Raw genomic sequence first — 46,687 nt, 5'->3', positions numbered from 1 at the left:
CGCCCGGACCGCCTTCCACCTGCTCGGCCACGGCGGCCGGATGGTCAGCTTCGGGCTGGCGAGCGGAGAGTGGGCCGGCATCGAGGAGGAGGCCGCTGTCGCGCGCGGCGTCACGCTGGTCCAGGCGAGACCCACCCCGGAGACGATGCGCGAGTACACCGAGAGCGCCCTCGCCGAGGCCGCCGCCGGACGGCTGCGGCCGCTGATCGGGCAGCGCTTCCCCCTCGAGCGGGCCGCCGCCGCGCACGCCGCCATCGAGTCGCGCGCCAGCGTCGGCAAAACCCTGCTTGAGGTGCGTTGACGCGCAAAGCCCGACGGGTGTGGTGAGTGCGCACCTTCGCGGGTTCTTTGCGGCCGTAGCGTGGGCGGGTCAACGCGCCGGACGACGTGGGTGTCCATCGGTCGGGGGACTCAGGTGACAGGTCGGCGAGATCTGCCTGGTGGAGGCGTCGCGGGAGTGGGTGCGCCGCGTCGCTGATCAGGCCACGCGACATCGTCGACCGCGAGAAACGGCGAGACCGCGACCGCGGTCGGCGTCATCCCGGCGAAGGCCACGACGTCTCTATGAAGGTGGGACTGGTCGGCGTAGCCGCTCTCCGCTGCTACCAAGGCGGCGCTGTGGCCGGCGGCGAGACGGTGGGCCGCGTGGTGGAAGCGGATGAGCTGGGCGGCACGCTTGGGGGTGAGGCCGACCTGGGCGCGGAACCGAGACCACAGGCGCTTGCGGCTCCATCCGATCTCGGTGACGAGCCGGTCGATACGTACCCGCCCTCGGCCGGCCACCATCTGTCCCCAGGAGAAGATGACTTCTGGATCGACGGCTCGGCCCGCGTCGGCCCGCCGAGCCAGCGCGGCCTCCGCGATCGCGAATCGGTCCTCCCACGACCTGGCGGCACGCAAACGCTCCTGAGTTCGTACGGCCTCTCGTCCCCAAAGGTCATCGAGGGCGACCACCGTCCCGCCCAGCTCCGAGGAGGCGCCCAAGACCGCGTGCGCGACCATCGGCGACAGCCGTAACTGGAGGCACTCGGAACTTCTGGCCAGCCCTCGCCCTCGAGCCCTCTTGGGCGCGAGTCCGGCGACGACGCGTTCCCGCTGCTGCGAACCACAGCCGTCTTCGACGACGAATGGTTGGTCGCCGAGGTCGAAAAGCACCGTAACCGCGGGGTGCGGGACCAACGCAAGGTCGGGGAACTCATTGGCTCGATCGCCGAACCCGGCCATCGCGACCCCCGGCAGCCGGCCGGGACGCGACGGGAGCGTGATCTCCCATCGAGGCGCACCCGTACGAACCGGCTCGGCTGATCGCACGCCGACATGTTAGGAGCCACTTCGCGGTGGCCGCAACGCGACCATGCTCAAGCAGTCCGCCGGTCGATCGGGGGACCGCACCGTCGGCCGGCCCACACCTCGCGCTCGGCACCGCCGGGGTCGTCGACGACGGTGATCCCCTCGTCGATCAGCGCGGTGGACCGGTCGGTCAGGTTGTACCGGGGCCAGCCCGGGTCGCCGTCGGCGACGAAACGGACCCAGGCGCCGTGGGCCGTGTCGGCGACGGCCTGGGGTGGTTCATCGCCGATGAGGGCGTGGTTGGACTCCTCGTCGAGGAGGTCGAACACGTACGGGAGTTCCACCGCGTGGGCGGCGCCGAGGCGGCCGGCGAAGCTCGGCGACTCGTGGTCGAAGCGGTACATCCAGGTGTCGGCCTCGCCGCCCTCGAGGCGTGCCTCGGCGACCCGGATCGCCGGAACCCGGATGAAGCAGTCGGTGGTCACGGCAGCGAGCAGGTCCCCGCTACTCGCTCCCGGCCGGGCGGCCCGATAGCGCTCGACCGTCCCGTCGGGCGCGCCGAGGGCGCCCACGACCACGGAGAGGGCGGGCTCGGTGACGAGGTCGATCATGCCGGTGGGGACGAGGCCGATCCGGGTGTCGTCCCGGTTCCACCCGGCCAGGAGCCGAACGCCGCTGCCGGCGCCCCTGCTCAACGCGTCGAGCGGGTGGTCGGGGAGAGTGTCGCCGTCGACGACCGGGGCGAAGGGGAGGCTGTCCCACTTGGCCGGATCCGAGGCGGTCTGGAACTCCTCGACGAGGGCGGACGCCGCCCGCGCGAGCCGTGCGACCGGCACCTCGCCGAAGGCTTCGCGGGTCGGGGCGACTCCGAGCGACTCAGCCAGCCTTGAGGCGACGTCCTCGGCGGTCTCAGCCGTGAGTGTCTGACCGACCGCCCCGCTCTGGGCGACCGCGTGGCGGAACATGCCCCGGGCGCCGGGCATGGCCATAAGGGTGACGACGCTCATGGCCCCGGCGGACTGGCCGGCGACGGTCACCTTCCCCGGGTCGCCACCGAAGGCGGCGATGTTGCCCTGGACCCACTCGAGCGCGGCGATCTGATCCAGCAACCCCAGGTTGGCGGTGCCGTCATCGAGGTGGAGAAAGCCCTCGGCACCGAGCCGGTAGTTGATCGTGACGCACACGACCCCGTCGCGGGCGAAGGAGTCGCCGCGGTAGCCGACGACGGATCCGGCCCCCTTCGTGAACATACCGCCGTGAATCCACACCAGCACCGGCAAGCCGGATCCCCGGGGATCGGGAGTCCACACGTTGAGGTTCAGGCATTCCTCGCCAGGGATCACGACTTCCGGGAACAGCGCCGCGCTCTCCGGACCGACGTCGCCTTTCGGGCAGGTCGGCCCGTAATCGGTAGCGCTGCGCTCGCCCTCCCACCGCACGGGCGGCTCGGGAGGCCGCATGCGGCGCGCCCCGAAGGGCGGGGCGGCGTACGGGATCCCGAGGAACGCTGCCACGCCCCGCTCCATCCGCCCCCGCAGCCGACCACTCGCCACCTGAACCTCTGGCGCGCTGTCCACGGTCCTTGTCATGATCTCTCCTGTCGCTCGGAGCTCCGCGGCCTCCGTATGGGGAGCCGGGCCAGACACGAGATCGAGCATCACAAGCTCGGCGCCGGCGCGTCTTGAACGAATGTTTCGTCCTGTGGTCAGCGCCATGAACACCGATCGGCCTGCCGTCCTCGGCCAGGCGCCGGCGAGCTGCCTCAGGCACCTGGCGCTCGGTTCTGGAGGCTGTGGGCCAGGTCGGTGAGAGCGGTGATCAGCTGATCGGCCGAGGTGCTGGTCAGGCCCGCGACGGTCTCGTCCGCGAGATCTTGCCACAGCCGCTTCAGCCGCGGGATGACCTGCTGCCCTTCGTCGGTCAGCCGTACGACGTTCGCCCGCGCGTCCTGGACCGCGGCGACGCGGCTGACCAGCCCCGCCGCCTCGAGCTTGCGCACCATGAGGGTGATGCTGGGCGGTTCGCAACCCGCTCCGGCGGCCAGTTGCCGCTGAGTCTGCGGGCCGTTGGCGTGGAGCAGGAGCAGCACGGCCTCATGCCCGGGGTGCAGCCCCAGCTCCGCGAGCTTGGCGCCGGCCTGGGCCCGGTGTTTCAGAGCGATCATCCGGATCGCTCCGTTCAGTGCCTCGGCCTGTTCGAAGTCCACCAGATCTCCTTGCGCCAGAGATAGTTACGTGCATAATAGTTACTCGCATAACGTTATGCCCGTAACTATCTGTAGAGTCTACAAGGGAGATCACCATGCGTGTCGTGGGCTTCACCTCCTTCGGCGACCCCAGCGTCCTGGCCATCGCCGACGAGCCCCTGCCCGAGCCCGGCGAAGGTCAGGTGCGGATCCGCGTCGAAGCGGCGACCGTCAACCCCGCCGACCTCGCCGCACGCTCCGGCGCTTTCGGGCCGATGCTGCCCGCGGGACCGCGCTACATCCTGGGCTGGGATGTGGCCGGCTGGGTCGACGCGATCGGACCGGCCACGCCCGGCTTCATGCTGGGAGACCACGTCGTCGGCATGTCCGACTGGCTGGCGACCAAGCGCGGCACGCACGCCGAGTACGTCGTGCTGGACGCCGCCGCGCTCGCGGACGCTCCGGCCGGAGTCGACCCGGCCGAAGCGGCGACGCTCCCGGTCAATGCCTTGACCGCCGACCAAGCCTTGGACCTGCTCGGCCTGACCCAAGGCCAGACGTTGGCCGTCACCGGAGCAGCCGGCGCGGTCGGCGGCTACGCCGTCGAACTGGCCCGGCACCGGGGCCTCGACGTCATCGGCATCGGCTCCGCCCAGGACGAGCCGTTCATCAGCGGGCTCGGAGCCGCTTTCCTTCCCCGCTCCGACGACCCGGCCCGCGCCCTGCGCGCGATCACGCCCGAAGGCGTCGACGGGCTGCTGGACGCCGCGGTCATCGGCCCTCCGGCGCTGGCCGCGGTCAGGGACGGTGGCGCGTTCGTGAGCATGATGCCACCCGCCACGCCACCGGCCGAACGCGACATCAGCGTCGAGACCGTCTTCGTGCACAGCGACGGCGCACGCCTTCGCGAACTGGTCACCCTCGTCGAACAGGGCCTGCTCACCCTCCGGCTGGCCCAGACCTTCACCTTCGACCAGGCCGCCCAGGCCCACGAACTCTTCGCCAAGGGCGGCCTCCGCGGCCGCCTCGTCCTGGTGCCGTGAGGCCGGCCATGAACCACGAGAGCGAATTCGCCAAGGCGTGGGCCGATCCACGCAACACCCGCTTCGAACCACCACCCACCGATATCAATCGCGTGCTCGCCGAGCGGTACAAGACAAGTGAACCGCTCACGTTCACCCGCGCCATGCTCTGGGACCTGGAGGTCCGCAAGGCGTGGCACCCCGACATCTACATCCCCTATGTCGTACGAGAGGGGAGCGCCGCCACCTGGAACGCCACGGACGATCCCACGACGTTCGACCGCTCCTCGGAGCAGCGGCGCTGGATGGAGCAGGACGACTTCGGGCTGGTCCTGGAAAGGGTTCACCTGAACCCGGCGGAGCAACGGGTCACCTTCATCGGCGCGGCGGAACTGCCCGGTCCGACCGGTGCCACGCTGCGGGCGGGAACGAAGCAGCCGCTCTTCCACATCGAGCACGCGGTCGCCGGCGATGAGAACGAGCCGCTGAACCTGTGGCGGATCGTCCACCTCACTCAGGAGCCGGACGAACTCCTCGGCCAGACCCTCAGCAGGCGCACCTATGAGGGATGGCTGCCGGGCTTCGTCGAGATCTACATTCGTTCAGAACTGAACATCGAACTGACCAGGCTCGACACCGCCTGACCGAACGCACCCGTGTTGGTCCCCGGCATCGCCGAGAAGCTGACGATCAAGACCGGGCGAAGAAGGCCCGGATGTCTTCGGCGAGCAGGTCGGGGGCCTCCATGGCCGCGAAGTGGCCACCACGTTCGAACTCCGACCAGTGCACGATGTTGTGGGCCTTGTCGGCGAAGACCCGGATGGCGTAGTCGGTGACGAAGACGGCCACTCCGGTGGGGACGGTGCCGCGCGGCTTGGGCGCCCACATGGCGTGGTCGTGGAAACGCTCGTAGTACGAGTTGGCCGTCGAGCGCGCCGTTCCGGTCAGCCAGTACAGCATCACGTTGGTCAGCAGCCGGTCCCGGCCGACGGCGTCCTCGGGGAGCTCGGCCGCCGGATCGCTCCATTCCTGGAACTTCTCCACGATCCACGCCAGTTGCCCGACGGGCGAGTCGGTCAGCGCGTAGGCGAGGGTGTCCGGACGGCTGCCCTGCACCTGCATGTACGCGGCCCCCTCGTCCTGGAACCGCCGCATCGCCGCCAGACGTGCCTGTTCGGCCTCGGTGAGGCTCGCCAGGTCGTCCGGGTCGCCCGTGGGGAAGGCGAACATCGCGTTGAGGTGCACCCCGATCACCCGCTCGGGCTCGGCCCGCCCCACCAGCGGCGCGATCAGGGCGCCGACGTCGCCGCCCTGCACGCCGTAGCGCTCGTACCCCAGCCGTTCCATCAGCCGCGCGAACGCCGCCGCGGCGCGCCCGTCGGTCCAGCCGGCCTCGCTGAGCGGGCTGGAGAACGCGAACCCGGGCAGCGAGGGGACGACCAGGTGGAACCGGTCGGTGAGCAGCTCGATGACGTCGGCGAACTCCACCACCGACCCCGGCCAGCCGTGCAGCAGCAGGAGCGGCGTGGCGTCCGGAGCCGTGGAGCGGATGTGCAGGAAGTGGATCACGGCGCCGTCGATCACCGTGGTGTACTGCGGGTGCGCGTTCAGCGCGGCCTCGTTCGCGCGCCAGTCGTAACCCTCGGCCCAGTAGCCCACGAGGTCCTTCAGGTAGGCCGCGGGCACGCCCCGGCTCCAGCCGTCGGCGGGAGAGGTGTCCGGCCAGCGCGTCTGCGCCAGCCGTCGCCGCAGGTCGTCCAGCGTCTCCTGCGGAACGTCGATCTTGAACGGGCGGATGTCGGACATGGTTGTCAGCTCTCTGCTCGATGGTGTGTCGGTGCTGCAGGCGGCAGTGCGCCGCCGCGGTGCCCTAGGGCGCAAGGTGGGTGCGTAGGCGGTCAGAACGCGGTGGCGTGGTCGATCACCCATTCGCGGTAGCTCCGCGCGGGGCGGCCGGTGACGTCCTCGACACCGGTGGTGGTCGGTGCGGTGCGGCCGACGGAGGCGGACCAGGCTTTGAAGATGCCGTCGAGGATGGGAGCCGGGACGTGCGCGCTCATGGCCTGCCGCACCGACTCGGGGGGAAGATCGGCGAAGCGGATCGGCCGGCCGAGCACCTCGCCGATGATCCGAGCCTGCTCCGCATGGGTCAGCGACTCGGGGCCGGTCAGCTCGTGGACGCGGCCGGCGTGCCCGTCCTGGGTCAGCGCCGCGACCGCGACGGCGGCGATGTCGGCCTCGTGCACCGGTGCGGCCGCCGCATCGGCGTAGGCGCCGTGCACCACGTCGCCGGACTTGGTCTGCCCGGTCCACATCAGGGTGTTGGCGGCGAAGACGTCCGGGCGCAGGAAGGTCCACTCCAGGCCGGAGGCGCGCAGGGCCTGCTCGATCTCGGCGTGGTACGAAGCGATCGGTCCGTCCTGGACCTCCGCGTCGTCATCGACCCCTCCGGAGGACAGCAGCACCACCTTGCGCACTCCGGCCTGCCGTGCCGCGGCGACGAAATCCGGTCCGCTGCCAGGGACAGCGAACAGGAACACCGCATCGACACCGGCCAGGGCCGGGCCCAGCGACGCGGCGTCGGCCAGGTCGCCCGCCACGACGTCGACTTCCGCCGCCCACATCGCGCGCTGCGGGTCGCGGGTGAGGGCTCGGACGGCTTGGCCGTTCTCGACCAGCAGGTTCAGCACGTGGCGGCCGACGTTCCCGGTGGCACCGGTGATGAGGATCATGACGTTCTCCCGTGGATCGCGTGCCCCGTTCGGGCTTGCGGGACAGACACTAGGCACCGTTGAGGACAGGTATGGTCCTCAAGGAACGTCGTCTCTAAAGGAGTTTTCGGACATGCTGGAGACCTCGGCGCGGCTGCTGCGGCTGTTGTCCCTGATGCAGTCGCGGCGCGACTGGCCAGGGCCGGAACTGGCCGAACGGCTGGGCGTGACCACACGTACGGTCCGGCGTGACGTCGATCGGCTCCGCGACCTGGGCTACCCGGTGGAGTCCGCGACCGGCACGGCCGGCGGTTACCGTCTGGGCGTGGGCGCCGCCCTGCCGCCGCTGCTGCTGGACGACGAGGAGGCCGTCGCCGTAGCCGTGGGGCTGCGCGTGGCCGCCGTGGGATCGGTCTCCGGAATGGAGGAGACGTCGTTACGCGCGCTGACCAAACTCGAACAGGTCCTGCCCGCACGGCTGCGCCACAGGGTGACGGCGATGCAGTCCGCGATCGTGCCGCTGACCGGCTCCGGACCGGCAGTGGACGCGAACCTGCTGGCGGCCCTGGCCGCGGCCTGCCGCGCCCACGAGGGAATCCGCTTCGGCTACCAGAAACGCACCCGCCGCGCCGAGCCGTACAGCCTGGTCCACACCGGCCGCCGCTGGTACCTGCTGGCCTTCGACCTGGACCGCGACGATTGGCGCACCTTCCGCGTCGACCGTATCGACGCCCCGCCGCAGCCCGGCCCGCGTTTCACGCCACGGCCGGCACCGGCGGAGGACCTCCGTGCCTTCATGTCCGACGCGTTGTCCTCGGCGCCGTACCGCTTCCAGGCGAAGGTCCTGTTCCGCGCGCCGATCGAAGTGGTCGCCGAACACACCTCACCCACTGCCGGAAGGCTGGAGAAGCTCGACGAGCAGTCGTGCCTGTTCTACGCCGGCGCCGGCTCACTGGATCAGATCGCCGTGTACATCGCGCTCAAAGGCATCGACTTCCAGGTCGTGGAGCCGCCCGAACTCCGGGCTCATGTCCGAGCGCTGGCAGCGCGTCTGACGCGCGCCGGCGAAGAGCCGGGTGACTGACCGACCAGGAGCACGTCCGCTTGCCCTTGACGTGCGGGTCAAGGGTTAAGGTCTCGACGCCCTTTGGCCGACTATCTGAGGAGCGTAACGTGCCTTCCCTGCCGCGAACGTCAAGAGAAGTCCAGCTCGCCACCGTGCCCGACGGGCTGCCCAAGGCTGAGCATTTCGTGGTCGCCGAGGTCCCGCTGCCGGCGCCGGACGATGGCCACGTGCTGGTCCGCAATCGTTTCTTCCACGTCTTCGCCGCCCTTCGCACGCTGATCGGCGGGAGCGTGAAGGGCACGCCCATGCCGCCGCTGCACCCCGGCGACACGCTGTTCGGGCACGCGGTCGGAGAGGTCGTGTCGGCCGCCGGGGACAGCGGGCCGCAGGCCGGCGACCTGGTCTCACACTGGCTGGGCTGGCGCGAGTACGCGGTCGTGCCGGTCGGCCAGGTCACGCCCTTGGGTGACGCGCTGCCCGATCCCGTCGCGTACCTGGGCCAGGGCGGGCTTGCCTACGCGGCGCTCACCAGGGACGCCGAGATCAGGCCGGGGGAGACGGTGTTCGTCTCGGGCGCCGCGGGCGCGGTCGGATCGCTGGCCGGGCAGATCGCCCACCGGCTCGGCGCCGGTCAGGTGATCGGCAGCACCAGCTCCCAGGAGAAGGCCGATCGGCTGATCTCCGAGCTGGGGTACGACGCGGCCGTGATCCGTGGCGCGGCGCCGATCGAGGAACAGCTCGCGAAGCTCGCCCCGGACGGCATCGACGTCTACCTGGACAACGTCGGCGGCGACCAGCTCCAGGCGGCGGTCGCCGCAGCCCGTCCCGGAGCCCGGTTCGTCCTGGTCGGCGCGCTGTCCGGGCAGATGTCACCCCACGGAACGGGTGGGACGGCGCCGGTCGAACTCGACGCCTACCAGCTCATCCTCAAGCGCATCTCGATGCGGGCCTTCCAGGGCTTCGACCAGCAGGCGCGAGCCCAGTGGCTGGAACGCTTCGGCGGCTGGCTACGCGCGGGCGACATCACTTTCCCGTACGTCCGGGTCGCGGGCATTGATAACGCGCCGCGGGCGTTGCAGGAAGTGATCGAGGGACGGCACTTCGGGACCGTCATCGTCCAGCTGTAGGGCTTCTGGAGGATCGATGCGCATCGGCGACGCGGCGGCAGCGGCGGGCACCACGCCCCGGGCACTGCGGTTCTACGAGCAGCGCGGGCTGCTGACCGCGCCCCCGCGCACGGCGACCGGGCAGCGCGAGTACGGGCCGGGCGAGGTGGCCCGCGTGCGCATCATCCGCGAGCTGCTGTCGCTCGGCCTGACCATCGAGGACGTACGGAGCTGCGCCGATCGCCTGCATCTGCTGGGCGACACGCTGCCGCCATTCGGCAGCCCCGGCTGCTCCACGGCGAACGGCGTGGTGGAGCGCAGGCTCGCCACCCTCGACGCGGAGATCACCCGCCTGTCCCGGCTGCGCGAACAACTCGCCACGCGGTCCGGGGTGACGGTGGACGCCACGACCCCGTAAGCGGCGCTGTGGGGGGCGGCGTGTGGCTCAGATCACTGTCACATCGCAGGGCCGTGTCCCGTCCGGTCGGTGAATGATCCACCGACTGAAGGACACCGATATGAGGACTCTCCGTCAGGCCGCCGCCGCACTGCTCGCCGCGGGTGCGATGATCACGGCCACCGCGTCCCCCGGCCAGGCCGACGCGGTGCCGTGTGACCAGTGGTGCCAGACCGCCTGGGAACAGCAGCGCGCCAACGCCCTGCCCAGAACCGGCTTCTACGACCCGCCCACCCCACTGCGGTGGGCCCCGGCGGGCACGCTGATCCGCAAGGAGGCGGCCACCGGCTACGCCGTCCCGGCCACGCGTACGCTCTACCACTCCCGCGACTCCGGCGGCCGCGACGTCGCCGCCTCGGCCGTGGTCCTGGTGCCGCAGGGCACCCCGCCGTCCGGCGGCTGGCCGGTGGTCGTCGACGCCCACGGCGCCAGCGGCATCGGCCGTGACTGCGCCCCCTCGCTGATGCGCGACCTCTACCACGGCGACCAGATGCGGCGCTTCCTGGACAAGGGTTACGCCGTGGTCGCCCCCGACTACGCGGGCCTGGGCGCCGCCGGGCAGCACGCGCTCGGGGACAAGACCGCCGTGGCCAACGACGTGATCGGCGCCCTGCGTTCGGCCCGCCGGTCCGTGCCCGCGCTGTCGTACCGCTGGGTGCTGTGGGGCCACTCCCAGGGCGGCGCTGCGGCGCTGAGCGTCGCCGAACGCCAGCTCGACCGGCCGGAGCCCGGCTACCTCGGCGCGGTGGTCACCTCACCCGCCGCCGACCTCACCCAGATCGTCACGCACGCCGCCACGCAGCCGGGACTCGGCGGCTTCGTCCCGCTGATCGCCGCCGGCGCCAAGGCCGCCGACGACCGCGTGCGCCTGGACCGGGTGCTGACGCCCCAGGCGCTGGCCGCTCTGGAGGTCACGCGGACCGGCTGCCTGGGCGTGGTGGCGGCGGTCTACCGCGAGCTGACCGGGCCCGACCTGGTCCAGCCCGGCTACCTGGCCGAACCGGGCTTCGCCCGTTTCCTGACCCGCAACACCACCGGTGTACGGCCGGTCGCCGGGCCGGTGCTGCTGTTGCAGGGCGACGCCGACAGCGTCGTGACCCGGGCGATGACCGACCAGGTGGCCGCGACGCTCTGCCGTACCGGATCCCGGGTGGACTACCGCACCTATCCGGGACTGGAGCACGACACCTATCCGGGCGTGGTGACGGGCATCGACGACGGCGCCATGCCCGACATCCTCGCCTGGACCGCCGAGCGGTTCGGCGGCGAGCAGGCCGCCACGACCTGCTCCTGACCCGGGGCGGGCTATGCCCGCAGCCGCATGGCGGGGTCGGGCGAACGGACGAAGCCCAGCGACCGGTAGAGCGGCTCGCCCTCGGGGGAGGCGAGCAGGTCGATCGTCCTGATGCCACGGTCGCGGTACCAAGCGAGCAGCGCCGTCATGCAGCTCCGGGAATAGCCGCGCCGACGGTGAGCCGGATCGGTCGCGACATTGAACACGTAGCCGATCTCACCGCTGGGATTGACCGGCCCGGGCAGCCGACGCTCGACGGTGCCCACCGCGCAGGCGGCCAGCAAACTCGGCCGGTTCCCCTGGCCCGGCCGGTCAGGCTGGCCCGGCCGGTCAGGCTGGTCCACGACGAAGGCGATCAGCGTGGGGTGTGGCCCCGCCAGTCGCTCGCGGAACGTCGCGTCCGCGGCCTCCTGCCAGCCGTCCCCGGCCCCCTCGTGCCGCGCCAGGTCGGTCATCAACACTCCGCGCAAGCGGACCAGCTCCGCGGCGTCCGCCGCGGTCGCCCTACGTGCCTCGTTCATCGGCCAGAAGCCTAACCGCCGCCCACCGGGAACGTTCTTGACTGATCTGTACAGAACCCGCTAGCTTCAGCCCATGGGCAGACCCCGTGAGTTCAGCGATCAGGCCGTCGTGGACGCCGCGATGGCGGTGTTCTGGGAGAAGGGGTACGAAGCGACCACCACCCAGGACCTGTGCGAGCGCACCGGGCTCGGTCGCGGCAGCCTGTACAACGCGTTCGGCAGCAAGCACCGCCTGTACGAGGAGGCGATCCGCCGGTACGCCGCGACCCGGGCCGATGCCCAGCTGGCGATGCTGGCGGACCCGGAAGCCGGTTCGGTGCGGGAGCGACTGCGGGAGATGATGCTGGGCGTCATCGACGCCGACCTGGCCGACCCAGGGCGGCGCGGCTGCCTGGCACTGAACGCCGCCACCGAGCCGAGTGGGCGCACCGAGGACGTCGCGGCGCTGGTGCGGCGGCAGTTCGTGGACTTGGAGCAGGCGATCTGCCACCTGGTGACGGTCGGCCAGCGCACGGGCGAGCTGTCCGCCGACCGGCCGCCGCTCCAGGTGGCGCGTACGTTCCAGAGCGCCTATTACGGCCTGCGCGTGCTCGCGAAGGTGACCGACGACAGGAAGGCCCTGCTGGACGTCGTGGACGGGGCGCTCGCGGCCCTGTAAGTCCCAAAGGTCGGCGGCGCGGGCATGGTGCTGCCCATTTTTTGTACTGATCAGTCAACTATTATGAGGTGGAACGAGTGGCGGTACTCTCCCTGATGCTGTGCGTGTTCGGCATCACGACCGGCGAGTTCGTGATCGCCGGCATCCTGCCGGACATCGCCGATGACCTGGCCGTGTCGATTCCGGCGGCCGGACTGCTGGTGACGGCGTACGCGATCGGGATGATCATCGGCGGCCCGGTGCTGACGGCGCTCACCGCGCGCTTCGCCCGCAGGCCGCTCATCCTCGTATTACTCGCCATCGTGATCGTCGGGAATCTGGCATCGGCGCTGGCACCGACGTACACCGTGCTGTTCGCGGCCCGGATCGTCACCTCGCTGGTGACCTCCACGTTCTTCGCCAACGCGATCGTCATCGCGGCCTCGACCGCCCCGGCGGGCAAGCAGGCGTCCACCGTGTCCAAGCTGGTGTTCGGGATGAACCTGTCGATGATCCTCGGTGCGCCTATCGGCACCTTCATCGGTCAAGGGCTGGGGTGGCGGTCCACGTTCGTGGCCATCGCCGGGTGCTGCGCGCTCGGGTTGCTGCTGCTGCTGCGCTTCGTACCGGACGTTCAGCAGGCCACGCCTGGCACGTCCGCGCTGGCCGAGCTCCGGGTGTTCCGCGGTCGTGATGTGCGGCTCGCCATCGCGGTCACGGCGGTGGGCAATGCGGGGCTGCTCATCGTGTTCACCTATTTCGCGCCGCTGCTCACCGGCGTCACCGGATTCGCCGAAGGCTCGGTGGCCGTGCTGCTGCTGGTGTACGGCGTCGGCGCGGCGATCGGCAATTTCGCCGGCGGCCGGCTGGCCGACCGGGCGCTGATGCCGTCACAGGTCAGCCTGCTCGGCGCCCTGGCGGCGACGCTGGTGCTGATGTGGACGGTCAGCGCCGGGACGACGGTCACGGCGGTCCTGGTCTTCGTGATCGGCGCGCTGGGATTCTCCGTCATTCCCGGCATGCAGACCAGGGTCCTGACCACCGCGACCGCGGCGCCGACGCTCGCCATGGCGGTGAACGCGTCCGCGTACCAGCTCGCCGCGGCCTTCGCCGCATGGCTGGGCGGCCGGGTCATCGACGGCGGGTTCGGGCTGCGGTCCCTCTATCTCGTCAGCGCCGCTGTCACCGTGGCCGGGATCGTCGTGAGCTGCTACGCGTGGTTCCGGGATCGGGCAGTGGTGGCGGCGCGCTGACGAGAGCGCGGGTCACGCGGGCTCCAGGTGGAACTGCTCGGCGCGCTGTGGCACGGCCACCGCGATCAGCGCGCCCAGCACGGTGGTGCCGATCAGCAGCCCGAACGCGGCGGTGTAGGAGTAGTGGTCGACCAGCCAGCCCATCAGCACCGGCGCGATGACGCCCGCCACCTGCCCGCCGACGTTGACCACGCCCATGCCCGAGCCGATCACCTCGGGTGGCAGCGCCCGCACCGGCATGCCCAGGATGCCCATCATCGACAGCCCGCCCACCGCCATGGCCAGCGTCTGGAACAGCGTGAACCCGGCCGCGGTCTCCGCGCGCAGCATCAGCACCAGCAGCACGGCGGTGCAGAGCAGCAGTGGGATGACGTACAGGCGGGCCCGGTCGTGGAAGTAACGGTCGAACAGCCAGCCGCCGAGGATGACCGTCACGGTCATCACCAGGCCGGGGATGGCCGCGTACAGGCCCGTCTGCAGCAGGGAGATGCCCCGCGCCTCCAGCAGGTAGCTGGGCACCCAGGTGATCATCCCGTACCCGAGCATGTTGGTCGCGCAGAACAACGCCGCGAACTTCCACACCGACGGCGCCCGCAGCACGGACCTGAGCGGGGGAGCGGGCCGGGCCAGATCGCCGGACCCGTTCAGCCCGGCGGGCAGGGGCGCGGGCAGCAGCGCCCACAGCAGCAGCCCGATCGCCACCCCCGCGGCGGCCGTCACCCAGAACGTCTGCCGCCACCCGAACGCCAGCAGCAGCGGCGCCACGACCAGCGGCGCCAGGCCCGCGCCCAGCTGGCTGGCGGCCAGCATCGCGCCCGCCGCGGTGGCCCGCCGGGCGGGCGTGGTCCGCTCGGACAGGGCCTTGAAGGACGCGCCGGGAAACAGCCCCTGCCCCACGCCGAACAGCGCCCGGATCACCAGCAACGCGACCAGCCCCCAGGCCACGCCGGTCAGCGCGGTGAACACCGACCACAGCGCGAGCGACACCACGAGCAGCCTGCGCGAGCCGAACCGGTCGGCGAGCAGCCCGCCGGGGATCTGGCACAGCAGGTACACCAGGGCGAACACGGTGACCAGCGAGCCCTGCTCGGTCTTGGTGAGCTCGAAGTCCGCGCCGATGAAGGGCAGGGCGACCGCGATCATCACCCGGTCGACGTAGTCGACGACCCACACGCCCATGAGCAGGCCGGCGGTGAGGACGGCGGTCTTCCTGACATCGACGGTGTACGTGCTTCCCAAGGCGACCTCCGGATGATGCGGGCGTTCCGCATTCTTCTTACAGATCAGCCGGTGGTCCTTCGGGCTGTTCGGCGAATCGCGGGTAGATGATCGCTATGTCGCTTCCGTGAGGCTTTGGGTCATCCGGCCGAGCGTACGGTGCAGGTCGGCCAGCTCGCTCATCCGCAGGCCGGTGGCCTCGAGCACGTGCTCGGGCACCCGCAGGGCGGACTCCCGCAGCGCCGCGCCCCCCTCGGTGAGGCGTACCACCACGGACCGTTCGTCGCTGGCGCTGCGTTCGCGCCGGACGTGCCCGGCCGCCTCCAGCCGCTTGAGCAGCGGTGACAGGGTGCCGGAGTCGAGCCGCAACGCCACGCCCAGCTCCTTGACCGTCACCGGCTCGCGCTCCCACAGGACCAGCATCACCAGATACTGCGGATAGGTCAGTCCCAGCTCGGCCAGTTCGCGCCGGTAGAAGCCGTCGAGCGCGCGAGACGCGGCGTGTACGGCGAAGCACACCTGATTCTCCAGCAGCAACGCGTTCATGACACCAGCATACCCGGGGTTGACGGCGAGCAATTTAATTGTGCACAATTGAGTTACAGGCAACCGATTAGGAGCGATCATGAGCACCCTCTACACCGCCATAGCCACCGCGACGGGCCGCGAAGGCCGCGCCGTCGCCTCCGACGGCCGCCTGGACGTGGCCCTCTCCCGGCCGAAGGAGCTAGGCGGCACCGGCAGCGGCACCAACCCCGAGCAGCTCTTCGCCGCGGGCTACGCCGCCTGCTTCGCCAGTGCCCTCGACCTGGTGGCCAAGCGCATGAAGGTGGACGCCGAGCAGGCGTCGGTCACCGCCGAAGTGGGCCTCGGCCCCAACGGCGACGGCGGCTTCACCCTGGAAGTCGCGCTCCGCGTCGAGCTCCCCGACCACCTGCAGGGCGAGACCGGCCGCGCCCTGGTGGAGGCCACGCACCAGGTGTGCCCGTACTCGAACGCCACCCGCGGCAACATCCCGGTCACGCTCGTCATCGAATAGGGTATCTTGATGGTCGAGACATCGTTGGCTTGATCGTCAAGAGGGTCGAATGTCAAGAGAGAGCCTGGAAGCACTGCGTCAGACCGTGGGCGAGGAGACGCAGGCGCTGCAGTCGGCGGTCGACGCCTTCGACGAGGCGGCCGCCGGCGCTCTGGGCGTCAACCGCACCGACCTGCGCTGCCTGGAGGCGCTCTCCCAGGGAGAACGGCTGACCCCTGGCGTGCTCGGGCCCGCACTGGGGCTGACCACGGGCAGCGTGACGGCGATGCTCGACCGGCTGGAACGGCTCGGCTACGTGACCCGTTCTCCCGACCCCTCGGACCGGCGCAAGGTGGTGGTGGGGATCACCGAGGAGGCGGCGGGCAAGGTCTGGGACCTCTACGGGCCGATCGCCGCGGCCGGTGACGCGTTCATGAAGGAGTACACGGCGGCGGAGCTGACCGTGCTGGCGGGCTATCTGCGCCGTTCACGCGAGCTGTACGAACACCACCTGACGCGGGCGCGCGCGATGCCCACCGCGGCGAAGCGCCGGTGACTCCGGCTCCGCCCCCATGCGTTACGCGGTTGTGACCGGCTTCCCGACTCCGCGCTGCCGTCGATGACCCCGGCCGGCCCGCCCACGGCCGCCCTGTCCCAGGACGGCCGGAGCGAGGTCGCCTACCGCCCACGCTCAGAGCCCGGCGGCCTCCTCCAGGGCGCTGACGTCGATCTTCCGCATGCCCAGCATGGCCTTCATGACCTGCTGCGCCTTGGCCGGGTCGGGGTTGCCCAGCAGTTCGGGCAGCGCCTGGGGGATGATCTGCCAGGACAGGCCCCACCGGTCCTTCAGCCAGCCGCACTGCGACTCCTCACCGCCATCTGTGAGCTTCGCCCACAGCTCGTCGACCTCCTCCTGCGACGCGCAGTCGACGTACAGGGAGATCGCCTCGGTGAAACGGAACTGCGGGCCGCCGTTCAGCGCGAGGAATCGCTGGCCCGCCAGCTCGAACGCCACCATCATGGCCGTCCCCGCCGGTCCCGGACCCGCCTCGCCGTAGCGGTTGACCTCGAGGATCCGCGAGTCCTCGAAGATCGAGGTGTAGAACTCGGCCGCCTCTTCGGCCTGGTTGTCGAACCACAGGTACGTGGTGATCTTCTGCATCATGCACTCCTCGGAGTTCGGGACGGTGCTGTCCTGTCGCTGACGCGTCGAACAGGCCGACGGCGATTCGACACAGCGGGGCGAGATTTTTCCGTGGATTTCATGACAAAGATCCTTTGACCCCGGCGATGATCAATTCGAGGCCCTCGCGGAAGGCGCGGTCGCGGAACTCCCTGGGCTGAGTCCCACGGGCCTGTTCCTCGGTCGTGTAGCCGTTGACGTACGCCATGACGGTGTCCACGGCGACGGCGGCCGTTCTCGCGGTGACGCCCGCGTCGGTCAGGGTGGCGATGAGGGCGTGGTAGAAGGCGACGGCCTCCTCGCCCGGGTTCTGGAAGGTGGACAACAGGCGCGCGCCATCGCGGTGGGCCAGCATGAGCTCACGCGTGCCGATGGCGAGACCGCGCAGCTGCACGTCCCAGGGGCCGTCGAGCGGCGGTACGGCGTCGGCAGGCGGGGTGACCAGGTGCGCGACCATGGCGTCCAGCAGAGCCTGCTTGCTGGGGTAATGCCGGTACAGGGCGCCTGCCTGCACACCGAGCCGGCCCGCCAGCAGGCGCATGGTGAGTCCGTCCAAGCCGACCTCGTCGAGCAGGTCGATCGCCGCCTGAAGCACCTCGGCACGCCGCTGCCCCATCGAATCCTCCCAAAGTCCCGGTTGACAATCCGGCTCCGCGTACGTGAACAATGTACACGTGAACGTTGTTCACGTCGGAGAGAAGGAGGGTTTCATGACCGAGCAAGGCGTGGGACGGGTGCTGGTGATCGGGGCGGGCCTCGGCGGGCTGACGCTCGCGCACGCGCTCGTCCGTGCGGGCATCGACGTACGCGTGTACGAGGCCGATGACGGCAGCGGCGAGCGGTTCCAGGGATACCGGATCGGGCTGGCGGAGCCCGGGCTGGCCGCCCTGCGCGCGAGCCTGCCGCGGCGGCTCTACGACCTGGTCGAGATCACCAGCGGGAGCCTCACGGGGCCGGGACTGCTGTTCGACGAGCAGCTCACGGTGCTCAGCCGCGACCTCGCGGGGCCGTCGGCGGAGACCAGGGCGGTCGACCGGCAGGTGCTGCGGCGGATCCTGCTCGGCGATCTCGGGGACCGGGTCGCGCACGGCAAGCGGCTGAGGGGGTTCGCGGAGGAGCCGGACGGGAGCGTGACCGCGCGCTTCGCCGACGGCACGCAGGCCACCGGCGCGGTGCTGGTCGGCGCCGACGGCGGCAACTCCGTGGTGCGGCAGCACCTGGTGCCCGAGGTCGGGCTCGTCGACTCGGACCTGTGCGGGGCGATGGGGCGCACGCCGATCACCGACCGCTTCCTGCGGCTGGTGCCGGGGCGCGGCACGATGGTCAAGGGGCCCGGCGTCACGCTGATGCTGGGCCGGATGCAGTTCGACAGGGAACCGTCCGAGGCCGCCGCCGAGTTCGCTCCCGGGCTGGACCTGCCCTACCGGGACAGCTACGTACGGTGGGTGCTGCTGGTCCCGCCGGAGCACCCGGCGGCCACCGAGTCGGGGGACGCGCGCGAGCTGGTGCTGGAGCTCATCGACGGCTGGCATCCCGACCTGCGGGACCTGGTGCGCTCGGCCGACATGAGCGCCGTCGGCCGGTCCAAGATCTACGACCGGCCGATGCCGTCCTGGCCGGTGGGCCGGGTCACGCTGCTCGGCGACGCCGCCCACCTGACACTGGCCAGCGGCGGGAACGGCGCGAACACCGCCATGCAGGACGCCGTACGCCTGTCGGCGCGGCTGGCCGAGGTCGACCGGGGCGAGCGGGACCTGACGTCGGCGCTGGGGGAGTACCAGGCCGACCTGCTCGACCGCGGGAACGCGGCGGTGGAGCACGGCAAGGAGGCGCTGAAGAGGTTCGTCCGTCCGCGGTCCCAGGCGACGCCGTGAGTTCTGCGGCGCATCCTGACGGGCCGGTTCACCGGGCGTGGATGCGGCGGCCGGTGATCTGGTGCGGGACGATGCGGATGTAGAGTCGGCGGTCGCCGCCCGCCCAAGGGGTGACGGTGGCCTCGGCCGCCTCGTCCGGTGGCACGTGGTGGGCGGGGCCTTGGATGAGGACGCTCCAGCCCTCGTTCTGCGCCTCGTCCACCTGGTCGACCTCGAAGCCGACCTTGATCTCCACGTCCCGCAGGCCGGTGCGCAGGTCCTGGTCCATGGGGCCGCCATATGAGGTGCGGAACACGATGGCGCCGTCGTGGAGCCGGTAGTTGACCGGCAGCACCGTCGGCCCGTGCGAGCCGTTGAACGCCACCCGGCCGACACCACCCGGCGCGACCAGACGCAGGCACTCCTCGGGCTCCAGCACCTCCAGGACCGGGTCGGCCGCGGCGGGGCCGCCACCGGACGGGCGGTCCCGGCCGCCGCCCAGCAGGTCTTGGACGGTGGTCTCCAGCGCGGTCGCCAGGCGGGTCAGCGTGCCGGCGTTCGGGGGGGCCAGGTGCCCTTCGAGGTACTGGACGTACCCGGGGGACATCTCCGCGCGGTCGGCGACCTGTTCGCGGGTGAGACCCAGCTGTTCGCGGTGGTGAATCAGGCGACGTGCGAAGTCACCGGTGCCTGTCATGACCGTCTCCTTGTCCTCATGGCCATGACGGTAGGTACAGGTCACCGGGGCCGAACAGGGTCCTTCGACTCTTGCCTGACGGACTTCCGGCCCTGCACCGGCGGTCGGTGAGCGAGTGCGATGGGAGGGAGGGAGCGAAGGAGGACAGATCATGATCGTCGTAGGAGTGGACGGCTCGGTGACCGCGCGGGCCGCGGTGGAGTGGGCGGTCAACGACGCCTTCCGGATGAAGGAGCCGCTACGGATCGTGCATGCGGTGGACCGTTCGCCGTATCACATCGCCAGGTTCCCCAGCGCCTCGCTGCCCGACACGCTGCTGCGTGAGGGGCAGCGGATTCTGCGGGAAGCGCTGGCCCTGGCCCGTGAGCGCCGGCCCGAGGTCGAGGTCACGACGGCGGACATCGAGGGCGCGCCCGCGGAGGTGCTGCGTGAGCAGGCCAGGGACGCGACCGAGATCGTGCTGGGCAGCCGTGGGCGCGGCGGGTTCGCCGGTGCGTTGCTGGGCTCGGTCAGCACGCACGTGGCGGGGCGGGTGCACTGTCCCGTCGTGGTGGTACGGGACGATCACCGGCCGGTGCTCTGGGAGATCGTGGTCGGGGTGGACGACTCGCCGCAGTCCGCGCCGGCGCTGGCCTACGCCTTCCGGCAGGCCGAGGCGCGGGGCAGCGTGCTGAGGGTGCTGCACGCCTGGCAGTTGCCGGTGCACGCGTTCGCGCCCGAGGTGGTCTACGGCATGGACGAGGCACGTACCGCGCAGTATCAGGTCGTCCGCGACCGGCTGGAAACCTTCAGGAAGGACTACCCGGAGGTGACGGTGGTCGAGGACGTTCAGCAGGGGCAGCCGGTGCAGCGGCTCACCGACGCGTCCGCCCGCGCCGACCTGCTGGTGGTGGGCTCGCACGGTCACGGCGCGCTGGGCGCGATGCTGCTCGGCTCGGTCAGCCGCGGCGTCCTGCACCACGTCCGCTGCCCGGTGGCGATAGTGCGCCAGTGAGGATCCGGCGGCGGTCAGAGCGCCAGCGCGCGGTCGAGCAGTGACTGGAGGGCGACGGCGCCGACCAGCCTCTTGTGGTCGTCGATCACGGCGAGCAGCGGGCTGCGGGTACGGGCCATCAGCGCCGCCATTTCCAGGACGGTCGCCTTCAGGTCGGCGACCGGCAACTCCCGGGGCTGCTCGGGCAGGCATTGCCGGACCGTCTTGCCGCCCAGCCCGCGCAGGAACAGGTCGGCGTGGGCCTCGTCCACCACCCGGGCCAGGGCCGGATCGTCCTGGCAGTAGCGCGGCACAGCGAGGCGGAGCACCTGCGTGCCGGGCAGGATGGTGATGGGCCGGTCGCGGTCATCGACCACGATGAGGCCGGGCAGGGACTGCTCGGCGAGCAGCCAGGCCGCGTCCAGCGCGGGAGTGTCCAGGGTGACCGTGGGGAACTCACCGACGAGATCGCGTGCGCGCATCCTCTGGCCTCCCGGAACGAAGCAGAGATCCAGCCTAACCAGTCAGATATCGCAGCCACAGGTACGGCGTCGCCACCGCCACCGTGACCAGGGTGACGACCAGACCGTACTTGGTGAATCCCCAGAAACTGATCTTCACACCGTTGCGCTCGGCGATGCCGATGATGACGACGTTGGCCGAGGCGCCGACCGCGGTGGCGTTGCCGCCCAGGTCGGCGCCGATGGCCAGCGCCCACCACAGAACCTGCGAACCGGGCCCGAAGGAGTGGGCGAGGTCGGCGACGATCGGGCTCATCGTGGCCACGTACGGGATGTTGTCGATGATGGCGGACAGGCCGGTCGACGCCCACAGCAGCACCATCGTGGCCAGGCCCAGCCGGCCCTCGGTGGCGGAGGCGGCGGCCTGGGAGAGCCGGCCGACCACGCCGGTCTCGACGAGGGCGCCGACCATGACGAACAGGCCCATGAAGAAGACCAGGGTGGACCACTCGACCTCGCGCAGTGACTCCTCGGTCGTCACCTTGGTGGCGGCGACCAGCAGGCCCGCGCCCAGCAGCGCGACGACGGCCGGTTCGTAGTGCAGCACCGGATGCAGGACGAACGCCGCGATCACCACCACCAGGACGCCCAGGCTCTGCCACAGCAGCAGCCGGTCCCTGATCGCCTCCCGCTCGTTCAGCTCCATGACCTCCGCGACCCGTTCGGGGTGGTAGACGAACGCGTCGCGGAACAGCCACCGGCACAGCCCCGCGAACACCGCGACCAGGACGATGATCAGCGGCGCGAGGTGGATGAGGAAGTCGTTGAAGGTCAGCCCGGCGCGGCTGGCGATGATGATGTTGGGCGGATCGCCGACCAGCGTGGCGGTGCCGCCGATGTTGGAGGCCATCGCCTCGGCGATCAGATACGGCGCTGCGGGCAGGGCGAGCCGGTCGCACACCAGGAAGGTGACGGGGGCGATCAGCAGCACGGTGGTGACGTTGTCCAGCAGCGCGGAGGCGCCCGCGGTGATGACGATCAGCATGACCATGAGCCGGAACGGCCGCCCCTTGGCCCGTTTGGCGGCCCAGATCGCCAGGTACTCGAAGACGCCGGTCTGTCGCAGCACCCCGACGATGATCATCATGCCGAGCAGCAGGAAGATGACGTTCCAGTCGATGCCGGTGCGCTCGGCGAAGAACGCCGCCCGGCCGTCCACGGCGTGGATCAGCAGCATCATCGCGGCGCCGCCCAGAGCGGCGGCCGTACGGTGGATCCGTTCGGTCGCGATGAGAACGTAGGCCACGATGAAGATCGCCAGGGTTGCGATCGCGATCACAGGCGGTCCTCCTGGGGTGGCGCGGGTCTCGCGAGCACCCTAGACCAGCCGTTCAGGTGGAAACGGTCTTGTTTACCTGCTTCTGCGGTCTTTTGCCCGAGGCTCGATTGACCTCACTGGATCACTCCTGGTCGTGTGGTGATTACCGAATGATATTGCTCCTAGGGGGGATGAAATGGCGGACAACGTAATCGCTCGGAAGCCCGGGGGCGGGGACGCGTACTGGGTGATGGGCGGTCTCTACGAGATCAAGGCCGCGGGCGGCGAGACGGGCGGCGGCGTGAGCGTCGTCGAGATGACCGTCCCGGCCGGCATGGGTCCGCCGCCGCACACGCACCCTGGTTCGGAGATGATCTACGTTCTGGAAGGAACGGTCCGCATGCACATCGACGATCAGGTGGTGGAAGGTGGTGCCGGGTCCTTCTTCTACATCCCCGAGAGAACGTGGGAGCGCTTCGAGCCCCTCACCGATGCGCGCCTTCTCGTGATCTATTCTCCCGGCGGCATCGACCGGTTCTTCGCCGAGGTGGGCGAGCTGGCGCCGACCAGGGAGGCCCCGCCGTCGGAGCATCCGCTGCCCAGCCTGAAGGCGGTGACGGAGGTCGGGCTCCGCTACGGGCTGGAGATGAGACTTCCCGACTGAAGGTCTCCCTCATGGGGTCAGGCCGGTCAGGCGGCACAGCGCGGCGAAGCCGTCGTCGGTGCCCGGCCAGTGGCGGCGCACGGCCGGCAGACCGGCCCGTCGTACCACTGAGCGCAGGACGACGGTGACGATGATGGCGTCGTCGGCGTAGCCGAGCACGGGGATGAAGTCAGGGATCAGGTCAAGGGGGAAGGCCAGGTAGGCCAGCAGCAGCGCGAGCCGCACCCGTACCCCTCGGGGCAGGACGGGATCGGCGGCCAGGCGGCGTACCAGGCGCAGCACGTCGGGCAGCAGCCGCAGCGCCTCGCGCAGCAGTCCACCACGGGGCCGCACGATGGCCAGCGTGGCGATGAGCGCCAGCCAGGTGACCAGCAACGCGGCGGCGATCCCGATCAACAGATCCCATCCCCATGTCCCGGTCATCACCGCTCGCTCTCGATGGGTGTCTCGGCGGCCAGGGCGGCCTGTTCGAAGGCGGCCAGGTCGGCGGCCGCGTCCTCGACGGCCGCGCGGGCGGCCGCGCCGGTGGGGGCGGCGAAGTAGTCCCGCGCGGCGATCTTGGCCAGCCAGGAGCGGAAGCGCTCCAGATCGGCCTCGGACTCCTCGACCTCGGCGTAGGTGGTGCGGCCACGGGAACGCTCGTGCTCGAGCTCCGCACGGAAGGCGGGCAGGCGCTCCAGGACCTCGGCGTACTCGGCGTCGCGCGCGGTGTTGAACTCGCCGATGATCTGCCGGCGTTCGGCCGGGTCGGTGATGGCCATGCGCAGGATCCGGCCGGTGCCGCCCTGCTGGTGCACCCGGTCGAGCAGACGGCGCGCCTGCCGGGTGGTCTCGGCGCGTTCGGGCAGCAGGCACACCGACTGCTGCAGGTACAGCGCGCCCAGCGAGCGCAGCTTGCGCCACACCTGCACGCGCAACGTCCCGGCGGCGCCGGCGGTGGACACGCTGATCAACAGCCAGCCCTGGTCTTCCGTAGTGTCCGTCACAGACGCATGTTACATCCGTTACATCGGCGCCCTGGTCTTGGGCAGCAGACGCACCAGGACGGCCGCGACGATCGCGACGGTGCAGGTGAAGACCGAGGACATCGCCAGTGCGTGGGCCGCCGCGGCGGTTCGGTCGCCGTCGGCGGGGTCGAAGGTGTTGAAGAACACCACGCCGATGATGGCGACGCCGAGCGCGCCGCCCACCTGCTGCGCGGTCGACAGCACCCCGGAGGCGATGCCCGCGTCGTCGGGGTCTATGCGGGTCAGGACCGCGTTGAGTGACGGCGTGATGAGCAGCCCACCGCCCACGCTCTGCAGCATGAGGGTCGGGATGACGACCACCGGCGTGAACGGCAGGCCGGACGTCAGGACGGTCACGGTCGCCGCGTACCCGAGCGCGAGCACGATCGCGCCGATCTCCAGGACGCGGCGGCCGTACTTCGGCACCAGCCGACCGGCGATCATGCTGAAGACGAAGAACGTCACCGCCGCGGGGGTGTAGACCAGCCCTGCTCCGAGGGCCGACAGGCCGAGTCCGTCCTGCAGCGCGATCGACAGGACGAGGTAGTAGGAGGTGATGACGGCGTAGACGGCGAGGACGAGGACGATGCCGACGGAGAACGACCGGGTGGCGAAGAGGGAGACCCTCAGGAGGGGGTCGCCGCCGAGCCTTCCGGTCCGGCGTTCGATGGAGACGAAGAGGGCGAGACCGAGCGCACTCGCGGCCATACTGGCCCACGTCCACCAGGGCCAGCCCGCTTCGTGGCCTTGGATGAGCGGGAAGGCGAGCAGGAACAGCGCGACGCTGAGCACGACGACGCCCGGGATGTCGAGCTTGCGGGCGAGCGCCGCCCTGGATTCCGGGATGCGCCCGGCGGTGAGCAGGATCGCGATGAGCCCGATCGGGACGTTGATCCAGAACACCGGCCGCCAGCCGGAGCCGAACAGGTCGGCGCTGATCAGCAGGCCGCCGACGACCTGACCGCCGATGGTGGCGAGTCCGAGGACGACCCCGAGGACGCCGAAGACGCGATGCCGTTCCTTCTCGGGGACCAGCACGGCGATGACGGCGTACACCTGGGGGAGCATCAACGCGGCGCCCAGGCCCTGGACGAGACGGGCCGCGATGAGGGCGGGCGCCGTCTGCGAGAGGGCGCACGCGGCCGACGCCAGGGTGAACAGCGCCAGGCCGGCGATGAAGGTCCGTTTGCGGCCGTGCAGGTCGCCGAGGCGGCCACCGGTGATGAGGAACACCGCGAACGTCAGCTGGTAGCCGGCCAGGATCCACTGCAGTTCGCCGCCGGAGGTGTCGAGGTCGGCCTGGATCGCCGGTCCCGCGACGATGACGATGAACGCGTCGAGGGTCGCCATGAACGCGCCGACCAGCACGATCGACACCGCACCCCATGGCGTGGTCGGTGGCGCGGGTGTCACGGATTCTTGGGTGGTGTCAGTCACGAAAGTGAGCGTACGATCGTTCGTACACTTATGGCAAGCGTGTGGCAGGATGGGGCCATGAGCGAGCTGGCACAACGGTCGGACCTGGGCTCGTCCGAGCCGGTGGAGGCGGAGACCTCCGACCTGCGGCTCCTGCGCGGCGCGCGGACCAGGCAGGCGATCGCCCGGCACGCCGTCGACGTCGCGTCGCTGGAGGGGCTCAACGGGCTCAGCATCGGCCGGCTGGCCGGCGACCTCAAGCTCAGCAAGAGCGGCGTCGCCACCCTCTTCGGGACGAAGGAGAAATTGCAGGTCGCCGCCGTCGCGTCGGCCCGCGAGGCGTTCCTCGACGCGGTCGTCCACCCCGCCTCGGCCGCGCCCCACGGCGCCGCCCGGCTGCGCGCGCTGACCGAACACTGGCTCTCCTACGCCGAGACACCGCTGTTCGCGGGCGGCTGCTTCTGGGCGGCGAACCTCCCCGACTTCGACAGCCGGCCGGGGCGGGTCCGCGACGCGCTGGTCCGGCATCACCAGGGCTGGCTCGCGCTCCTGGCCGGCGAGCTGCGGCAAGCCGTCGGCTCCGGCGAGATCGCCGACCTGGACGCCGACCTGGCGGCCTTTCAGATCGACGCGGTGTTCACGGCCGCGAACACCGCGTTGCGCCTGGGCGACAAGGATGCCGGGGACAAGGCCCGTCGCGTGGTCGACGGGTTCCTCGCGCCTCGCCGCTGACCCTGTTCGGGCTCGATGGGTGGCGCTGGTCAAGCGACGATCTACGGGTTACGATCCGGGCACACATCCGATGTATGTGGCTCGCAGGAGCTCCCATGGTCGCGTTGATCCGTCTGTGCGTCGCTCTCCTCCTCGCCTTCGGCCTCCTCCCGGCGCTGCCCGCCCAGGCGGCCGCCCGGGGAAGCTGGAAGATCACCGGCTTCCCCGGCGGCCCCTCCGCGGAGCTCGCGCTCGACCCGCAGGCGGGCACCCTCACCCTCGCCGTGACCCGCGGTGGCGTCCGGGTGCTGGAGCCCAGCCCCGCGGGCATCGTCACCGAGCGGGCCGACCTGTCGCAGGGCCTGCGGTTCCTGCACCGCCGCGACCGGGTGGTGGCCGAGCACTACACCACCACGGTCGGCAAGCGCCTCAAGCGGTGGGCCCTCATGCGTGAGGCCGCCTTCACCTTCGAGAACGCCGCCGGCGCCCGCCTCGACCTGGTCGTCAGGGTCGCCCACGACGGTGTCGCCTACCGCTACCGGCTGCCGGATGACCAGGGCGCGGTCCTGCGCGAGACCTCGGCGTTCACGCCCGCGCAGGACGCCACCGCCTGGCTGGCCCTGCATCGCCGCGACTACGAGAACCCGTTCCTGCAGTATCCGGTCCAGAGCGCGCCCGCGGCCGACTTCATGGTGCCCGCCCTGTTCGAGAGCGGCGGCACCTATCTCCTTGTCACCGAGTCCGACCTCGACGGCCGCTACTCCGGTCCCAGGCTCTCCCACGAGCAGGGCACCGGCACGTACCGCCTGCAGTTATGGGATCCGCAGGTCCAGGTCAGCGGGCCGTTGGCCACCCCGTGGCGAGTCATGATCGTCGGGGACCTGGCCACGGTCACCGAGTCCACGCTGGTGGACGACCTCGCGCCGGACTCCAAGGTCCGCGACACCTCCTGGATCGAGCCCGGCCAGGTGCTGTGGACCTGGCTCGCCGGCGGCAGGGAGGCCGGGCAGAGCCTGGAACTGCAGAAGGGGTTCGTCGACTACGCCTCCGTCCGCGGCTGGCCGTACGTGGCGGTGGACGCGGGCTGGTACTTCCTGAAGGACCAGTGGGACGTCACCGACCCGGAATGGCCGACCACGAGCTGGATTCCGCGACTGGTCGAGTACGGGCGCGGCAAGGGCGTGGAGATCGTGGTCTGGATCCACTTCCGGGACCTGGACACGCCGGAGGAGCGCGCCCTGTGGCTGCCCACCCTGCGGAAGTGGGGCGTACGCGGCGTCAAGATCGACTTCATGGACGCGGAGTCGCAGGAGCGGCTGCGCTGGTACGACGAGATCCTGCCCGCCACCGCCGCGAACCACCTGATGGTCAACTTCCACGGCTCGACCATCCCCAAGGGCATCCACCGCACCTGGCCGCAGGTGATGACCATGGAAGGCGTGCACGGCGGCGAGAAGCGCACCCTCACCACCTCCCACCTGACGACCCTGCCGTTCACCAGGAACGTCGTCGGCTCGATGGACTACACCCCGATGGCCTTCCAGCGTCCGTCCCGGCCCACTTCCGATGCCCATGAGCTGGGCCTGGCCATGACGTACGAGTCCGGTCTGCAGGACCTGGCCGGCACCGTGGAGTCCTACCAGGCGCGGCCGGAGGCCGAACGCTTCCTGGAACGGGTGCCCACGGTCTGGGACGAGACGCGCCTGCTGTCCGGCCGCCCGGCCGACCACGTGGTGCTGGCCCGGCGCAGCGGTGACCGGTGGTTCGTGGGCGCCGGGATCTCCGGCGCTGCCCGGACGCTCGACGTCGCGCTCGGCATGCTTCGCGGGCGGTGGCTGGTCGAGGTGGTACGTGACGGTCCGACCGGCCTGGTGCGGGAGAGCCAGATGGTCGACGGGCCGCGCGGCCGGCTCGTGGTGGCGGTGCCGGCCGAGGGCGGGTACGCGGCGATCGCCTGCCGCTGGCATCCGGGGATCACGACCTGCGACCGATAAACCTCCGCGGCGACCAACTCCGTAATTCACTACTTTTACTTCGCCACCACCCGCGATACGCATGGGCCCATCGAGACGTACTGCATATTCATGCCTAACTGCAGTGCTCTTGAAAGGGAATGGCATGCTGGCGAATAAGAAAATGCGCGTTTTTGTCTGGGCGAGTGCGACGGCCGGCCTCGTCGCGGCGGTCGCGGGCGCCGGGGCCGCGGCGGCGACCATCGCCACCCCGACCAAGGTGACGGCTCCGTACGCGCAGGCGGCGGCCGTGGTCAACGCCGACGGAAGCATCAACCGGGCCAAGGGGATCGCCGGGGTCACGAAGCCGGCCACCGGGCGCTACTGCGTCGAGTTGGCGGACAAGGAACTGGACGTCACGAGGCTTGTTCCGTCGGCCACGCTGCAGTATACGTCCTTCGACTATGGAATCCGGGTGTCCATGTGGCCGGACCCCGTCTGCGGCACCCGGTCGGACACATTCCTTGTCATTACTGGAAAGCCGCACATGTGGGAAGACCGGGCATTTTCTATCGTCATTCCGTAACAGCCTTCGGCTTGCGGCGGCCGGGGAGGCGCATGGTGAGCAGCCTCGCGCGGGGTGCCACCCGTTCGGCCAGGTTGAACAGGGCCTCGGTCCGGGTGCGGTCGGCGTCGAGGTGGGTGAAGAGGTTGACGCCGAGATAGAACGTGATCGCCGCGTACGCGAGATCGCGCGGGGGCAGCAGTTTGGCCAGCGGCGACCCCCCGATGACCCGGTCCAGGGCCTGCTCGATGAAGTCGATCCAGGGCTCGGACCGCGCGGTGATCTCCGCGCGGAGCTCGGGCCGGGCGATGCTCGCACCGACCATCTCGGAGAAGAGGGTGATGTGCCCGCCTTCGAGGTCGGCCCGGTAGATCTCGCTCGCGGTCTGGACGAGTTCCTCGAGGGTGCCGGCCTTCTCCACGGCCTGCCGGTAGGCCGCCATGCGCTGCTCCGACGACCGGTCCAGCGCGGCGAGCAGCAGCGCGTCGACGCCGCCGAAGTGGTAGAAGACCAGCGCCGAGTTGACCTCCGCGGCCTTGGCGATGGCCCGCGCGCTGGTGCCGGCGTAGCCCTGGCTCCGGATCGTCTCGGCCGCGGCGTCGATGAGCCGATCGCGAGTCTCCACACCCGACTGCTGCTTTCCGGCCACCCGCACCCCCGCTTGACAGAATCCCGCGCCCTCATCGTACAGTTTAATCACCTGATTAAATCTCGCGATTAAGAGGTGCTCGTGGAGCCTGACCCCCGACCGCAGTTGAGAGCGCGGCGCACGCTGGCCGGGGTGCTGGCCGCGCTGTTCGCGGCGATGTTGCTCTACAGGGTTCTGCACGAGGGGCATCTGGAGCAGACGGCGTTGTTCTACGTCGGCATCCCGGCCGTGATCGCCATCACCGTCGCCCTCACCGCCCGGGCCCGCAGCACCACCGGCATGGTCATGGCGTCCATCACCGTGGCCCTGGCTTTAGCCGGTCCGCTGCTCGGCGAGGGGATCGTCTGCCTGGTCATGGCCGCGCCGCTGTTCTACCTCGTCGGCGCGATCGTCGGGTTGTTCATCGATTCCGGCAGGCGCGGTGACGGCAACGGGCGGATGAACCTCTTCCTCGCGCCGCTCCTCATCGCCGCCATGCTGGAGGGCACGGCGGCCTCGCTGCCCCGTGACAACGAGGTCACCGTCACCCGGGCCACTGGAACCACGGACGTCGAACGGGCGCTGGCCGCCGAACCACGATTCGGGCCGGTGGAGTCGTGGTTCCTGGCACTCGGCTTCCCCCGGCCGTTACGGGCCGAAGGCACCGGGCTGGCCGTCGGCGACACCCGGAAGATCTTCTTCACACCGCGCCGCTCCCTGGGCATCGGCGCTCCCCTCGAACCCCGGTCCATGACCCTGCGCGTGAGCGAGCGCTCGCCTGGGCGGGTGGTGTTCGCCGTGGTGGCGGACACCACCGTCGCCCGCTGGATGGACCTGCGCCGGGCGACGTTCGACTGGCGAGGCGGCGAGCTGAAGCTGACCCTCGGCTATCGCCGTACCTTCGACCCGGGCTGGTACTTCGGCCCGCTCCAGCGCTACGCGGTCTCCGAAGCGGCCGGCTATCTGGCCAGGACCTTCGCTCCGTGAACGACCCCGCGCTGATCCGCGGTGTCGCGCTCTTCGTCCCGCTGGCCGCCGTCTGGATCGCGGCGATCGTACGGCGGCCGGGGGAACGGGACGTCGCCGCGATGATCCTTGCCACGGCGTGGAACCTGCTCACCCTCACCATCGTGAACGTCCTCGCCCCGTACGCGGGCTGGTGGCGCTTCGCCGCCGACGGCGCCGTCGTCGCGGGCATCCCCGTCGATCTGCTGCTGGGCTGGGCGTTGCTGTGGGGTGCGCTGCCCGCGCACACGGCGCGGGCCTACCCGCTCCCGCTGGTCCTGGCCGGGTTCGCCTGGCTGGACCTGGGTGTGATGCCGCTGGCCGAGCCGATTGTGCTGCTGGGTCACGGCTGGCTGTACGGCGAGGCCGTCGCGATCGCGCTCTGCCTGCTGCCCGGCCTGCTGCTGGCCCGCTGGACCGCCGCGGACCGCCGGCTCGGCTGGCGCGCGTCGCTTCAGGTGGTCCTCGCGGGCGGGCTCATGCTCGGCGCGCCCGTCGCGCTCACCGGCGTGTGGCGGCAGCCCGAGTGGGTGATCGGGCTGCTGGCCCAGATCCTCGCCGTGCCGCTGCTGTTCGGCCTGGCCGCCGTCCGCGAGTTCGCCGTCGCCGGGGGAGGGACGCCGGTGCCGTACGACCCGCCGAAACGCCTGGTCACGAGCGGGCCGTACGCCTACGTGCGCAATCCCATGCAGGCTTCCATGGCGGGCGCCTACCTGGTGCTCGCGGTCCTCGACCTCCGCTTCGCCGCCGCCACGGCGATCTGCCTCGCCTACGGCGCCGGGCTCGCCTCCTGGCACGAAGGGACCCAGCTCGCCACCCGGCACGGCCGGGACTGGGCGGCCTACCGCGACCAGGTACGCCCCTGGCTGCCCCGGACCCGCCCCTACGCCGGCCTGCCGCCCGCCGACGTCTACGTGGCCGCGACCTGCGATCGATGCGGCGCACTCGGCCGGTGGATCGCCCACCGGCGGCCGGTCTCGCTGCGGATCCGGCCCGCCGAGGGCCATCCGGGCGGCCTGCGCCGGATGACCTACGAACGCGCCGACGGGCTGCGCGCCCAGGGAGTGGCGGCCTTCGCCCACGTGGCCCAGCACCTCCACCTGGGCTGGGCGCTCCTCGGCTGGCTGCTCCTGTTGCCGGGGTTGGGATGGTTCGCCCAGCTGTGCGCGGACGCCTTCGGCGCCGGCCCCGCACGGGCGCAGCTGTTGTGACCTAGATCACAGTCTCTGCCTGTCCCCTGGAGGCGTTCCGGCTCGTCCTGTGACCGAGAAATCGGCTTCCAGGAGGTCCAAGGTCATGGGTCAGGTCATCGCCATCCAGTTCATCACCCTCGACGGGGTCATCGAGGACCCGGACGGGTCGGCCGGCTCGCCGTGGGGAGGATGGGCCTTCCGCTACGGGCCCGAAGCCGTGGCCGGCGACAAGTTCGAGCTGGGCGAGGTGCTGGACACCGGAGTCATGCTGCTGGGCCGCGTCACCTGGCAGCTGTTCTCCGGCATCTGGCCCGCCAGGGAGGACGAGTTCTCCCAGAAGATGAACGCCATCCCCAAGCTCGTCGCCTCACGATCACTGGACGACGTCGAGGGCTGGCGCAACTCCACCCTCCTGCGGGGCGACCTGGTCGACGAGGTGTCCAAGCGCGGGCGGAGCCAGGATGTCGTGGTCGCCGGCAGCGCTAGCATCGTCGATGCGCTGCGCGCGGCCGACCTGATCGACCAATACCGGCTGCTGGTCTTCCCGACGGTGCTCGGTCAGGGCCGGCGCCTGTTCGAGCAGCCCGGACAGCCCATCGGCCTGAACCTCGCGGCCGCCGAAAGGACGGGCCATGCCGTCCGCCTCGTCTACGACCGCGTTTAGGAGACCACCGTTGAAGTACGCACTGCTGATCAACGAACGCCCCGGCGCTTACGACGGCCTCAGCGAGGACCAGCGAGCCGCCATCAGCGCCGAGTACATCGCGCTGACGAAGGATGAACGCATCCTCGGAGGCGAACGGCTCCAGCCCGCCGACACCGCGACCACCGTCCGCGTCGAGCACGGCGAACTGCTGCTGACCGACGGGCCGTTCGCCGACACCAAGGAGATCTTCGGCGGCTACTACCTCGTCGAGGCGATCGACCTCGACTCCGTGCTGGAACTCGCCGCCCGGATCCCGGCCGCCCGCCTCGGCGGTTCGGTCGAAGTACGGCCGCTGGTGGAGCGGTAGGCCGTGCTCGAGGAGGTCTTCCGCGACCAGTGGGCGCGTGTGGTGGCCGCTCTGGTGAGCTTCCTCGGCGACATCGACCTCGCCGAGGAGGCCGCGCAGGAGGCGTTCGTCATCGCCGCCGAGCGCTGGGCGCGTGACGGGCCGCCGGACAATCCGGGAGCCTGGCTCGTGGTGACCGGACGCAACCGGGCGATCGACCGCCTGCGTCGCGACCGCACCCGCGCGGAGAAGACCCGGCTGCTGGATCGCCCGGAACCCGCGGAGATCACGATGGATGAGACGACGATCCCCGACGAACGCCTCGAACTCTTCTTCATGTGCTGTCACCCGGCGCTGGCGACCGAGGCCCAGGTCGCGCTCACCCTGCGCGCGCTGGGCGGCCTGTCCACCCCGGAGATCGCCCGGGCGTTCCTGGTGAACGACGAGACGATGAAGCGCCGCCTCTCCCGCGCGCGCAACAAGATCAGGGTGGCGGCGATCCCGTTCGCGATCCCGCACGACCACCTCCTGCCCGGCCGCCTGGGAGCGGTCCTCGCGGTGCTCTATCTGATCTTCAATCAGGGGTACGGCGACGGCCGGGCCGACCTCGCGGCGGAGGCGATCCGGCTGGGCCGGATACTGCTCGGCCTCATGCCCGACGAGCCTGAGGCCGTCGCGCTGCTGGCGCTGATGCTGCTGCACGACTCCCGTCGCGCGGCCCGCGTGCGCGACGGCGAGATCGTCCTGCTTCACGAGCAGGATCGCCGCCTGTGGGACATCGCCCAGATCGAGGAAGGGCGGGCGCTGCTCGACCGTGCTGTCAGGGTCGGCGCTCGCGGCGTTTACGCGGTGCAGGCGGCCATCGCCGCCTTGCAGACCGAGGAACGGATCGACTGGCCGGCCGTCGCCGCGCTCTATGGCCGCCTACATGAACTGACGGGCTCCGAGATCGTCGAGCTCAACCGGGCCGTGGCGATCGCCGAGATCGAGGGGCCGCGGGCGGCGCTGGCGATCGTCGACGCGCTCCACCTCGACGACTACCGCTACTTCCACTCCACCCGGGCCGAACTCCTGCGGCGCCTCGACGACCCGGCGGCGGCGCGGGCGGCGTACCGAAGAGCGCTCGACCTCGCCACCACCGAGGCCGAGCGCCGCTTCCTCAACCACCGCCTCACCGACCTGTGACCCGCCTCGCCTCGCTTCGGGTCCCTGAGCGCCGGCTCCCCGAGTGTCGGCGCGGTCGGGTGACGGTCGGGGAGAGTGTGTGGTGCGAGCTCACCGGGGGCGGCGGAGGGCGGTGGTGAGGTCGTCGAGGTGTCCGGAGACCGGGCCCAAGGTGAGCAGGCCGCTGCCCGCCCCCGCCAGCTCCGCCGCCGCGGGGAGCAGCTCGGCATGGGCGCGTTCCATCGTCTCCCGGTCGCCGACGGCGATGGCGGCCCGGGCGGCGAGGCACCACAGCGCCTCGTACAGCAGGTCGCGGGGCGGTTCCGGGACCAGGCGCAGTGCCGCCGCGGCCTCGCCCGGGCGGTCCTGGGCCAGCAGCACCAGGGGACGGGCCCACGGCTCGTAGGGTCCCCAGTCGATGCCCTCGTCGGTCTGGGCGGGCCGTGCGTGCCGCAGGCGCAGGCAGAGCAGCGCGAGCGGCAACAGCCCGGCCTGCAGTCCGGGCATGCCGGCACCTTCCAGGCGCGCGGCGGCCGCGCGGTAGGCCGCCTCCGCCACCGGTGCCTGCTCGGTGGCGGCGAGCCGTAGCGCCCGGTACCACTGGGCGAACACGCCGGCCAGCGGCAGCTCGTGCCGTTCGGCCAGGCGGTCGGCGGCGGCCGCGTGCTCGTCGGCGCCGGGGAAGTCCGCGAGCGCGCTGCGGGCTTGCAGGCGGACGAGGTGCCCGAGCACCTCGAAGGTGACCAGGCCATGCCGGGCGGACAGGGCGACCAGCTCGGCGCCGAGCTCGTCCCGGCGCGGCGCCAGACCGGCCCGGTGAAAGGTCTGCATGAACACGCCGTTGAGGGCGAACGCCAGCAGCGCCGGATCGTCCAGACGGCGGGCGATCTCCTCCGCCTGCGCCGCCGCCCGGGGCCCGCGCTCCGCACGGGTGCCGCGTGACTCCAGGGCGATCGTGGCCAGCAGCCGGGCCCGCGCCGCCTGGTGCGCGGCGGGTGGGAGGGCGGCCAGGGCGCGTTCGGCCGCCGCCACGATCTGGGCCGCCTGTTCCGGGTCGTCCGAGCGGGTCCAGATCGCCGGTACGTCGTACGCGCCGATCACCCGGGCGGTCAACTCCGCGTCGCCCAGCTCCTCCGCCGCGGCGACGGCCGCCCCGCGGTACCGGCGGGCGGCCTCCAGACCGCCGCCCCCGGTCACCGCCAGATTACGCAGCAGTCCCACCGTCGACTCCAGCCGCGCCCGCGCGCCGGACGCCACGGTCCGGTCATAGGCGGCGGCCGTCTGCGCCCACACCCGGCCCGCCGCGCCGGCCGGGTCGAGGTGGCCCGACTGGTGCAGGATGTCGGTCTCCAGGCCGCGCAGTGCCGGGCCCGGATCCACCCCCAGCTGCTCGACCAGGAGCGTTCGTGCCCGGCGCAGCACCGCCAGCGCGTCCCCTTGGCGGCCGGTACGGTACAGCGCGAGAGCCAGCAGCCGCCAGGCGTCCTCGCGCCAGGGATGCTCGGCCACGTGCGCGTCCAGATCCGGCACCGCCTCGGCGGCGAGGCCCAGGGCGAGGCGTGCCTCGGCCCGGCGTTCCACCGCCCGCAGCCGCAGCTCCGCGAGGCGGGAACGCTCCGCCCGGGCCCAGTCCTCCTCGGCGAACTCGGCGTAAGCGGGCCCGCGCCACCATCCCAGCGCCTCCTCCAGCCGGGCGAGCAGGTCTTCGGGCGGCAGCGTCGCGGCCACCGCCTGCTCGAACCGCCAGGCGTCCACCGCGTCCGGCTCCGCGCGCAGGGCGTACCCCGGCCCTTCGGTGACCAGCAGCCGCGCCGCGGTGCGCGGCGGGCGCTCGGGCTCCAGCGCGCGGCGCAGCGCGGCCACGAAGGTGCGTACCGCACCCACCGCGCCCGGCGGCGGATCGAGCCACAGGTCCTCGACCAGGTGGGAGACCGGGACGACGCGGCGGCGGGCGACGATCAGCCGGGCCAGCACCGCGCGGTGCCGCGGCCCCTTCAAGGCGATCGCCTCCCCGGCATCGTCCCAGGCCGTCACCGGCCCCAGCACCCCGAACACCTTCCGCGTCATCGCCACCCCGGCCACGTTATAGCGCTCATCCGATGCTCATCGCCGCCCGGCAGGCTGGAGGCACCCGCTCACCCACGGAAAGGGCTCGACCATGACGCCTGCCATCGCCGGCTTCGACTACCGGCGCGTCCCTGTCGCCGACGGTGTGTCCCTGAACACGGCCGTCGCCGGCTCGGGCACGCCGATCGTGCTGCTGCACGGCTTCCCGCAGACCCACCTGATGTGGCGGCACGTCGCCGCCGACCTCGCGGCCGACCACACCGTGATCTGTCCCGACCTGCGCGGTTACGGCGCCAGCGACAAACCCGCCGAGACCGGCGGCACCACCTACGCCAAGCGCACCATGGCCGCCGACATCGTCGCCCTGGCCCGCGCGCTGGGACATGACCGTTTCGCGCTGGCCGGGCACGACCGCGGCGCCCTGGTCGCCTTCCGTGCCGCCCTCGATCACCCCGAGACGATCACGCACGTGGCCTGCCTCGACGTACTGCCGACCCTGGACATGTGGGACGTGATGCACGGCGTCAGTGCCGCCGTCGGCTTCCACCTCTACCTGATGGCCCAGCCGCCGGGCCTGCCCGAGCAGCTGATCGCCGCCGGTTCGGACGCCTTCTTCGGCCACTTCCTCGACATCTGGGCCACCGACCCGCAGGCGATCCCCGCCGAGGTCCGGGCCGCGTACCTGGCCGCCTGCCGCGACGCGGTCCCGTCGATCGTGGCCGACTACCGCGCCTCCGCGGGCATCGACGTCGTCCACGACCAGGCCGACCGGGACGCCGGCAACCGGCTGCGGATGCCGGTCACCGTACTCCAGCAGGACTGGGGCGCCGCCCTTGGCTTCGACGCGGCCGCCCGGTGGCGCGCCTGGGCGCCCGACCTGCGGCATGACACGGTCACCTGCGGTCACTTCATGGCCGAAGAAGCCCCCGCCGACATCGCCAAGGCCCTCCGCGACCTCCTTATTCGCTAAATCGCCCGATATATTTCGGCATTCGATATATTCTGCCCGCGTGACCAAGATGACAGAGGCGACGTATTTCATCCTCGCCGCACTGCTGGAGAAGCCGCTCCACGGCTACGGGATCATCAAACGCGCGGGCGAGCAGTCCTCGGGACGCGTGAAGCTCGCCGTCGGCACCCTGTACGGCGCGCTCGACCGGCTCGCCGAGGCCGGACTGGTGGTGATCGACCGTGAGGAGATCGTCGACGGGCGGGCCAGACGCTACTACCGGATCACCGAAGAGGGCACGGCCGCGGTGCGCGCGGAGGCCGTCCGGCTCCAGAGCGCCGCGGCCGTCGTGACCAGCCAGATCACGGTGATGGGCACGTGAACGTCCTCGAACGACGCTACCGCCGCCTGCTCTGGGCCTATCCCCGTGCCTACCGGGAGCAGCACGGCGATGAGCTCCTCAACACGCTGATGGAGGCGGCCGCCCCGGGCGCCCGCCGTCCGGCGATCCGCGAAGCGCTCCCGCTCCTGGCGGGGGGCTTCGCCGCCCACGCCAGAGACGCCAGGTCCCGCGCGCCCTGGTGGGCCGACGGCCTGCATCTCGGTGTGCTGGCCGTGGCGACGACCACGTACGCGATGAAGGTCGACGTCCTGCCCCACCTGATCCGGCCGATCTGGACCGCGCTCGCGATCCTGCTGATGGTGGCGATCACCCGCGGCCGGCTGCTGCTGGCGCTGCCGCTCGCGACCGTGGCCGCCTTCCAGGCCGGCGGTCTCTTGGGCCGGATGGGCGTCCCCCGCTTCGGACCGGCCTACGTCGAGATGTCGAACGTGGTCCCCCACGTGGTGATCGTGGCCGGGCTGGCCGTCCTGGTCATAGGACGGCGCGGGAAGGCGCTGCCCGCGCGGTCGTGGTTGTGGCTGCTCATCCCGGTGCTCTGCTGGACGCTGCAGTACGTCGACTTCTCCTTCCCGGAGGAACTGCCCTGGTTGCTGTTCCGGTCGGGCGTGGAGGTGCTGGCGCTGAGTGCCGTGCTCTGGGCCACCGTGGCGGCCAGGGACGCCCGGTGGTCACTCGCCGCCGCCATCTATATGATCCCGGGCCTGGCCTATTTGGCGGAGAACCTGCCCGCGCACGGCAGGAAGGGCTTCGCCTACTGGGGGCTGCTCACCCTGCTGGTGATCGCTTCGGCGGTGGCGGCTCGTCGTGCCAGACGCAGGATCTGACCGCCCCATCCGATTGCCCGGCGACTATAGTTAGTTAGGTGACTGACTCGAAAAGCCCCCGGGTGCGGGCCGCGTCCGCCAAGCGGGAGCGGCTGATGGCCGCCGCCGCCCGGGTCGTGCACCAGCAGGGCGCGGAGCGCACCACCATCGCCGACATCGCCCACGCCGCCGACGTCCCGGTGGGCAATGTGTACTACTACTTCAAGACCAAGGACGATCTGGTCGCGGCCGCGCTCACCGAGCACGTCCGGCAACTGGGTCTGCTCACCGGCCAACTGGATGACCTTGACGACCCGAGGGAGCGGCTCAAGGGGCTGGTGGAAGCGTGGGCGAGTCAGCGCGAAGTCGCGGCCCGCTACGGGTGCCCGACCGGGACGCTGGCCGCCGAGCTGGACAAGCGTACCGAGGGCGGCCTGGACGTGGCGGCGGGCAAGGCCATCCGGGTGCTGCTGGACTGGGCCGAACGCCAGTTCCGCGAGCTCGGGCTGCCTGATCCCGGCGGGCTCGCCGAGACGCTGGTGGGCGCCTACCAGGGCATGTCGCTGCTGGCCAACGCCCTGCGCGAGCCCGACGTCATGACGCGGCAGTGCGCCCGCCTGGTCGGCTGGCTGGACTCCCTGTCCGCCGACGGCTCCTAGCCGATGCGGTAGCCCACGCCGGGCATGGTGGTGATGATCGGCGGGTCGCCGAGTTTGCGGCGCAGGCGGCCGATGGTGACGGTCACGGTGTTGGTGAACGGGTCGGCGTGCTCGTCCCAGACCTGTTCCAGCAGGTCCTCGGTGCTGAGGAAGGCCGGGGTGGCGCGCAGGAGGGCTTCGAGCAGGGCGAACTCCTTGACCGACAGGTCGAGCCGGTTGCCGTCGCGGGTGGCCGTACGGCGTAGCGGGTCGAGTTCGAGCCCCGCCGCGCGCAGGACGCGGGCGCGGGCGGCGGGCCGGCGGCGGGCCAGGGAGCGGATGCGCAGGACCAGCTCGGGGAAGTGGAACGGCTTGGCGAGGTAATCGTCGGCGCCCAGGGTCAGACCGCTGACCCGGTCGCCCGGCGCGCCGGCCGCGGTCAGCATCAGGACCATGACGCGGTCGTCGCGTTCGGTGATCATCTGGCAGAGGGTGTCGCCGTGGATCCCCGGCAGGTCCCGGTCGAGCACGACCACGTCATAGGTGTTGAGGTCGAGCTTGGCCGCCGCCTCCAGCCCGTCGTACGCCACGTCCACGGCCATGCCCTGATCACCCAGGCCCTCGACCAGGACGGCGGCGAGGGCGCGCGCGTCCTCGACCACCAGCACCCTCACGCCGCGACACCCGCCCGCGCCGGCGCCAGCGGCAGCGAGACGGCGACCCGGAGGCCGCCCTCGGGCCGGGCACGCAGGTCCAGGTCGCCGCCGTGCGCCGCGGCGATGGCCGCGACGATCGACAGCCCCAGCCCGGAGCCGTCGCCGGAGCCTGTCCGGTCCGTGCCGAGCCGTTGGAACGGCTGGGCCAGCCTGGCGACCTGCTCCTGATCGAGCACCTGTCCGCTCGTCTCCACCACGAGCAGCGCGCTCGCGCCGTCGGCCGTGGTGGTCAGCCGGATCCAGCCGCCGTCGTGGTTGTGGGTGATCGCGTTGTCGATCACGTTGTCGGCCATGCGGGTCAGGAGCGTCCGGCTGCCCTGCGTCCAGGCGTCATCGTGGACGTCGCCGTCGTGGACGGTCAGGTGCTTGGCCGTGATGTCGGCGGCCCGGGCGACCAGGGCGGCGGACACCACGTGGCCGAGCGAGAGCCTCGCCCGGTCGGACAGGGCGCCGTGCTGGGTGCGGGCGAGCATGAGGAAGCCTTCCAGAAGCCGGTCCACCTGGTCGAGTTCGGCGCGGATCCGGTCGGCCAGCGCGAGCGTCTGCGCCGGTACGGGCTCCGGCTTGGCCACGGCCACGTCCAGCGAGGCCCGCATGGTCGCCAGCGGGGTACGCAGCTCGTGCGAGGCGTTGGCGACGAAGCGGCGCTGCGCGGCGAAGGAGCCCTCCAGGCGCTCCAGCAGCCCGTCGATGGTGTCGGCCAGGTCCTTCACCTCGTCGGCGGGGCCCGGCGCGGCCAGCCGCTCGTGCAGGTTGTCGGCGGAGATCCGCCGCGTGGTCGCGGTGATCGTCCGCAGCGGTCGCAGCACCCGGCCCGCGACGATCCGGCCCAGCACGACCGACACCACGGCCATGACGGCGAGCGCGACCGCTGAGCCGATCAGGAGCTGGCGCGCTTGGAGCGCCTGTATCTCCGACAGCCGGCTCTGGAGCCGGCCGATGAGCTCCTGGGCGGCCCCGAGTGTCAGCTGCTCGCCCGGCGGCGTCGCGACGGGGGAGTTGATCCGCGACCCGAGGCTCACGAGGTTGGTGATGGCCAGCAGCCCGACGCCGGACAGCAGGAACAGGGCACCGTACAGGGCGGTGAAGCGCAGCCGTACGGGGCGGCCGGCCAGTGCCAGGCGTCGCAGCTTCCTCATCGCTCCAGGATGCCGTGCCGGACCTAACAACGGCATGACAGCCTCCGTTCGGCCCGCGTTATGGGCACGTCCGTAGAACCGAACCCATGCGAGCAACCATCGAAGTCGCCGGGCTGCGCAAGCGGTTCGGCCACACCATGGCGCTGGACGGGATGTCCTTCACCGTGACACCGGGGCAGGTCACCGGTTTCGTCGGCCCGAACGGCGCGGGCAAGTCCACCACGATGCGGGTGATCCTCGGCCTGGACGCGGCCGACGAGGGCAGCGCGCTGGTGGGCGGGCGGCCGTACACCGGCCTGCGCGACCCGCTGCGTCACGTCGGCGCGCTGCTGGACGCCTCGGCCCTGCAGCCCAGCCGTACCGCCCGCAACCACCTGCTGTGGCTGGCCCACTCCCAAGGGTTGGGCGCCGGACGCGTCGACGAGGTGATCGAGCAGGTCGGGCTCGGCTCGGCGGCCCAGCGCAAGGCGGGCGGCTTCTCCCTGGGCATGCGCCAGCGACTCGGCATCGCCGCCGCGCTGCTCGGCGACCCGCCGGTGCTCATGCTCGACGAACCGTCCAACGGCCTCGATCCCGAGGGCATCATCTGGATGCGCGGGTTCCTGCGGTCGCTGGCCGCCGAAGGCCGCGCCGTACTGGTGTCCAGCCATCTGATGAGCGAGCTCGAGGACACCGCCGACCACCTCGTCGTGGTGGGCCGCGGCCGGGTGGTCGCCGACACCAGCGTGGCCGGCCTGCTCGCGACCGCCTCCGGCGGCCGGGTCAGCCTGCGTACCTCGGCGCCGTCGGAGGCGATGGCGGCGCTGACGCAGGCCGGCGCCACCGTGACCGGCGCTGGGACCGGCACCGGCACCGGCACCGGCCGCGACGCCTTGACCGTGACGGGTCTGACGGGCGAGCACATCGTGGCGCTACTCAACCGGTACGCCGTGCCGTTCTCGGAGGTGTCGGCGCATCGCGCGACGCTCGAGGAGGCGTACCTGGAGCTGACCCGGGACGCCGTCGAGTTCCGCGCCGCCGGGCAGGAGGCGACGCGATGAGGACCACCGTCCTTTTCGCGCGGCTGCTGCGCGCCGAATGGACCAAGTTCCGGACGGTCCGCGGCTGGGTGCTCGCCATGGCGGCCGCGGCGCTGGTCACCGTGCTGCTTGGGCTGCTGTCCGCCTCGGGCAGCCACCAGTCGTGCGGCGGTGCGAGCGGCGTCTGCCCCGCCGTCCCGGTGGGGCCGGACGGCGAGGCGGTGGAGGACAAGTTCTACTTCGTCCACCGGCCGCTGGACGGGGACGGCAGCATCACCGTCCGCGTGACCTCCATGACCGGCCAAATCCGCCTGCCTGACGCCAACCCGGCGAACCGGCGGGTCATCTCCGGGGTCGTGCCGTGGGCGAAGGCCGGAATCATGATCAAGGAGAGCATGAAGCAGGGCTCCGCCTACGCGGCGGTGATGATCACCGGCAAGCACGGGGTGCGGATGCAGCACGACTTCACCCACGACGTGGCCGGCCGCCCGGGCGGCGTCTCGAAGCAGTCCCCGCGCTGGCTGCGGCTCACCCGCTCCGGCGAGGAGCTCACCGGCTACGAGTCCACCGACGGCCGGCAGTGGAGCCAGGTCGGCACCGCGCGCCTGACCGGACTGCCGGCCACGGTGCAGGTCGGGCTGTTCGCCGCCTCTCCGGGCGACCTGACCGTGACGCAGGGCGATTTCGGCGGGTCCAGCGCAGCCTCGCGCTTCGCCGAGGCCACCGCGGTCTTCGACCAGGTCAGTCTCCAGGGGCCGGTCGGCGGCGGTGCGTGGCGGCCCGACGATGTCGGAGTCACCCTGAATCCCGATGGGTCGGCGCACCATCCGGGCGGGTTCAAGGAGTCCGGCAGCACGTACACCGTGACCGGGGTCGGCGACATCGCGCCCCTGTCGGACGGCCGGCAGATCGAGAACACCCTCACCGGCGTCCTGACCGGGCTGATCGTGGTGATCGTGGTGGCGGTCATGTTCATCACCGCCGAATACCGGCGCGGCCTGATCCGCACCACCCTGCTCGCCGGGCCGCGGCGCGGCCGGACGCTCGCGGCCAAGGCCCTCGCGATCGGCACGGTCACCTTCGTCGCCGGACTGGCCGCCACCACGGCCGCGGTCACGTTCGGCGGGCAGGTCCTGCGCGCCAACGGCAACTACATCCTCCCGGTGACCGCGTTCACCGAACTACGCGTCGTCGTCGGCACGGCGGTGCTGTTCGCCGCCGCCGCCGTCCTCGCGCTCGCCGTGGGCACGCTGTTCCGGCGCAGCGTCCCCTCGGTCATCGCCGCCATCTTGGTGATCGTCGTCCCCTACATCCTCGCGACCGCCTCCATCCTGCCCTCGGGCGCGGCGCAGTGGCTGCTGCGGCTCACCCCGGCCGCCGGCTTCGCGATCCAGCAGAGCATTCCCGAGTACGCGCACGTGCTCGGCAACTACGCCCCGTCGGCCGGCTACTACCCGCTGGCACCCTGGGCCGGCCTCGCCGTGCTCTGCGGCTACGCCGCGCTCGCTCTGGGCCTGGCCGCCTTCCAACTCCGCCGGAGGGACGCATGAGACAACAACTGCACGCGGAGTGGACAAAACTCCGTACCGTGGCCGGCACCGGCTGGCTGCTGCTCGGGCTCGTCATCCTCACCGTCACCGTGAGCGTCGTGGCGGCCGCCGCCGTGTCCTGTACGTCGGCCGGATGCGACTACGACCCGGCCAAGATCAGTCTTTTCGGCGTCCAGGTAGGCCAGGCGATGGTCGCCATCCTGGCCGTACTGGCGATCAGCGGCGAGTACAGCACCGGCATGATCCGCACCACTCTGACGGCCAGGCCGCGCCGGGTCACCGTCCTGGCCGCCAAGGCGGCCGTCGTCACCGGGCTGACGCTGGCCGCGGGCAGCGTCGCCGTGCTCGCCTCGATGACGGTCGGGCGGCGGGTCCTGCTCGACAACGGCTTCACCCGCGGCCCCGGCAGCCCGATGCTGTCGCTGGCCGAGGGGCCGATGCTGCGCGCCGCTTTCGGCTCGGTCCTCTACCTCGCGCTGATCGCCCTGCTCAGCCTCGGCGTCGCCGCCGCCGTACGGGACTCGGCGACGGCGATCGGAGCCGTGCTCGGCCTGCTCTACGTCCTGTCGATCCTGCCCTTCATGATCGCCGACCCGGCCTGGCAGAAGCTCCTCTGGCAGCTCTCGCCGATGAACGCCGGGCTCGCCGTCCAGGCCACCACCCACCTGTCCACCCTGCCCCTCAGCCCATGGGCGGGGCTCGGCGTACTCGCCGCATGGGCCGCCGCCGCGCTCCTGGGTGGGGGGCTGCTGTTACGGCTGCGCGACGCGTGACCTCCTAACCGGCGGCGTCGCCCGGCAAGGTCACGAACGAGGACTTGCCGGTCTGGCGGGCCAGCTGCCGGATCTGCCCCGTGCGGACGTCGACGGCATAGGTGAACAAGGAATCCTTGTCGCCGAGGAAGGCGATGGTGACCTCGGATCCGCTCTGCCAGATCGAGGTGCCCCAGAGGCTACCGTTTGTCGGCAGGCCGCGGATGGCCACCTTCCGCAGGGTCCGCCCGCTCTTGGCGTCGAGCAGGGTGAGAGTGCGCTTCTTCAGGTCCCGGAACTCGACGGCGGCCACCGTACGGCCGTCCGGGGCGAGCTCGCTGAACATGATGAACGTGCCACGGAAGCGCACCGGCGCGCCTCCACCGGTGACGGGCATCAGCCACAAGTCGGTCTTGATGTACCGGACCAGTTCGGCGACACCGTCCTTGATGCTGACCGTCTCGTACTTGCCGGGCACCGGCACGGTCTTGCCCGTGCGCACGTCGATCAGCAGCCCGGGCTCCTTGCTCCCTTCACGCGGGTCGAAGACCACGTAGCGGCCGTCGTCGGAGACCACGAGCGTGGAGCCTATGCCGATCCGTTCCTCCTTCACCGTGACCGGGGAGGACACCTCGGATCCGGTCATCAGGTCGCGGACCACGTGCGCCTGGGCCGTACGGCTGTAGTAGGCGAGCTTGCGCCCGTCCCGGCTGATCGCGAGGGGTACGCGCCTCGTCTTGGTGGTGCTGACGAGCGCCTGCGGCACCCGGTAGGTCGTGCCGGCGCGGGTGACCACCCGCCACTCGACGGCACTGCAGTCGAGCTGCCCGCTCACCTTGACCTCGCAGGGTGACCGGTACGCGCTGCCGATCAACCCCACCTTGCCGTCGGGCAGGTCGGGCACCGTGTCAGCGCTCCGCGGCGTGGCCGTGCGGTCGCCCCACGACCACGGCAGCGACGCGGCGGCGGTCCCAACCCCCAGCAGCACCACGACCGCGGCGACCGCGGCCACTGTCCGGGTGGTGCGCCGCCTGCGCCGGTGGCCCGCGATGGCCAGGTCGACCAGGCTCACCATGGGGGCCTCGTCGGCGAGGTCGTTCAGCGCCTCACGCAGCCTCGTCATCGGATCACCTCCTCGATCTCGGAATCGGACAGCAGGTGCGCCAGCTCGGGCGCGACCATGCGCAGGCGGGCCAGCGCGTGATGGACCTGGCTTTTCACGGTGCCGACCGCGCAGCCGAGCACCTCGGCCGTCTGCGCCTCGGTGAGGTCCTCCCAGAACCGCAGCACGACCACCGCACGCTGCTTGGGGGTCAACTTGGCCAGCGCCTGGCGCAGCACGATCCGGTCGAGCGCGGCTCCGTCGTGGGAGGTGCCGTGCTCGGGCAAGTCGGCGCTCGGCGACTCGGGACGCGGCCGGCGCTTCCAGGAGATGTACTGGTTGACCAGCGCCTTGCGCGTGTACGCCTCGGGGTTGCCGCCCTTGGACAGCTTGGACCACTGCCCGACAACCTTGATCAGGACGCTCTGCAGCAGATCCTCGGCGAGGTGGGCGTCTCCCGTGAGCAGGTACGCGTTCCGCATCAGCGCTTGCTGGCGGGCGAGCACGAACTCGCGGAAGCCGTCATGACGATCCAACGTGATCTCCTCTCGCCCCTTGCAACGCCGCTCGTCGCGCGAAAGGTTGCAGTCCCTCCCCGCATTTCGTGGATGGAACGGGATGGCACGCCTATCGGGTGTAGGCCGCACGAATCATAAGGAGTCGGTCGTGTCCATCCGAATGTCCACGCGAGTGGGCGGTGCCCTCCTGGCCGCCGCCCTGCTCGCCGCCCCATCCTTCGCCCCGGCCCAGGCCGCCGCGGGACCGGTCCTGCCGCCGTCCGGTGGCGTGCTCTACGTCACGAACGCGGGCTCCGGCGACGTCTCCTCCCTGGCGATCGGCCCGAAGGGCACCCTGAGGCTTCTCGGCAAGCCGGTGTCCACCGGCGGCGAGACCCCCCGTGGCATCGCCCTCACCCCGGACGGAGCCACCGCGTACGTCGTCAACAGCGACTCCGACACGCTTTCGGTGTTCCGTGTGGGAGCGCAGGGCGCGCTCCAGCCGGACCCGCGGATCGTCAGGACCGGCGACGAGCCGTGGGGGGCGACCATCTCCCCGAACGGGCGCACCCTGTACGTGACCAACACCGGCGCCGGCGACGCGACGATCTCGGCGTACCGGATCGGCCTGGACGGAACGCCCATCAGGATCGGCGACTTCAAGACCACCTCGGACCATCCCAAGCAGACGGTGCTGTCCCCCGACGGGCGCTTCCTCTACCTCTCGTACGCCGACACGGACGAGACCGCCGACAGCCCGCCGCGGGTCATCACCCGATTCGCCATGCGCTCGGACGGCACGCTCGGACCCGCGCAGGACGTGGCGAAGGTCGGACCGGCCAACTTCGGGATCGCGATCAGCCCCAACGGCGCCTTCGTGTACGTGACCTCGGTGGAGCCGCAGCAGGTGTGGGGGTTCCGGCGCGGCGTGGACGGCTCGCTGACCCCCGTGCCCGGATCGCCGTTCCCGGCGGCCGAATTCCCGGTCGGTCTCAAGGTCACGCCCGACGGGCAGCACCTGTACGTCGCCGGCCAGGACTCCGACACCGACTCGCCCCCCGGCGGCCTGCTCGGCTTCACGATCCTCCCCGACGGCTCGCTCCGGCCGACCGCCGACTCCCCGGCCCCCACTCCCGACCACGCCGAGGTCGCGGCGGTCGCGATCACCCCGGACGGCCGGGACGTCTTCGCCGCCATCCGGGACACCAACCAGGTGGCCGCGTTCGAGATCGGATCGGGCGGCGCCCTGAAGGAGGCCCCGAACTCACCGTTCGCCACGGGAGGGTTGAGCCCGCGGAGCCAGTCCATCGCCGTACGCCCGGTCCCCGCGACCCCACGGTAAGGAGGCGGGCGGCCCGAGGAGCGCTAAGAGGTCCTAACAGAAAGATCAGCGGACGAGGCGGCGCCAGCAGATGATCGCGGCGGCGAGGGTCATGAACGCTTCGTGGATGTCGTCGCGGATCTCCCAGCGGATGCGCAGGCGGCGGAACCA

Annotated in this window: 52 protein-coding genes; 30 read left to right on the top strand and 22 right to left on the bottom strand. The window is 71.2% G+C overall.

Translation table 11 applies throughout. The features are described 5' to 3' along the window. On the top strand, nt 1–301 hold a 301-nt coding region (locus tag KME78_RS59700; RefSeq protein ID WP_219530881.1), incomplete at its 5' end, for a zinc-binding dehydrogenase. 110 nt (nt 302–411) lie between these two features. Here KME78_RS59700 and KME78_RS59695 read toward each other — a convergent pair. The 3 genes from KME78_RS59695 to KME78_RS59685 all read right to left on the bottom strand — a co-directional run bounded on the left by KME78_RS59695 (nt 412) and on the right by KME78_RS59685 (nt 3,496). Continuing rightward, a complete protein-coding gene (locus KME78_RS59695) occupies nt 412–1,311 on the bottom strand; it encodes an AraC family transcriptional regulator (protein ID WP_308127566.1) in 900 nt (299 codons plus the stop codon). A 47-nt stretch (nt 1,312–1,358) separates the two neighbouring features. Beyond that, nucleotides 1,359–2,879, bottom strand: coding sequence for a carboxylesterase/lipase family protein (locus KME78_RS59690; protein WP_219539206.1), 1,521 nt, complete (start codon nt 2,877–2,879; stop codon nt 1,359–1,361). 173 nt (nt 2,880–3,052) lie between these two features. After that, complete coding sequence (locus tag KME78_RS59685; RefSeq protein ID WP_219539205.1) at nt 3,053–3,496, bottom strand: MarR family winged helix-turn-helix transcriptional regulator; 444 nt, start codon at nt 3,494–3,496, stop codon at nt 3,053–3,055. A gap of 95 nt (nt 3,497–3,591) precedes the next feature. Between KME78_RS59685 and KME78_RS59680 the strand changes: the two genes are divergently transcribed. Together KME78_RS59680 and KME78_RS59675 are read left to right on the top strand one after the other, a co-directional pair. Further along, the gene (locus KME78_RS59680; RefSeq protein ID WP_219539204.1) at nt 3,592–4,518 is read left to right on the top strand and encodes an NADP-dependent oxidoreductase; all 927 of its coding nucleotides are present in this window, start codon (nt 3,592–3,594) and stop codon (nt 4,516–4,518) included. 8 nt (nt 4,519–4,526) lie between these two features. Then, nucleotides 4,527–5,141, top strand: coding sequence for a hypothetical protein (locus tag KME78_RS59675; RefSeq protein ID WP_219539203.1), 615 nt, complete (start codon nt 4,527–4,529; stop codon nt 5,139–5,141). A gap of 46 nt (nt 5,142–5,187) precedes the next feature. On the opposite strand, the gene KME78_RS59670 is transcribed toward KME78_RS59675, so the two are convergent. After that, nucleotides 5,188–6,303 carry an epoxide hydrolase family protein gene (locus KME78_RS59670; protein ID WP_219539202.1) on the bottom strand — a complete coding sequence of 372 codons (1,116 nt, stop codon included), beginning with the start codon at nt 6,301–6,303 and terminating at the stop codon, nt 5,188–5,190. 92 nt (nt 6,304–6,395) lie between these two features. Beyond that, on the bottom strand, nt 6,396–7,229 hold the full coding sequence (locus tag KME78_RS59665; RefSeq protein WP_219539201.1) for an NAD(P)H-binding protein: 834 nt from the start codon (nt 7,227–7,229) through the stop codon (nt 6,396–6,398). Nucleotides 7,230–7,341: 112 nt separating this feature from the next. On the opposite strand from KME78_RS59665, the gene KME78_RS59660 reads away from it, so the two are divergent. From KME78_RS59660 to KME78_RS59645, 4 genes are all read left to right on the top strand, one after another. Then, nucleotides 7,342–8,292: a helix-turn-helix transcriptional regulator gene (locus KME78_RS59660; protein WP_219539200.1), complete on the top strand. Its 951-nt coding sequence runs from the start codon at nt 7,342–7,344 to the stop codon at nt 8,290–8,292. An 89-nt stretch (nt 8,293–8,381) separates the two neighbouring features. Continuing rightward, nucleotides 8,382–9,401, top strand: a complete 1,020-nt coding sequence (locus KME78_RS59655; RefSeq protein ID WP_219539199.1) for an MDR family NADP-dependent oxidoreductase — start codon at nt 8,382–8,384, stop codon at nt 9,399–9,401. A gap of 16 nt (nt 9,402–9,417) precedes the next feature. After that, nucleotides 9,418–9,798: a MerR family transcriptional regulator gene (locus tag KME78_RS59650; protein WP_219539198.1), complete on the top strand. Its 381-nt coding sequence runs from the start codon at nt 9,418–9,420 to the stop codon at nt 9,796–9,798. 100 nt (nt 9,799–9,898) lie between these two features. After that, entirely contained in the window at nt 9,899–11,131 is a 1,233-nt protein-coding gene (locus KME78_RS59645; RefSeq protein WP_219539197.1) for a lipase family protein, read from the top strand. Between the two features lie 11 nt (nt 11,132–11,142). Here KME78_RS59645 and KME78_RS59640 read toward each other — a convergent pair whose 3' ends face one another. Then, the gene (locus KME78_RS59640) at nt 11,143–11,652 is read right to left on the bottom strand and encodes a GNAT family N-acetyltransferase (RefSeq protein ID WP_219539196.1); all 510 of its coding nucleotides are present in this window, start codon (nt 11,650–11,652) and stop codon (nt 11,143–11,145) included. Nucleotides 11,653–11,725: 73 nt separating this feature from the next. Between KME78_RS59640 and KME78_RS59635 the strand changes: the two genes are divergently transcribed. Further along, on the top strand, nt 11,726–12,310 hold the full coding sequence (locus KME78_RS59635; RefSeq protein WP_246654887.1) for a TetR/AcrR family transcriptional regulator: 585 nt from the start codon (nt 11,726–11,728) through the stop codon (nt 12,308–12,310). Between the two features lie 77 nt (nt 12,311–12,387). Further along, entirely contained in the window at nt 12,388–13,542 is a 1,155-nt protein-coding gene (locus KME78_RS59630; RefSeq protein ID WP_219539195.1) for an MFS transporter, read from the top strand. Between the two features lie 12 nt (nt 13,543–13,554). Here the strand turns inward: KME78_RS59630 and KME78_RS59625 are convergent, their stop codons facing one another. Then, on the bottom strand, nt 13,555–14,781 hold the full coding sequence (locus tag KME78_RS59625; RefSeq protein ID WP_246654886.1) for an MFS transporter: 1,227 nt from the start codon (nt 14,779–14,781) through the stop codon (nt 13,555–13,557). A gap of 93 nt (nt 14,782–14,874) precedes the next feature. Then, on the bottom strand, nt 14,875–15,306 hold the full coding sequence (locus tag KME78_RS59620; protein WP_246654885.1) for a MarR family winged helix-turn-helix transcriptional regulator: 432 nt from the start codon (nt 15,304–15,306) through the stop codon (nt 14,875–14,877). Nucleotides 15,307–15,385: 79 nt separating this feature from the next. Between KME78_RS59620 and KME78_RS59615 the strand changes: the two genes are divergently transcribed. Further along, nucleotides 15,386–15,799 (top strand): organic hydroperoxide resistance protein, encoded by a 414-nt coding sequence (locus KME78_RS59615; protein WP_219539193.1) that lies wholly within the window; start codon nt 15,386–15,388, stop codon nt 15,797–15,799. 49 nt (nt 15,800–15,848) lie between these two features. Further along, on the top strand, nt 15,849–16,334 hold the full coding sequence (locus KME78_RS59610) for a MarR family winged helix-turn-helix transcriptional regulator (protein WP_219539192.1): 486 nt from the start codon (nt 15,849–15,851) through the stop codon (nt 16,332–16,334). A gap of 135 nt (nt 16,335–16,469) precedes the next feature. Here the strand turns inward: KME78_RS59610 and KME78_RS59605 are convergent, their stop codons facing one another. Next, nucleotides 16,470–16,943 carry a VOC family protein gene (locus KME78_RS59605; protein WP_219539191.1) on the bottom strand — a complete coding sequence of 158 codons (474 nt, stop codon included), beginning with the start codon at nt 16,941–16,943 and terminating at the stop codon, nt 16,470–16,472. A 97-nt stretch (nt 16,944–17,040) separates the two neighbouring features. Continuing rightward, nucleotides 17,041–17,577 (bottom strand): TetR/AcrR family transcriptional regulator C-terminal domain-containing protein, encoded by a 537-nt coding sequence (locus tag KME78_RS59600; protein ID WP_219539190.1) that lies wholly within the window; start codon nt 17,575–17,577, stop codon nt 17,041–17,043. A 94-nt stretch (nt 17,578–17,671) separates the two neighbouring features. Between KME78_RS59600 and KME78_RS59595 the strand changes: the two genes are divergently transcribed. Continuing rightward, nucleotides 17,672–18,835 (top strand): FAD-dependent oxidoreductase, encoded by a 1,164-nt coding sequence (locus KME78_RS59595; protein ID WP_219539189.1) that lies wholly within the window; start codon nt 17,672–17,674, stop codon nt 18,833–18,835. A gap of 28 nt (nt 18,836–18,863) precedes the next feature. Here KME78_RS59595 and KME78_RS59590 read toward each other — a convergent pair whose 3' ends face one another. Further along, the gene (locus KME78_RS59590) at nt 18,864–19,511 is read right to left on the bottom strand and encodes a helix-turn-helix domain-containing protein (protein WP_219539188.1); all 648 of its coding nucleotides are present in this window, start codon (nt 19,509–19,511) and stop codon (nt 18,864–18,866) included. 151 nt (nt 19,512–19,662) lie between these two features. On the opposite strand from KME78_RS59590, the gene KME78_RS59585 reads away from it, so the two are divergent. Then, a complete protein-coding gene (locus tag KME78_RS59585; protein ID WP_219539187.1) occupies nt 19,663–20,505 on the top strand; it encodes a universal stress protein in 843 nt (280 codons plus the stop codon). Nucleotides 20,506–20,519: 14 nt separating this feature from the next. Here KME78_RS59585 and KME78_RS59580 read toward each other — a convergent pair whose 3' ends face one another. Continuing rightward, on the bottom strand, nt 20,520–20,966 hold the full coding sequence (locus KME78_RS59580; protein ID WP_219539186.1) for a CBS domain-containing protein: 447 nt from the start codon (nt 20,964–20,966) through the stop codon (nt 20,520–20,522). Nucleotides 20,967–21,000: 34 nt separating this feature from the next. Continuing rightward, complete coding sequence (locus tag KME78_RS59575) at nt 21,001–22,284, bottom strand: ArsB/NhaD family transporter (protein ID WP_219539185.1); 1,284 nt, start codon at nt 22,282–22,284, stop codon at nt 21,001–21,003. A 175-nt stretch (nt 22,285–22,459) separates the two neighbouring features. Between KME78_RS59575 and KME78_RS59570 the strand changes: the two genes are divergently transcribed. Next, on the top strand, nt 22,460–22,927 hold the full coding sequence (locus tag KME78_RS59570) for a cupin domain-containing protein (RefSeq protein WP_219539184.1): 468 nt from the start codon (nt 22,460–22,462) through the stop codon (nt 22,925–22,927). 9 nt (nt 22,928–22,936) lie between these two features. Here the strand turns inward: KME78_RS59570 and KME78_RS59565 are convergent, their stop codons facing one another. Genes KME78_RS59565 through KME78_RS59555 form a run of 3 tightly spaced genes read right to left on the bottom strand, consistent with a single transcriptional unit; the run spans nt 22,937 to nt 25,371 of the window. Then, a complete protein-coding gene (locus tag KME78_RS59565; RefSeq protein ID WP_219539183.1) occupies nt 22,937–23,350 on the bottom strand; it encodes a YkvA family protein in 414 nt (137 codons plus the stop codon). Further along, complete coding sequence (locus KME78_RS59560) at nt 23,350–23,913, bottom strand: Chromate resistance protein ChrB (protein ID WP_219539182.1); 564 nt, start codon at nt 23,911–23,913, stop codon at nt 23,350–23,352. Before KME78_RS59560 ends, KME78_RS59565 begins: the two co-directional genes overlap by 1 nt. 18 nt (nt 23,914–23,931) lie before the next feature. Further along, the gene (locus tag KME78_RS59555; protein ID WP_219539181.1) at nt 23,932–25,371 is read right to left on the bottom strand and encodes an MFS transporter; all 1,440 of its coding nucleotides are present in this window, start codon (nt 25,369–25,371) and stop codon (nt 23,932–23,934) included. A gap of 57 nt (nt 25,372–25,428) precedes the next feature. On the opposite strand from KME78_RS59555, the gene KME78_RS59550 reads away from it, so the two are divergent. The 3 genes from KME78_RS59550 to KME78_RS59540 all read left to right on the top strand — a co-directional run bounded on the left by KME78_RS59550 (nt 25,429) and on the right by KME78_RS59540 (nt 28,599). Beyond that, nucleotides 25,429–26,082: a TetR/AcrR family transcriptional regulator gene (locus KME78_RS59550; RefSeq protein WP_219539180.1), complete on the top strand. Its 654-nt coding sequence runs from the start codon at nt 25,429–25,431 to the stop codon at nt 26,080–26,082. 95 nt (nt 26,083–26,177) lie between these two features. After that, nucleotides 26,178–28,055, top strand: coding sequence for a glycoside hydrolase family 97 protein (locus tag KME78_RS59545; protein WP_219539179.1), 1,878 nt, complete (start codon nt 26,178–26,180; stop codon nt 28,053–28,055). Between the two features lie 124 nt (nt 28,056–28,179). Then, nucleotides 28,180–28,599, top strand: coding sequence for a hypothetical protein (locus KME78_RS59540; protein WP_219539178.1), 420 nt, complete (start codon nt 28,180–28,182; stop codon nt 28,597–28,599). Here KME78_RS59540 and KME78_RS59535 read toward each other — a convergent pair. Continuing rightward, entirely contained in the window at nt 28,589–29,233 is a 645-nt protein-coding gene (locus tag KME78_RS59535) for a TetR/AcrR family transcriptional regulator (RefSeq protein WP_372455131.1), read from the bottom strand. The two genes, KME78_RS59540 and KME78_RS59535, sit on opposite strands and share 11 nt — an antisense overlap. Nucleotides 29,234–29,308: 75 nt before the next feature. On the opposite strand from KME78_RS59535, the gene KME78_RS59530 reads away from it, so the two are divergent. The 5 genes from KME78_RS59530 to KME78_RS59510 all read left to right on the top strand — a co-directional run bounded on the left by KME78_RS59530 (nt 29,309) and on the right by KME78_RS59510 (nt 33,581). Beyond that, nucleotides 29,309–30,193, top strand: coding sequence for a hypothetical protein (locus KME78_RS59530; RefSeq protein ID WP_308127565.1), 885 nt, complete (start codon nt 29,309–29,311; stop codon nt 30,191–30,193). Next, nucleotides 30,190–31,422 (top strand): methyltransferase family protein, encoded by a 1,233-nt coding sequence (locus KME78_RS59525; RefSeq protein ID WP_219539176.1) that lies wholly within the window; start codon nt 30,190–30,192, stop codon nt 31,420–31,422. The genes KME78_RS59530 and KME78_RS59525 overlap by 4 nt, the downstream gene beginning before the upstream one ends. A gap of 85 nt (nt 31,423–31,507) precedes the next feature. After that, nucleotides 31,508–32,068 (top strand): dihydrofolate reductase family protein, encoded by a 561-nt coding sequence (locus KME78_RS59520; protein WP_219539175.1) that lies wholly within the window; start codon nt 31,508–31,510, stop codon nt 32,066–32,068. A 10-nt stretch (nt 32,069–32,078) separates the two neighbouring features. Then, complete coding sequence (locus KME78_RS59515; RefSeq protein WP_219539174.1) at nt 32,079–32,417, top strand: YciI family protein; 339 nt, start codon at nt 32,079–32,081, stop codon at nt 32,415–32,417. A gap of 3 nt (nt 32,418–32,420) precedes the next feature. Continuing rightward, nucleotides 32,421–33,581, top strand: coding sequence for an RNA polymerase sigma factor (locus KME78_RS59510; RefSeq protein ID WP_219539173.1), 1,161 nt, complete (start codon nt 32,421–32,423; stop codon nt 33,579–33,581). A gap of 90 nt (nt 33,582–33,671) precedes the next feature. On the opposite strand, the gene KME78_RS59505 is transcribed toward KME78_RS59510, so the two are convergent. After that, nucleotides 33,672–35,627: an AfsR/SARP family transcriptional regulator gene (locus KME78_RS59505; protein WP_219539209.1), complete on the bottom strand. Its 1,956-nt coding sequence runs from the start codon at nt 35,625–35,627 to the stop codon at nt 33,672–33,674. Nucleotides 35,628–35,718: 91 nt separating this feature from the next. Here KME78_RS59505 and KME78_RS59500 point away from each other — a divergent pair, with 91 nt between their 5' ends. From KME78_RS59500 to KME78_RS59485, 4 genes are read left to right on the top strand one after another with little or no spacing between them, the layout of a single operon-like run. Further along, on the top strand, nt 35,719–36,597 hold the full coding sequence (locus tag KME78_RS59500) for an alpha/beta fold hydrolase (RefSeq protein WP_219539172.1): 879 nt from the start codon (nt 35,719–35,721) through the stop codon (nt 36,595–36,597). A gap of 49 nt (nt 36,598–36,646) precedes the next feature. Next, a complete protein-coding gene (locus KME78_RS59495) occupies nt 36,647–36,958 on the top strand; it encodes a PadR family transcriptional regulator (protein ID WP_219539208.1) in 312 nt (103 codons plus the stop codon). After that, on the top strand, nt 36,955–37,803 hold the full coding sequence (locus tag KME78_RS59490) for a hypothetical protein (protein ID WP_219539171.1): 849 nt from the start codon (nt 36,955–36,957) through the stop codon (nt 37,801–37,803). The genes KME78_RS59495 and KME78_RS59490 overlap by 4 nt, the downstream gene beginning before the upstream one ends. A 38-nt stretch (nt 37,804–37,841) precedes the next feature. After that, nucleotides 37,842–38,441 carry a TetR/AcrR family transcriptional regulator gene (locus tag KME78_RS59485; RefSeq protein WP_308127564.1) on the top strand — a complete coding sequence of 200 codons (600 nt, stop codon included), beginning with the start codon at nt 37,842–37,844 and terminating at the stop codon, nt 38,439–38,441. Here the strand turns inward: KME78_RS59485 and KME78_RS59480 are convergent. Together KME78_RS59480 and KME78_RS59475 are read right to left on the bottom strand one after the other, a co-directional pair. Further along, nucleotides 38,438–39,094 carry a response regulator transcription factor gene (locus tag KME78_RS59480; RefSeq protein ID WP_219539170.1) on the bottom strand — a complete coding sequence of 219 codons (657 nt, stop codon included), beginning with the start codon at nt 39,092–39,094 and terminating at the stop codon, nt 38,438–38,440. The two genes, KME78_RS59485 and KME78_RS59480, sit on opposite strands and share 4 nt — an antisense overlap. Then, nucleotides 39,091–40,275 carry a HAMP domain-containing sensor histidine kinase gene (locus KME78_RS59475; protein ID WP_219539169.1) on the bottom strand — a complete coding sequence of 395 codons (1,185 nt, stop codon included), beginning with the start codon at nt 40,273–40,275 and terminating at the stop codon, nt 39,091–39,093. Before KME78_RS59475 ends, KME78_RS59480 begins: the two co-directional genes overlap by 4 nt. 86 nt (nt 40,276–40,361) lie before the next feature. Between KME78_RS59475 and KME78_RS59470 the strand changes: the two genes are divergently transcribed. Genes KME78_RS59470 through KME78_RS59460 form a run of 3 tightly spaced genes read left to right on the top strand, consistent with a single transcriptional unit; the run spans nt 40,362 to nt 43,617 of the window. Continuing rightward, nucleotides 40,362–41,315: an ATP-binding cassette domain-containing protein gene (locus KME78_RS59470; protein WP_219539168.1), complete on the top strand. Its 954-nt coding sequence runs from the start codon at nt 40,362–40,364 to the stop codon at nt 41,313–41,315. Continuing rightward, a complete protein-coding gene (locus KME78_RS59465) occupies nt 41,312–42,844 on the top strand; it encodes an ABC transporter permease subunit (RefSeq protein WP_219539167.1) in 1,533 nt (510 codons plus the stop codon). The genes KME78_RS59470 and KME78_RS59465 overlap by 4 nt, the downstream gene beginning before the upstream one ends. Next, nucleotides 42,841–43,617 carry an ABC transporter permease gene (locus tag KME78_RS59460; RefSeq protein WP_219539166.1) on the top strand — a complete coding sequence of 259 codons (777 nt, stop codon included), beginning with the start codon at nt 42,841–42,843 and terminating at the stop codon, nt 43,615–43,617. Before KME78_RS59465 ends, KME78_RS59460 begins: the two co-directional genes overlap by 4 nt. 4 nt (nt 43,618–43,621) lie before the next feature. Here the strand turns inward: KME78_RS59460 and KME78_RS59455 are convergent, their stop codons facing one another. After that, nucleotides 43,622–44,719: a hypothetical protein gene (locus KME78_RS59455; RefSeq protein ID WP_219539165.1), complete on the bottom strand. Its 1,098-nt coding sequence runs from the start codon at nt 44,717–44,719 to the stop codon at nt 43,622–43,624. Further along, a complete protein-coding gene (locus KME78_RS59450; protein WP_219539164.1) occupies nt 44,716–45,234 on the bottom strand; it encodes a SigE family RNA polymerase sigma factor in 519 nt (172 codons plus the stop codon). The genes KME78_RS59455 and KME78_RS59450 overlap by 4 nt, the downstream gene beginning before the upstream one ends. A gap of 130 nt (nt 45,235–45,364) precedes the next feature. Here KME78_RS59450 and KME78_RS59445 point away from each other — a divergent pair, with 130 nt between their 5' ends. Next, nucleotides 45,365–46,537: a lactonase family protein gene (locus KME78_RS59445; protein ID WP_219539163.1), complete on the top strand. Its 1,173-nt coding sequence runs from the start codon at nt 45,365–45,367 to the stop codon at nt 46,535–46,537. Nucleotides 46,538–46,687: the final 150 nt, after the last annotated feature.

This window comes from Nonomuraea guangzhouensis (genome assembly GCF_019396345.1).
Lineage (GTDB): Bacteria > Actinomycetota > Actinomycetes > Streptosporangiales > Streptosporangiaceae > Nonomuraea > Nonomuraea guangzhouensis.
The sequence above is the reverse complement of the archived record's forward strand: the minus strand, read 5'-3'. Positions and strand labels throughout refer to the sequence as shown.

Excerpts from the sequence above, each read along its gene's own strand:
- KME78_RS59500 (WP_219539172.1), top strand. The coding sequence starts at position 35,719 with ATGACGCCTGCCATCGCCGGCTTCGACTACCGGCGCGTCCCTGTCGCC.
- KME78_RS59565 (WP_219539183.1), bottom strand. The coding sequence starts at position 23,350 with ATGACCGGGACATGGGGATGGGATCTGTTGATCGGGATCGCCGCCGCG.
- KME78_RS59470 (WP_219539168.1), top strand. The coding sequence starts at position 40,362 with ATGCGAGCAACCATCGAAGTCGCCGGGCTGCGCAAGCGGTTCGGCCAC.
- KME78_RS59600 (WP_219539190.1), bottom strand. The coding sequence starts at position 17,577 with ATGGGGCAGCGGCGTGCCGAGGTGCTTCAGGCGGCGATCGACCTGCTC.
- KME78_RS59580 (WP_219539186.1), bottom strand. The coding sequence starts at position 20,966 with ATGCGCGCACGCGATCTCGTCGGTGAGTTCCCCACGGTCACCCTGGAC.
- KME78_RS59620 (WP_246654885.1), bottom strand. The coding sequence starts at position 15,306 with ATGAACGCGTTGCTGCTGGAGAATCAGGTGTGCTTCGCCGTACACGCC.
- KME78_RS59670 (WP_219539202.1), bottom strand. The coding sequence starts at position 6,303 with ATGTCCGACATCCGCCCGTTCAAGATCGACGTTCCGCAGGAGACGCTG.
- KME78_RS59635 (WP_246654887.1), top strand. The coding sequence starts at position 11,726 with ATGGGCAGACCCCGTGAGTTCAGCGATCAGGCCGTCGTGGACGCCGCG.
- KME78_RS59545 (WP_219539179.1), top strand. The coding sequence starts at position 26,178 with ATGGTCGCGTTGATCCGTCTGTGCGTCGCTCTCCTCCTCGCCTTCGGC.
- KME78_RS59640 (WP_219539196.1), bottom strand. The coding sequence starts at position 11,652 with ATGAACGAGGCACGTAGGGCGACCGCGGCGGACGCCGCGGAGCTGGTC.
- KME78_RS59465 (WP_219539167.1), top strand. The coding sequence starts at position 41,312 with ATGAGGACCACCGTCCTTTTCGCGCGGCTGCTGCGCGCCGAATGGACC.
- KME78_RS59570 (WP_219539184.1), top strand. The coding sequence starts at position 22,460 with ATGGCGGACAACGTAATCGCTCGGAAGCCCGGGGGCGGGGACGCGTAC.
- KME78_RS59460 (WP_219539166.1), top strand. The coding sequence starts at position 42,841 with ATGAGACAACAACTGCACGCGGAGTGGACAAAACTCCGTACCGTGGCC.
- KME78_RS59650 (WP_219539198.1), top strand. The coding sequence starts at position 9,418 with ATGCGCATCGGCGACGCGGCGGCAGCGGCGGGCACCACGCCCCGGGCA.
- KME78_RS59595 (WP_219539189.1), top strand. The coding sequence starts at position 17,672 with ATGACCGAGCAAGGCGTGGGACGGGTGCTGGTGATCGGGGCGGGCCTC.
- KME78_RS59520 (WP_219539175.1), top strand. The coding sequence starts at position 31,508 with ATGGGTCAGGTCATCGCCATCCAGTTCATCACCCTCGACGGGGTCATC.
- KME78_RS59505 (WP_219539209.1), bottom strand. The coding sequence starts at position 35,627 with ATGACGCGGAAGGTGTTCGGGGTGCTGGGGCCGGTGACGGCCTGGGAC.
- KME78_RS59540 (WP_219539178.1), top strand. The coding sequence starts at position 28,180 with ATGCTGGCGAATAAGAAAATGCGCGTTTTTGTCTGGGCGAGTGCGACG.
- KME78_RS59615 (WP_219539193.1), top strand. The coding sequence starts at position 15,386 with ATGAGCACCCTCTACACCGCCATAGCCACCGCGACGGGCCGCGAAGGC.
- KME78_RS59690 (WP_219539206.1), bottom strand. The coding sequence starts at position 2,879 with ATGACAAGGACCGTGGACAGCGCGCCAGAGGTTCAGGTGGCGAGTGGT.
- KME78_RS59680 (WP_219539204.1), top strand. The coding sequence starts at position 3,592 with ATGCGTGTCGTGGGCTTCACCTCCTTCGGCGACCCCAGCGTCCTGGCC.
- KME78_RS59550 (WP_219539180.1), top strand. The coding sequence starts at position 25,429 with ATGAGCGAGCTGGCACAACGGTCGGACCTGGGCTCGTCCGAGCCGGTG.
- KME78_RS59605 (WP_219539191.1), bottom strand. The coding sequence starts at position 16,943 with ATGATGCAGAAGATCACCACGTACCTGTGGTTCGACAACCAGGCCGAA.
- KME78_RS59645 (WP_219539197.1), top strand. The coding sequence starts at position 9,899 with ATGAGGACTCTCCGTCAGGCCGCCGCCGCACTGCTCGCCGCGGGTGCG.
- KME78_RS59455 (WP_219539165.1), bottom strand. The coding sequence starts at position 44,719 with ATGACGAGGCTGCGTGAGGCGCTGAACGACCTCGCCGACGAGGCCCCC.
- KME78_RS59665 (WP_219539201.1), bottom strand. The coding sequence starts at position 7,229 with ATGATCCTCATCACCGGTGCCACCGGGAACGTCGGCCGCCACGTGCTG.
- KME78_RS59610 (WP_219539192.1), top strand. The coding sequence starts at position 15,849 with ATGTCAAGAGAGAGCCTGGAAGCACTGCGTCAGACCGTGGGCGAGGAG.
- KME78_RS59590 (WP_219539188.1), bottom strand. The coding sequence starts at position 19,511 with ATGACAGGCACCGGTGACTTCGCACGTCGCCTGATTCACCACCGCGAA.
- KME78_RS59660 (WP_219539200.1), top strand. The coding sequence starts at position 7,342 with ATGCTGGAGACCTCGGCGCGGCTGCTGCGGCTGTTGTCCCTGATGCAG.
- KME78_RS59495 (WP_219539208.1), top strand. The coding sequence starts at position 36,647 with ATGACAGAGGCGACGTATTTCATCCTCGCCGCACTGCTGGAGAAGCCG.
- KME78_RS59475 (WP_219539169.1), bottom strand. The coding sequence starts at position 40,275 with ATGAGGAAGCTGCGACGCCTGGCACTGGCCGGCCGCCCCGTACGGCTG.
- KME78_RS59585 (WP_219539187.1), top strand. The coding sequence starts at position 19,663 with ATGATCGTCGTAGGAGTGGACGGCTCGGTGACCGCGCGGGCCGCGGTG.
- KME78_RS59675 (WP_219539203.1), top strand. The coding sequence starts at position 4,527 with ATGAACCACGAGAGCGAATTCGCCAAGGCGTGGGCCGATCCACGCAAC.